Origin of the sequence: Caballeronia catudaia (assembly GCF_001544755.2) — a bacterium.
Classification (GTDB): Bacteria; Pseudomonadota; Gammaproteobacteria; order Burkholderiales; family Burkholderiaceae; genus Caballeronia; species Caballeronia catudaia.
Map to the genome: position 1 here is coordinate 1 of NZ_FCOF02000036.1, position 57,671 is coordinate 57,671.

Consider the following 57,671-nt stretch of genomic DNA (forward strand, 5'->3'; position numbering starts at 1 on the left):
ACATGGTGAGTATTCACGTGCGCCCGCCCGAAATCGAGGACCGCCTGCTGCCTGGCCACTGGGAAGGCGACTTCATAAAAGGCGCTGGGAACCAATCCTCCGTTGGCGTGCTGGTTGAGCGCACCAGCCGGCTGGTGCTGCTTGCCAAGATGGAGGATGCTACCGCCGCCTCAGCTCTGGCGGGCTTCTCGGCCAAACTCAACTCGATTCCTGAACCCCTGCGCCAGAGCTTCACCTATGACCAGGGCAAGGAGCTTGCGCGGCATCAGGAACTCGCCGCGGCCACCGGCGTGCGCGTGTACTTCTGCGACCCCCATAGCCCCTGGCAACGCGGTACATGTGAAAACACCAACGGGTTGCTGCGGCAGTATCTGCCCAAAGGAACCGACCTCTCGGTCTACACACAGGACGAACTCGATGCTATCGCCGACAGCTTGAACAACCGGCCGCGCGCAACTCACGCATTTCACTCACCGTTCGAGGTCTTCGCCGCCACGCTCGCCTCAGCAAGCCAACCTCAAGGCGGTAAACATTAACCCCTTGTTGCACTTCGATTTGAAACCGCCCACTGATTTCCTTTCCTTGACGATCGAGACATGCAATATACGGTGTTCGGCCGATGACCAGTCGCGGATGCCCTCCATGCGGCCCGGACGACCCGTCTCCGGAAACTGAAGCAGTTGCCTGACGTGCGCGCGGATCCGATCGTCGACGACGACGGCAGCATGCGGGCCGTCCTCTTCGATGTAGTCAAGAATCCCGTCGCGATCCTCGATTGCGAAAGCGGACCATTCAAGTCTCACGCATTACCTTCACCGGATTTGCGAAGAGCCGCCGTGCGACGTTTAGCGAAATGGGCTCCGGCTTCGTCGTGCGGCGTAGCGGGGCGCGGATCGTCCAATGCTTCCTGCACCTTCGCGCGGAACCAGGCGTCATGTGCGGCCGGGTCGGTCGCAAACGCACGGCAACGCGCCCTCGTTGGCGACGCGCGTCAGCAGGATACGGACAGCATCCGAGACGGTGAGCCCATGTTGTCGAGCACCGCAGCCGCGCGCTCTTTCAGCGCGGGATCGATGCGGGTTTGCACCAATGCAGTCGCGGCCATGGCGAATTACTCCTACGTTTAGCTTCGTGCCCATATTGTAATTCATCTGCATTACATGCGATGTCACCGCCCCGTTGGTGTCCACCAATGTGAACGGCACGGAAGGCTACGGGGAGAATGCGCTCACTCGTCGAGCAATGCCAAGACATCTCGTTTGCGGAAGACCATGAGCCCATCATGCATCTCGTTCCGGCGCACACATCCTGCATTCTCGACGTTGGAGCGGGTATTAGAAGCGACGCCGCTGCTTTCGCGGCGATGGGGCATACAGTCGTATGCCGTCGAACCGGAGGACGCATTGCATGCCAGATCTCAGATCCTGCGTTCGGGATGATCGGGCAACGCTTCGTACTTACGCGGCATCTGCTGCGCGCCTCAACGTATCGCAAACAACTCGGCGCGAAATTCGTTGCGTGGTGCGAATTACCGGGGTAACCCCAATTCCGTCACCGGCTTCTGAACGAAGGTCCCACACGCGGTGGCTCAGTTTCGAGCTCGACAAATTGACCAAGCCATTTCAATGGATGACCTTGACTTTGAATGGATGATGAATTTATTTTTATCTACGCGGATGCACGCGGAGCCGGCCCGCTAATTGCTAAGTGACTGTCATCGGTGAGCATCCTCGTGCGAACCAATGAGCGGATGATCGGAATGGCCAAGGCAATGGCGGAGGGAAAAATGGAAGTCTCTGAAAGGATTGGATCACGTGAATTCTCGGCGACATTGGCGCTCAATGGGCTCCTTATCCTGAAGGAAGGGAATCGTGAGCTCTTGCGGGCAACCTTGTGCGACGCCCTTGCGGCGCTTGGCGAATGGCCCGAAGTCACGAATCTGGATTCGACCGTGGGGGACATGTTGCGCGCCTACATTCGTTCTTATGCACGCGTGACATAAGGCGCGTTTTTGCATTCGATTTGCGAAATTCGACCACGCCGCCACGCGGGTAAGTAGGCAAGGCACGCAATGCCCGCGAGCATCGCTATCGGCACCGCGACGCGCAAAAGAAGACGGGAAAGACACTGGCGCAACACGACATACCTCCCGGAGCTGCTATCGCGCCAGGCGGGAATGGCGAACATGCGAAAGGCAGCCGGTTAATCTGTACTCTAGGTGAATTGCTCGTGCACGCCAACTGGAACTGTCGCGATAAGGGATCGGGCTAACGAGTGCCGAGAATCCGCCGCGAAGGTCGGATTCACGCAGAAAACATGAGCCTGTCGATGCAGGAAGGACTACGAATCCGCAAGGATGCAGAGGCGAGTCATGATCACGGCTGCCAGCGTCAACATCGAAGTCAGCAATAGGAATCCAAGCCGCTGCGCCGGTTGCGCCGCTACCTGATGCATAAGATGATGTGGGACAAGAAGCGGGAAGAACCGTTGGGCAAGGCGTGCCAGGCGGAGGTCGAGCGAGCCGTAGAGGCGTATCTCGCGACGCCCGCGCCGGATAAACGCGTTCGCGCCGTTCGTCATCGGTGGCTTGATCGTGTACGAGCGTATCAGGACGAGTCTCTATTCGGACCGTATGCTCCGAGTCCGCAAGTCAATATGCAAGGTCTCCTAGAAACGACGGGCAGAAACGACCGACGCTGGAAATCGCTGGTGCGTGCGTCGGGCAGTGGCTGAAGGGAATGACCGTCGGATTCGATACGCTTGGCGTTGCGCGCGTTCTGCTGGCCGACGATCTCGCAGATGAACAGATGAACCCGCGACAGGTCAACAGATCAGTCAAGTCGGAACTGCCGTGCAGCAGCAGCGCGTCACGTATTGCGCTCTTCAGAGCGGGCGAACGCAAAAGCGACCGCAAAGACCGCAAACGTATTGAGAAGTCGAGAAGTCCGACGGTAGGATCGCCACCCGGAAAGAACTCTCGCGTCAGGGTCGTCAGGCTGAGATCCTGTTGAGCCCACCGCTCTATGACACTTGCTGCGTTGCAGTTTGGCGAGCTCGTGGGCGCTAGGAGCGACCGGTTTCACTGCGGGTCGTGCGCTGCGGGCTTGGTTGGTGAAACCTGGTCGCTGTCGACGGACGCGCGCCGATCATGAAGCGTCCTTCGCCCACAGAGCCGTGCGGTCGTTTAAACGTGTCACCTTGGTCATTTCTGATCATCGGAACGGCCGGCACCGAGTGCCTCGAGCAACGGCCGGAGGGCATCCAGTTCCGCGCCAAAGCCGCTCCAGTCTCCCACCTTCAGTCGCTCAATGGCGCGGTCATAGTGCGCAAGTGCTTCGCGCGCGCGCGCGTCCACTGTGCCTCGGGGTGGCGACGCAGCTTGCGTGGTCTCCTTGAATAGCGCCGCCAGGGCTTCACCCAGGCTTGCCTCCATCACCACACGGTCACCATAGGCGGCAATCACCCGCTTCAACTCCGGCAACTGACCGGACGCCGCGCGCAAATAGAGCGGAGAAACGTAGAGGATCGAGTTCTCGATCGGCGCGACCACAAGATGACCGCGAATGACGCGTGAGCCCATCTGGTTCCATAGCGAGATCTGCTGCGAGATCTCGGTATTCTGCTGAATACGGGCTTCGATCTGAAACGGCCCGTAGACCAGCTTGTCCTTGGGAAACGTATAGACGATGAGCTTGCCGTACCCGGACGGATCGCAACGCGCCGCCAGCCACGCAATCATGTTCTCCCGCTGGCTTGGCACCATCGGCAGCATGAGGATGAACTCGGCGCGCGTGTCACCAGGGAGTCGCATGATCGTGTAGTACGGCGGCATCGTGCTGGCGGGGCTCCCGCCATCCATTCCGACCAGCTCCCGGGGAAACTGCCACAGATCCTCGCGGTTGTAGAAGACCTCCGGCGCATCCATATGATAAGTGCGGTAGAGCTGCGCCTGGATCAGGAACAGATCTTCGGGGTAGCGGATATGCTGCCGGAGTTCCGGTGGCATCGCGTCCAAAGGCTTGAAAAAACCCGGGAAGGTACGCGCGTACGTCCGCAGGAGCGGATCGGCGGGATCGCTGACGTAGAAATCGACCGTGCCGTGGTACGCGTCGACGACGACCTTGACGGCGTTGCGGATGTAATTGGCGCCGTCGCCGAAACCCGGCCGGGAGTAAGGAAACCACCGGCTGACGGTGTAGGCGTCCTGTATCCAGAACAGACGCCCATTGCTTGCGACGACGTAGGGGTCATGGTCGAGACTCAGGAACGGCGCGATCGTACGCACGCGGTCCTGAACGTTGCGGTGAAACAGGATCCGGCTCTGGTCTGTGATATAGCCGCTCAGTAGGATGTTGGGATCGTCGAGCTGCCAGGCGAAGAGACTGCGTCGCGCCACACTGCCGATGGTGACGCCGTCGCGCCCGCTATACGTTGTATAGGCGTTGTCCGCCCCTTTGGAATAGTCGAATTCAGCTGCATTGCTGTTGACGATGACGTAGTCCTGTCGGCCCTCACTGAAATAGAGACGTGGTTCGCGAATGGCCGGGCCGCCGTTGGATACGGGAGGGATATCCCGCAGATAGAAGAAGGGCAAGCCTTCGGTGGATTTCTCGGTGACTGGCGACATCACGATGCCGATGCCGTGAGTGAAGATAAGGTGCAGGTTCACCCAGGTTTGGGCGTTGGGCGGGAGCATCTCCGGTTCCAATTCACGCGCCGACAGCATCACCTGCCTGTATCCTGCGTGAAGCTGATAGCGGTCGATGTCCACCGAGAGAAATTTGTAGTAAGTCCTGATCTCCTGCAACTGTGCGTAGGTATCCATCAGCGGTTGAACATCCCATAGCCGGATGTTGTCGATGGTCGCCCGATTGGCCTGCAGCGAGTCGAGAGTCAGTCCTTGCTCGGCCGCAAATGGTTTAACCTCGATCTTTGCGAGGCCATAAGCCTGCCGCGTTAGCGCGATAGTGTGCTCGATATAGGGTGTCTCCAGTCTCAGCTCGCTCGGTTTGACATAGAAGCGCTGAAACAGCGACGGATAGATCACAGCGAACACAAGCGAACTGCCGAATACGAGCCCCGCGAGCACGGCAGGCTGCAGATAGCTCCGCCGGCGCATGTTGATCCAAAGGGCGACGGATGAGGCTGCGGCAAGGCCGACAAGCATCCACAGGACCGGCAACTCGACGTGGACATCGGTGTAGCTGGCCCCGACCACGACGCCGTTGTCGTCATAGAGCAGCAGAAAGCGGTCGAGCCACCACGACCAGGCCTTCACCGCAAAGAACAAACCGAGCAGCGCCGAACCATGAGCGATGGCGGCGGGCGAGAGCGTCCGTGGTAAGCGCCCCAGCGCGATGTCACCGCGCAACCCGTAGACAGCACCTGCCAGGATCGCGGTACAGGAGACCAAGCGCAGCAGCCAGTTCTTGAGCGCGACATACGCAGGTAGCGAGAAAAGATAAAAGCCGATGTCCCGCTCAAAGATCGGATCGCGCTCGCCAACAGGCACCTGATAAATGAAGCGAAGCGCGATATCCCAGCTCGAGATTTCGCTGGCGGCGAAAAACAGGCCAAAGACGACCGCGGCGCCGGCAATACTGGAGCGCCAGGGAACGCGCGGCGCGATTAGTTCGGCCAGATCGCCAGTGCCTTCCGTCGCACCCGAAGGACCGGCGGCTTCCGCTTGCGAGATATCGACGCCCCTCGCGTAACGATGCGCCAAGATCCCCGACAGCCATATCGCGCACGCCGAGACTGCGAATACCGCGGCAAACAGCAGCACTCTCGCGGAAAGCATGGTCCAGAAAACGCCACCATAGCCGATCGAAGAGAACCAGAGGCAGTCGACCAGGATGCCGGTGATGCGTCCGACGACAATCAGGCCGGCGATGACTGCCATCGCCGTGATTGCATAACGTCTCAGGCGCATGCCGGATTTCACTCCCGACCGCATAGTCCCTCCTGTGCTGGCCGTCGCCCATGCCTGCTGCGATCGGATCAATCGCGGACTGCCGATCTGCCCCGAGCGCGGCTGAACGGACTGTCAAAGCAGCCCGGATAGTCCGTGCATAGCCATCCCATGACCTGTGCGACGCAAGTTCGCACGGAGTGGGTTCAGACCGATTGAATGATTGTAGTTCTGTGTGGCGATTGACATCGGCACCGCGCGCAAACGGCCACTCGCCCAGGGCAGGATGCAATGGCCCCGCATGAGCGCGAAGGCCGATGCCCCGCCTACGAGGCGAAGAGGCGAAGAGGCGAAGAGGCGAATGACGCCTGTACTCCGAAAGAGACGCACGGGACGTCGAGCGGTCGCGAGGGACCGTGCGCGGCGCCGAAATTGTCACGTTGTCACGTTCACTGCCCGACTTGCCGGCTCGCCCGGATTTCCTGTTGGTTGAGTGCGCGATCTTCCTGGCGGGTGAGATGTCCACCGGTCTGGCTCGCCATCAGCCGCTCTTCATGGCGGATCTGGTGGACTTCGCGATGCAAGTGTATCGCCTGGCTGTGGGACATCTCGCCTTCCCGGACCTCCTGATGGATTCGCGATCCTGATTGGCCAGACGCTGATTGACCCCGGACCGGCGCGTATGCGCTTCATTCCAGTTCTTGGCATCCGATGCGGTGCCGATGAACGTGACGGACAGTGCCGTGATTGCGGCCAGTTAGAAGGTGAGCATGCCCATGGTTATCTCCTGTCGAGGGGCCGGCGTGTTGTCGGTCTTCCCCTCAACGTCGTAGCTGACCGCTATGTTGACGTTGCTCTTGTGAGTTGTGAAATGGAATATCTCGCGCGCGTCTGACCGATTGTATGTTTTCACTTGTAGGTTCTGCGAATTCGTTCCCTTCGGGCGGACGCACGGGCAGGCAATGTCGTCCGCGCGGGCATGGTTGCGATCGCGGGGAATGGTCGCGCCGAGTCGATCACCGCCCGGTCAACATCCGGAGGATCTTCTGGACGATGCGCTCGTGCCGCTCCAGCGCCTCATCGAGCGTGTGTGCTCCGTAGCTTCTGTTGTCTCGCGCTTCCATTCCGGCGATTCGCGTTACGAACAGCGAACCCTCCCCGATATTCTGAGCGGACACACCTCGGAAGCGGGTCGCGACCGTCACGCCGGATTCGTCCAGCAGCGTGCGGCGGAAGATCAGTTCGTTCTCAGTCATCCAGCGCGACCACTCGTCGCAATCGAACACTTCGACGGGCCTGTTTTTCGCATCGAGCACATACAAGCGCTCCGAACTGGACCGGGCAGAAGGTGCTTTCATATTTCAATGCGAAGGCGAGCAGGAAGCCGATCGCCCGCCATTAGATTTCGTCGACGCGACCCTGTCATTATGTTCCACTGCCGTCATCACCATCAGTCGTTTCAGTCGGCCGGCGAGTGGAAGAGTCCGTCACCGAAGGACGGGGACGATGCTGTCACGTTCCGCAAAAGCTTGGTCCGAAGTACGTCTTCCAGCGACGCGACAGCGTTTGTCACCGCAGACTGCGACACATCTCGTTGGCTGCCGCCATCGAGATTTGACCACTTTCAGCCGCTGCAACGAAGTACCGCAACCGTCGGATAGTGATGCTGTCCTCTGACATTCGAAAAACTCATATGGGGTTTCCGGATACATGATTTTACGATAGTCACGTCGATTCCTATACGCATGGACGGCGATATCGCGCCGCTCGAACGTCTCACCGAACTCGCGGAAAAGTACGGCGCGTTGCTCATCGTCGACGATGCGCACGGCTTCGGCGTGCTCGGCCTGCAAGGACACGCGGCGCGCTCGGGCGCTTCGGTTGCGCTGCCGCATCTCGTTTGTGTCGGGACGCTCGGCACAACAAATATGTCCCGAACGCGCGTTGCCGGGGCGCTCCTCTGCCTTGATCACAAGTCCTGGAGCGTTCGACGGCCTCTTGCTTTCGGTAAGATGGCGTCAGTCCAGAACGAGGCGAACTCAATGAACAATGAACAAGCATGAACTGCTCGACGCGGTCGCGTCGCAACCGGGAACAGCATGGCCGTCGTCGAAGACACGCTCACCGCAGTGTGGCGACGATCACTAAGGACAGCGCACGGTGTGCGGTGCAGTTGGTCGGGTTTGGCAGCTTCGGCCGCGGCGGGCGCGGGGACCGCACAGGCCGCAACCCGCAAACCGGCGAGGCGGCCGAAATCGTCGCCGCGAGGCGGTCAGGTTTTCCGCCGGCAAGGCCTCCAAGGACGCCGTCAACGCGTCTTAAACGTTCGATGAGCGGGATAGTGCGGACGGCCGCATCAGAACAACTGGCTTTCGAGCGGAAGTAGGCTAGACAGTTTCACCGCGGTCAGGCGCTCGCGCCCATCAGGGTGAATCAACCGGTTCATGACGCGCTGACCGTGCGCTTCACCCGAAATCTCGACGATTCGATCCCGGTAGCGCACAAGCGTGCCACGGGAAGGTCTTCGCTTCGTGCGACGGCGAGTTGATGACGGCATAAGAGAGTAGTAGGGCGCGTCGCTCTGATTATGCCAAGCTCTCGCCTTGCCGCGTGCATCCATCACGGCACAACAACAATCTGCCAATCCGCGAATATCTATGCGTCGCTTCTTTGTTCTTCGTTCGCCCGTCCACGCACGAGGCGATATTTGTCGTGGCCCGGACCCAAACGGAGGAGAATCCTCAGAATATAAGGGCAAGCTTAATTCGTGGAAGGCAGCCCAGCGTCGGTATGAGCGCTAGGCGGTGGAAGATGCCCATACATTCTTCTTCGATCTCGATGACGGGTGGGTGATCGACGGGGCGCGGGGCGGCAACTCGACGCGCTGGGTGGATCATAACTGTGTGCACCCAACTGCGAAGCTGAGCAACAGGGCAGTCGCGTCTTCTTCCGGGCGCTGCGCGATATCGAACCAGGCGAGGAGCTTTTGATTTTCGGCTCTTTGTCGAGGGCCGAAAGACGTTGGCGCGGAAAAAGCTTTACGCGTGCCGATGCGGCGCGGGGCGTTGTAGAGGTACGATGTTGGCGCCCTGAGCGGAACACGTACCGGCCGCTGACCTCAACAGCCGCGATGCGCGCAACGATGTACGGGTTCGCCGATCATTTTCCCGAGAGGAGCGCCGGTCTCGTCATCCAACGTTCCGTCGGTGACGACGCCGCTCAGCGACATTCAAGTTCTTTCAATGCAGTTCTTCTCGTGGTGAAGTCGGCATGCCTGCACATAAATGGACTTTCGCTTCCCGCTTCAAGCGCTCCGGCTTCGGGTGGAGGTCGGCGCTACCCATTCAGCGCATCAAGGAGGCGTTATCTGAAATCCGTTCTGCCGCGCGCATCGACCCGGTGCTGGGCGCAGAGGGCGCCGTCGTGCTGCTCGAAAAATTGTCGCCCGCGCTCGAGCAGGTTGACAGTTCCTCGGGCGCCGTGGGCAGCGCCGTCAATCGCGCAATTGATGCCCTCGTGCCGGTGATCGCCGCAGCCGAAGTACCGCAAGCGGTGCGGGAGCGCTGGTTAGAACGCCTGTTCGAAGCGTTGCAAGAGGACCGGATGCCATACATCGAAGGTCTGGGCGAGCACTGGGGCACCTTGTGCGTCACGCCCGAGCTCGCCTCTCGATGGGCAGATCAATTGCTGCCACTCAGCCGGCACGTCGTGCAGGCCGACGAGCACGGATTTTTCGTCGGGACGATACCGTGTTTAAGCGCATTGCACAGGGCCGGTCGCTTCGATGAGCTGCTGGAGCTCGTCAATTGCGATCGACTGAAATTTTGGTGGTATCGTCGGTGGGCGGTCGAGGCACTGGTTTCACTGGGGCGCCCCGGGGACGCAGTCCGTTTGGCCGAAGGGAGTCGCGGACTTAACGCGCCAGAAGGGGCCATCGCACGGCGCTGCGAGGCGATTCTCCTCGACTGTGGAATGGCCGAGGAGGCCTATCAGCGGTACGCGATTGCCGCCAATCGAGCAGGCACATACCTCGCGACCTTTCGAGCGATCGCGAAGAAGTATCCCGATCGTTCGGCGCAAAGCATTCTCACCGATCTCATCGAATCCGAGCCGGGCTCGCAAGGCAAATGGTTCGCCGCCGCGAAGGACGCGGGGTTGCTGGATATTGCGCTTTCGCTTGCGACGAGCCACCCGACGGATCCGAAAACACTCACGCGCGCGGCGCGAGACTTTGCAGCGAAGCAGCCCCATTTCGCTACGGCTTGTGGACTGTGCGCGTTGCGGTGGATCGAGGCCGGCTACGGATACGAGATAGCGCCCTTGGACGTTCTCGACGCGTATGATGCAACGATCAACGCCGCCGCAGCCGGTGGCGTTCCGGCGACGGAGATCGAGGCTCGTGTGCGACAGCTCGTCGGAGGGCCCCATTCGTTCGTAGCGCAGGTGCTCTCAGCGAAACTGGCCTAACTGGGGGCAGCATAAGCGGCTTGCGCAGCACCTCGATCGCTTAGCATTCGACGACGTCCCTCTACTTCAACGAGTGTGTTGATATCAAGGTCCTTCGCCGCACTCGATGGAGACGTCGCAAGCGCTTCGAGTTGTTTCCGTGCGTCAGCAAGGGACTGTTGCATTCTTCGCCAAAACTAGCGCCAGTCGAGAGAAGCAGAGAAGCTCGGCAACCGCACAAGAGGGTAAGCGGCCCACGCTGCGACAGTCGTAGCCATCTGATGCAGCGTCAACGGTATGTAATACTTATGAGCGCAGCAACTTACCTTCGTTCCGTTAAGACTGAAACGAGCGTTCCGCGATGACCCATACTGCGACTACACGTCGTCACGCATTGTCCGGGTACCTCGCTAGCTCATCAGCGCCGGGCCGCATCTCGGGGCACGACCTCGTGTCGCGGGGGAGGAGCCGGATCTTTCGGCAGAGATGAAGTCGATGAAAGGCGTGCGCGAGCGAGTTGCTCGATCAAATGGGCGAAGCCGCGTAGTCCACGCGGCGCGGCAAGAGGTCTTGGCTGGTTCATGTCTTCGTTCCGAGCGGTGGGGCTCCCGGCGCCGCGAACGCGGTTGTAGAGGAGTGTAGCGCGACCCACCATTGCGACGTTCCGATGCGTTTCGACTCCTTTGTATCAGTTGCCAACTTCGCGTCACGTCGGCACTTCCTCCGACGCTCCCTAGTGATAGGGGCGTAGACAAATGCCGCTTGTCGGCCTTTGCGGACGTTCATAGATTGCGGGCGGAACGACTCTTCAACCCTCGTCACCGGCCGTTGACACTACCCTCTCTCAAACGGCGGTTCGCCTTCCAACCGGTTATCGGACCCGTGGGCTCAGAAATCGCCGCTTCGCGCCGAGCAGCAAGCGTAGCCGCCCCCCGTCTGCCCTCCTCGCGTTCGCCTTGGACGACGGAAGCTGTCGGTGAACCCCAGCGCCTATATTCAACGGTGGCCATCCGCGCAAATATTTTAATAAACCCTTAATTCCTCCGACAAATCGCCGTTAATCACCTGACAGCCGCCTGGGACGTTCGTCCGGGGGCTTTGTTTGAGTCCATGTCCCCGGGAATACATCCGCTTCATGCAGCGGGTTCCGGAATAGGACAGAGTCAGCGTCCCGAACGGGACAGTCGAAAAGACGGAGCGATTGAATCATGCAAATCAAAAACCTACGGATCGGAGTTCGCCTCGGCTGCGCGTTCGGCGTAGTCGTCGCGCTCATGATCGGTACCGCGGCACTGGGAACCGCGCATCTTGAATCGAGCAACGAGAAAATGGATAACGTCGTCAGCGAGCACTATTCGCTGATCGCGCTGAGCAACACCATAAAGACTAATGGCTACAAGGCCAATGGCATCTTGAGCAAGCTCTTGCTTGCCTCGTCGGAGGATCAGGCAAAGCGCTTCATCGACGAATATGTGGCGATCCGTACCGCCAATGCACAAGCGTATGCGAAGCTCGAAAAACTCCTGTTAAGCGATGACGGCAAGGCGCTTTTCAAGGAGCAGATCGGCGCGCGTACGGTTTATGGCGCTAGCGTCCGTAAATTCTTTGATCTCGTCAAAGGCAACCAGCAGCAGGACGCGCGCGAGCTGTATCTCGGCGATCTCGCCCGTCAACAGGACGACTACTACCTGCTGGTCGACAAGATGGTCGATTATCAGGCCGCGCTGATGCAGGCAGCCGCGACCAAGGCTGCTGAAGACGGCCACGACGCGCGCATCCAGATGGTGCTGCTCTCGCTTGCCGCAATACTCGCGGCGATCGGCACCGGCATCGTCATCACGCGCAGCATTACCAAGCCTATTCGTCAAGCGGTCAACCTTGCCGAAGCTGTGGCGAACGGCGACCTGACGCATCGGCTCGACGTCGCGTCGAGGGATGAAATCGGCAGACTGCAGGGCGCGCTCAAGCGAATGATCGAGAACCTGCACGGCATCGTGGGCAATGTGCGCACGGCGACGCAAACGATTACGCACGCGTCGCGGGAAGTCGCGAGCGGCAACATGGACCTCTCGAACCGCACGGAGCAGCAGGCCAGCGCCCTTGAACAGACGGCGGCCGCGATGGACGAACTTACCTCCACCGTGAAGCAAAACGCCGACAACGCGCTGGAAGCCAACCGCGTCGCATCGGATGCCTCAGTGATTGCCGGCAGAGGCGGGGAAGCCGTGAACCGCGTCGTCGATACGATGGGCGCCATCAACGCTTCATCGCGCGAGATCGTGAACATCATCACTGTGATCGAGGGCATCGCTTTCCAGACGAACATACTCGCGCTTAACGCCGCTGTCGAAGCGGCGCGGGCCGGCGAACACGGACGCGGCTTTGCCGTCGTCGCGAGCGAAGTCCGAAGCCTCGCCCAGCGAAGCGCGGTGGCGGCCAAGGAAATCAAGACGCTTATCGACAACTCAGTCGGTCTCGCGGATACGGGCAGCCAGACCGTCGAGGAAGCGGGCCAAACCATTCGTGAAGTGCTCAGCAGCATTTCGCGCGTAACGAGCATCGTCGGTGAAATGAGCATATCGAGCCGCGAGCAGAGCGACGGCATCGAGCAGATCAATCAGGCCGTCACGCAAATGGATCAGGTTACGCAGGAGAACGCCGCGCTCGTCGAAGAAAGTGCGGCCGCAGCGCAGTCGTTGCGCGATCAAGCCGCTGAACTGACACAACTGGTCGCCTCCTTCAAGCTCGACGCCGCCGAAGCGCCGAAGTTCGCACGAGAAGTGAGCCAAGCGGACGCGGCGCCCACCGTGCCGATGCTCGCAATCAGCTGATCGCCATACGGCGCCGTCGCGAACGGCGCACTCGCTGAAGGTTGTTGCAGGATGGACGGAGACACGGGGCCGGACCAGCATTCCGGCCCTGCAAAAACAGTTGACCGGCAGCGCAGAACCAGACGCTCGCCGAGCCGACTCGCGGTCTGTTGACCGAGTTCCTCCTCTGATCTCGCCCGGATTGCGTCTCGATCGGGCGCGGGGAGAACGGCGAATCCGAATAACCGTTATCCGACACCCAGCCCATACCATGTACCAAGACCCTATTGACGAAGCTCCGGTTCACGAAACCGCCGCCGACCGCTCAAAGAATGTTGACGCCGCAGCGCAGGCAGTGGCGGCCCTGATCGACGCTTACCGCAACCATGGCCATCTCCTGGCGACGCTGGACCCGCTTGGACTCTCCGCGCCGGGACACGCGCCGGCGTTGTCGCCGCTCCATCACGGACTCGACGCATCGCAGACGATCGCCGTTCAAAACGCATCGTTCGCATCGGCGGCGACGGTCGGCGAACTTGAGGAACAGCTCACGCGGGCTTACTGTGGTGCGCTGGCGCTCGACTGCAGCGGCGTGCGCAACGAGTCGCGCCGCGCATGGCTATTCCAGCAGATGGAGAGCGATCGCGTTCTCTCGCGGCCCACGCAGCAACAGCGCGAGGCGCTGCTGGCGCGTCTGCTCGACGCCGAAATGTGGGAACGCCTCGTCGCGGCACGCCACGAAGATGCGAAGCGCTTCTCGTTGGAAGGGTGCGAGAGCTTCGTGCCGCTTCTCGACACGCTGATCGCAAGCGCGGCAAGCGACGGCACGCAGCAGTTGTTTCTCGGTATGCCGCATCGCGGACGGGTGAATACGCTTGTCAACGTGATGGGGTTCCCTGCTGCGGAAATGATAGATCGCCTCGATCCTGACTCGGATTTCCCGGCCGTTCAAACGGACCTGCCGTACCATTTGGGCGGTGAGGTCGTAAAGCGCACGCCGAACGGCGACGTCCTCGTGTTTCTGGCGCACAACCCATCGCATTTGCAAAGCGTTTACCCTGTCGTCAGCGGCATGGCTCGTGCATGGCAGGATGACCATCCAGGCGAGGATTGCGTGACGGTTGCAGTTCATGGCGACGCCGCGTTCGCCGGCCAGGGCGTCGTCATGGAAACGCTGAATATGACGCGCAAGGACGGCTATGATTTGCGCGGCACCGTCCACGTCATCCTGAACAACCAGATCGGCTTCACCACCCCGAACAGGATGGATGCAAGCGACCACGCTTACTGCACCGATATCGCGCGCATGATCGACGCACCGGTCGTCCGCGTCAACGCGGATCATCCGGAAGAAGTCGTCCGTGCAGCGCGGCTGGCGTATGACTATCGCAAGGAGCACGGGGCGGATATTGTGATCGATCTGATCGGTTATCGCCGCCTCGGGCATTCGGAGCACGATGTTCCCGCAGTCACGCAACCGCTGTTGCAGTTGGCGATCGACATGCATCCGACCGTGACGGAGCTGTACTACATCGCCACCGGTGGCGGCACCGCGCTTCCCGCCTTGCGCGACGATGCGCTGCGCAGGCTTGGATCGAATGGCACCGTTGCAGAGGCCCTTGCGCCAGAAGATGGCGAGACGAACGGCGACGCGACCGGCGAGGCGACCGTTCGTCCCGGCGCGCAACTGTCGTTGAGCCGGCTGCGGGCGCTCGCTGCCGCGATCACGCGTGTGCCGGAGAACGTGTCGCTGCATCCGATCATATCTGCGATGCTCGCGACGTGGCAAGACACCGTCGCGAACGAGAACCGTCCGGCCGACTGGCGCTTCGCCGAAAACATGGCGTATGCCTCTTTGCTCGAAGCCGGGCATGATATCCGGCTATCGGGTCTCGACGTGGGGCGTGGCACGTTCATGCATCGCCACGCCGTCTGGCATGCGCAGGATGCGCACGACGAGCCGGGCCACCGTCATGTGCCGCTCAGTGGCATCGCCGCGAAGCAGGGACGGTTTGACATCGCGAACTCGCCGCTGACCGAAGAGGCCGTGCTTGGATTCGAGTATGGCTACAGCGTGCAAACGAAGGCCACGATGACTGTCTGGGAAGCGCAGTACGGTGATTTCGTCAACGGCGCGCAGGTTTTCATCGATCAGTACATCGCGGCCGGCGAGTTCAAGTGGGGTTATGAGTCGGCGCTCGCCGTATTGCTGCCGCATGGTCATGAGGGCGTCGGTCCGGAGCATTCGAGCGGCTATCTGGCCCGCTTCCTGCAGCTTTGCGCGGACGAAAACATGCGGATTGTCGTGCCTTCGACCTCGGCGCAATGGTTTCATCTGCTTCGCCAGCACGCGACGACCGAACGTCGGACGCCGCTCATCGTCATGTCTCCGAAGTCGAAGCTTTACGGCAACGTGGCGTCGCATGCGCCGCTGCGAGAGATGATCGACGGCGCATTTCAATGCGTGCTGGGGGACGAACGTATCTCAGATGCAAGTGCGGTTAAACGCGTCGTGCTATGCAGCGGAAAGTTCTACTACGAATTGCGCGATGCTCGCGACGCTTCCGGCGACGAATCGACGGCGATTATCCGCATCGAGCAGCTCTATCCGTTCCCGCATGACCAGCTCCGGCGGGTGCTCGCCTCGTTCATCGACTTGCGCAGCGTCACGTGGGCGCAAGAGGAGGACCGTAATCAGGGCGCATGGCGATTCGTTCGCGACGAACTTGAGACCGCGCTGCCCGCCGATTGCGTCCTGCGCGAGGTATGCCGCACCGCGACGCCGGCCGGCGCGCATTCTTCCGTGGCGGCGCATCGTCGGGAACAAGCGCGGCTGGTCGCGGCGGCATTGACGGCGGCCGCACGGTAGTAGGAGAGTAGGAGGACATCGTCGCTCGCATGGCTGTAGTCGGGGTCTTGTCCACGTGAAGTGCAGGTCGAGCCCATCCTGTCCCTTCAGCTGTGCAATCTAGCACGTCTGCAAAGCTCTTCCGTGCGTCTGCCTCACATGCTCTTACAGCTGCCTGTAGCCGACCGCGCGAAGGGCACCTGGCAGTTGTCGGAAGTCTGGAGCGTAACGCGCCGTTGGTTCGTCAATTGCGAAGGTTCGATGACCGTCTCTCAGTGGCCGAGCCCCTTCTAGACGAATGCGGACGCCTCGGCCAAAGCCGACGCTCGCCGTTCGTCCGCTGCGCGGCTGCAGCTCGCCGCATTGCTGTCATTCGCGACGTGGCCCGGTAAAAGGTCGGTATCTTGACCGGCGAACGAGTCTTCACGACCCACTTCTGCCGTTTCGCGTTAGGTACGCCGAGCGTCTCTCGAGGGAGTGCAACGGCCAGTCGCTCGCCGTGTCGAGGGCGCATCGTCACGATCACCCGCGGAAAAAATCGCGTCAATGTACCGGCGGTCCCCTTCGCTACACAGGCCGCCGAGCGACACAACTCCGATTGACCTCCATTATCGAACTGGACCCGATCAGCGCGAGGGTCCGGTCGATTTCCTCTTTGATCATTGCGATGACATCGGACACACCGGCCTCGCCTTTCGCGGAGAGCCCGTACAAGGTGGCCCGCCCAAGCATCACGGCCGTCGCACCCAATGCGACCGCCTTTACCACATCGGCCCCTCTTCGAATACCACTGTCCAAAATGAGATCGGTGGTCGGAGTCGCATCGGAAATGCTCGGCAATGCGTCGATCGGTGCAGGAAGATCCGCAAGCTGTCGTCCACCATGATTCGAGACTATGACACCGTCGGCGCCGATTTCCATGCATCGCGCGGCATCTTCCGCCGTCACGACGCCTTTGACGAGCAGCTTTCCGGGCCAGTCATCGCGCAAGCGACGGAGGTCGTCCCAGCTAAAGCTCGCGTCCATTTCTCGCCGCAGCACCGCAGTCTGGGAGGCGGTATCAGAGGCGTCATCGGTCGCGAAGTTCTTCAACTGCGGCATACCATTCGTCAGGTAGGACCACAGCCAACGGGGATGCGAAATCCCATCGAGAGCGCCTCGTGGAGTGACTTTGAATGGCATAGCAAACCCGTTTCGCAGATCGCGCTGCCGGAACCCATTCACCGCGACGTCCGTGGTCAGGATCAACGTCGAATAGCGAGCCTCTCGCGCTCTCGTGACCAAGCTTTTCGCCAAATTCCGGTGTACTACGTATAACTGGAACCACAAGTCTCCGTCCGCTCCCCTTGATACCTCTTCAATCGACATGTTCGACGCGGTAGAGAGTGCGAACGGGATTCCAGCCTTGCTTGCAGCGCGTGCAAGCGCAAGATCTCCGTCGGGCCAAAACGCACTATTGAGACCTGTCGGCGCGATCAAAAGCGGGGACGAAATTTCTCTTCCCAGAAGCTCGGTAGACTGCACACGCTCGCTCACATCGACAAGACGCCGGGGACGCAATTCCCACTTGTCAAAGGCCGCACGATTGTGCGTCAGGCCGGACTCGTCGTCGGCCCCGCCTTCGAGATAGTCGAATACCATCCTCGGTAACCGACGCCGAGCCGCGGAACGATAGTCACCGACGGAGAAGATACCGGGAAATGCTCTTGCCATGATTGTGTCTTGCTTGACCGAACTGGAAACGTGCGAAAGAAAGCAATTTCTTAGCGTTTGCCACGGGCCGTCGAGCGACGACAGAGGAAGACCAACCGCAGTTGCGACTGGCAGGCGGAGCAAGAAAGCGCCGCTCATGCCAGTCGCCGACCTCGCGTTACTCAGTGACGACTTGCGTGACCAGTCGCTTCTGACGAAGCGCCGGGATATGGTTTCTCACTGCCGACAGCGAAATCAGTACCAACAGCATGGCGACTCCGAGCATCGCGAGATAAAGGGACGCTCCGCCCACGGTGATGACGACGGCGCCAGCGAATGCGCTCAGAATCGCACCGAGCCGTCCAAACGCGAGCGCCGAAGCGAGGCCGGTTGCTCTCACGCGGGTCGGATAGACATACGCACACAAGGCGTACATCGTCGACTGAACTGCATTGACGAAGAGACCGTGGACGCCCAGACCGATGACCAAGAGGCTCGTATGGCTTGCCACGTCAACGCCTCGCAAGAAAAAGGCGCTCGCACATCCTCCGGCGCAGCACACCAGGAGCGGCCAACGCGAACCAAAACGCGTGATGGCCAAGGCGCAGATGAGTGCCCCGAAGACGCCGCCCAGGTTGTATGCGGTCAGACCCGAACCCGCAAGTGCCACGGGAAGACCTTCGGATGCGAGCATGGTCGGCAGCCAGCTAAAGGCGGCATAGACCGCGAGCAGGCACATGAAAAACGCACCCCAGATAGCAATCGTGTTACGTCGCTGAGCCGACTCAAAGAGCGACCCGAAGCCGTCGCGTTGCTCGAGCCTTTGCTCGGCGGCGTCGACGAAAGTCGTCTGCGCACTAACCGGCCGCGACATTCTCGCAAGGAGCGCGCGCAACTCGGTCCAGCGCTGTTCTTTACGAGCGAGAAAGCGGGGAGACTCCGGGAACACGAAAAACAGCAGAATGCCAAGGGCCAAGGGGACCGTGCCACCGATGAAGAACAAGCCACGCCACCCGAAGGTCGGCAAGACGGCACCGGCGAAGAACCCGGCAAGCATGCCCCCGAGCGGCACGCAAACGATGGTAGAGGTGACGGCGAGCGTGCGGCGACGTGCCGGGGTGAACTCTGCCGTCATCGTCGTGGCACTGGGAAGCGCTCCGCCGATGCCCAGGCCTGCGATAAACCGAAGCGCGGCAATCATCGGTATGTCTTGGGCAAGCCCGATGGCGCAGGTTGCCGCGCCGAACACCACGACGCTACCGATGAGCGCCCAGCGCCGGCCAAACCTGTCGGCGAACAAGCCAGCGCAAGCGCTCCCGACGCCCATGCCAACCAGACCCGCCGCCACGGCCGGCGCGAATGCATTGCGCGTTATGCCCCATTCTTTGATGATGGTGGGAATGGCGTAACCGATGAGCTGGCCATCGAAGCCGTCCATGATGATCGACAGTGCGGCCAGGCAAACGACGAACTTCTGAATGAGCGTGAATGGTCCGTCGTCGAGAAGACTGCCGATGTCAGCAGTCTTCGAAGCGCTGAAGGTCTGCGGATTCATTGCTCGACCTCCGCGCACGCATTCGATGGTCTGTCGATTGCAACAGGGTCCGCGACGTCGCGCGGGAGCGTGGCAAAACATATCTTCATGGCGATGTCTCCTGGGTACGCTGCGCCGAGTTGATCGACGCGTCTTTTGATGCATGATCGCGGACGTTTGTTGTTCTCTGTTGACGTGCCCGCGGCTATCTACTTCGCAACGGCCGATGCGTTCCGCGCGTCGATAAGCCTGACGAGTTTTGCCAATGTCTCCGTGTGCGGAACGGACACGTTGAATTTGCGGGCCGCTTCAACGACTGCGCCGTTGATGCCTTCGATCTCTGTCTTTCGCTCGGCCAGAACGTCTTGCAGCATCGACGGCTTGTGCCCCTTGTGCTGTTCGATCGCGTAAACGATGTTGGCCGAGCACACGCCCAGATCCGCCGAAACTCCGCTGGCATTCGCCACTGAGATGACCTCGGCCGCAACGGTCAGTGCCAGGCTCTTGCTGTCGTCCAGCAGTCCAAGCTGGTCTACCGTCGTCCCGGTGACGGCACAGATGCTGTTGAGCGCTGCGTTGAACGCCACCTTTTCCCAGATAGCTGCCCAGACGTTGTCGTCGATCTGACAATTCAATCCGGCGGAATTGAGGGCCTCGGCGACGGCATTGAGCTCGGAAGTGCGTTCACCGTCGGCGCTCATCATTCGAATTTTCCCTTCGCCGTGACTGCTCACCGTGCCGGGCCCGACAAGGTCCGCGGGCCACGTGGTAACGCCGACAAGCACAGTGGAGAGCGGCACGAAGTCTCGAATCGCTTCAACGTTCCCTAGTCCGTTTTGCAGCGTGAGCACGACGGTTGTCTCGCCGAGCAGATGCTCGATGCCGGACAAGGCCGCGCGGGTGTGCATCGACTTCGTGAAGACCAACAGCAAGGCAGGCGATTTATCCGTAGCTTCGGGCCGTATCGCGTTGATGTTCGTGATGGCGCGAGTATCGCCATCCATCTCCAAGCGGAGGCCCTTCGCACCGATAGCGTCCAAATGCGGTTGATTGATGTCGATCAGCGTCACTGAGTGACCGGCTTCAGCGAGGCGGCCGCCGAACAACGACCCCATCGCTCCTGCACCGAGTACGGCGATTTCCATAGTTGACATGTCGACCGCGGCTGCGGTCTTACCTGAGGTTGACGGGTAAGCTGCGAGGCTGGCGAGGGTGCGATTCAAAATGGATAGTGTCGGGGCGACGTTTGCACAGTAACCCAGCGCAAGTCGGTAAAAGCGGCAATGCCTGCCTGTCCGCCGAAGTGGCCAAAGCCACTACCTTTGACGCCTCCAAAGGGCATCTGCGCTTCGTCGTGAACGGTTGGCCCGTTGACGTGGCAAATCCCGGACTGGATGCGGCTGGCCACCCGCATCGCACGCGCGACATCGCGACTGAACACCGCCGCAGCAAGACCGTATTCGTTATCGTTAGCGCATCGGATCGCTTCTTCTTCGCCGTCGACGCGCACGATTGCCTTGACAGGGCCAAACGTTTCTTCGTTGTAGATCCGCATGTTCGGCCCGACGTTATCGACGAGCGTTGCAGGCATAAGCGTGCTGTCCGCTCTTCCTCCGCAGACCAGGGTCGCGCCTTTGAGCAGGGCGTCATCAATCAAGGCGTTGCATCGTTGTACCGTCGCCATTTCGACAACGGAGCCCAACACGACCGGCCCCTTTCGAGGGTCGCCGAGCGGCAGCGTCTTAGCCTTTTCGCCAAGCCGAAGAACAAAGTCGTCGGCGATTGCGCGATCAACGATGATGCGCTCGGTGGACATGCAGATTTGTCCTGAATTGGCGAAGGCGCCGAAAGCTGCAGCATCGACGGCTGCCGCGATATCGGCGTCGTCCAGCACGATTAGCGGGGCCTTTCCGCCCAGTTCGAGAACAGACGGTTTGAGATGCCGTGCGCAGCTTTCCGCGATGATCTTCCCGACCTTTGTCGAGCCCGTGAAATTGACACGTCGGATAGCCGGATGCGAAATGAGCGCCTCGACAACCGGACCTGCATCAGCAGGCGCGTTCGTGACGAAGTTGACGACGCCTGCAGGCAACCCTGCATCCATGAAGGCGTCCGCGATGAGTGCGTGCGTCGCCGGGCAAGTTTCCGAGCCCTTCAATACCACCGTGTTACCGCAAGCGAGTGGAAGCGCAACCGCACGGACTCCAAGGATGACAGGCGCATTCCACGGCGCAATCCCGAGGCATACGCCTGCCGGTTGCCGAACCGCCATCGCCAGGCTGCCGGGGATGTCGGACGGAATGACTTCGCCTGAAATTTGCGTGGTCAGCGACGCTGCCTCCCGCAGACCGTCAGCGGCCAATCGCACGTTGAAGTCAGCCCAGATGCGCGAAGCGCCCGTTTCGGCCGCCATCGCGGAAGCAAACGCATCCGCCTTTCCTTCGAGCGCTTGCGCCGCCCTAAGGAGATAGGAGCGACGCTGCGTCGGGCCCAGCTGAGACCAATGAGCAAACGCGACGGCAGCTGAATTCACTGCGTCACGAACGTCGTCCAGCGTGCATGCAGGGGCCACGCTTGCGACGTCCTGATCCAAGGGGGTAGAACGTTGGAATGTCGCGCCATTGCTCGCGCCGACATGCGCTCCGTTGATGAGCATCGAAATCGTCTTCATAGTCTCCGCCGTATGTTTCTCTTTTCGTGTAGGTCCTTCAGGCAACCACGACCTCGACAAGACGCGGCTCGCCCGCTTCGAGCGCTTCCTTCAACTTCTCTGCAAGCTCCGCGGCGTCCGAGACACGGAGACCTTTACAACCCATGCCCTGGGCAAGCGACACGAAATCCAGACCGGGAAGATCAGTGCCCTGAACAGGGTCGTCGGAAGCGAATCCAAACACCGGCGCAAACTCTTGAAGCGCGGCATAGCGCTGGTTGTTCAGAATGACAAAGGTGATGGGCAGCCGCATTTGCACAGCACTATAGATCGCCTGGATCGAGTACATGCTCGAGCCGTCTCCGATCAGTCCAATCACCTTGCGCTTGGGAAGAGCGAGCGCAACGCCGACCGCTGCAGGCATGCCGTAACCCAAGCCGCCGCTAGCCATCGTGAAGAAGGTATTGCTCTTTGTGAACGGCAAATACCGTTGCATGACCGGGCGAGAACTTGGTGCCTCTTCAACGACAACGTCGTTCGGGTCGCGAACCTCCGCCAGGGTTTGCAGCGCGAAGGCGACCGACATCACGGGCGACGGCTCGGCACGGGGTGGCCTGGGCCGACGCTCAGGCAAAGGACGCGTGTCCGGAGCCGCACGCGCAAGCAAGTCAAACAAGCCGAGGCGGACGTTGCCGACCGCCGCAGCGCCTCCGGGCGTCCACGCCGCGACATTGGGGTCGTCGATGAGTTGATAAAGCGCCGTGCCCGGAGGCACGTGCGGGCCTGTACCTTCGACGTGATACGAAAAGGCAGGCGCGCCAAGGACACAAACGACGTCGTGCCCAGCGAGCAGCGAGACGATCTTTTCACGCATCGCGGGGAGAAATCCCGCGAAGAGTGGGTGGTCCTCGGGGAACGAACAACGAGCACTCATCGGCGCGACAAAGACGCGTGCATTATGTCTCTCGGCCAGCTGAACAACTTCCTTCCATGCGCCAGCCCGGTCGACTCCCGCACCCACCACGAGAGCAGGCGTTCTCGATGCGTCCAGCGCTGCGCCGAGTTTCGCCAATGCCTGCGGGTCAGGACGGACCGAGTTGCTGACAGTCGCGCGCTCATGAAACTCCGCAGGCTGGTCCCAGTCATCCACGGGAATTGAAACGAAGACAGGCCCACGCGGCTCCTGCATCGCAATGTGATACGCGCGCTCTAGCGCGCGCGGCACGTCTTGTGCACGCGCAGGTTCAATCGCCCACTTCACGTATGGCTTGGGCAACTCGACTGCCTGTGCGGCGGAAAGGAACGGGTCAAAGGGCAAGATCGAACGGGCTTGTTGCCCCGCCGTGATAACAAGCGGCGTCTGATTTCTGAATGCCGTGAAGATGTTGCCCATCGCGTTACCGACGCCGGCCGCAGAATGAAGGTTCACTAACGCTGCGTTTCCGGTCGCTTGCGCATAGCCATCGGCCATCCCGACGACTGCCGCTTCTTGTAAGCCCAGGACGTATCGGAAGTCGGCAGGGAAGTCCCGAAACATCGGAAGCTCCGTCGATCCAGGGTTAGCAAAGATCGACGTCATCCCCAGTCCGCGTACAAGCTTGATGACGACGTCCCTAACGGTGGCTTGTGTCGACGGACCGCTTCCTTCGCTTTGTTTGTCGCTGCCTGTCATTGCGATTCCTCTTTGGTCAAGAGCGTTTCTGCTCTTCGGTGAAACGAGTATGGATTTATGGGTCATGCTTGAATATTGCTTTTTTGCGTGGAACCCTTTACCTTCAGGCTAAGGGTTTAGAATTTTCCGAAATATCACATCTTTACGTAACTTGCTGTTTCTGCTTGGTTTTTGCATGACCCATGTCAGTCGATGGCCGATACCGTAGGCCAGGGTCCCTAGGGAACACCCCAACGAACTCATGAGCTACAACCTCCATCAATTGCATGCTTTTACGACCATCGTGTCGTCCGGCAGCCTCGGAAGGGCCGCAGCATCCCTCAATGTGACTCAGCCAGCACTCAGTCGAACTATCAAGCGCCTGGAGGAAGATGTGGGCGCGCCGCTCTTTGAGCGGCATGTGAAAGGTATGCAGTTGACGGATATTGGCGCTGCCTTACTGCCGCATGCTCAGCTTCTATTGCGCGAGGCAGAAAATGCGCGCGAAGAGATCGACGCGATGCGCGGACTCGCCAAAGGAACGATCAAGGTTGGAGCAGTAGGCAGTCTCGCTGCTCACTTCCTTCCTTTGGCCGTCGATCGTGTTTTGGGGAAATGGGGCAACTTGCACGTCGAGATCATCGAAGGCGTGTGGGACCGCCTCGCTGAGGGGCTCATCAATTACGAGATCGACCTCGCTCTAAGTACGGCCACCAATGACAGCGACGAGATCGTGGCCGTGCCTGACTGCCGATGGGAGGACAACAGCTTCGTGGTTGCAGCTTTCAGCCATCCATTGCGCAAGAAACCTAAGCTCACTCTTGCCGACACATTGACTGCGCGGTGGGCCATCCCTCCCAAGGGAACAGCCCCTTATGAACACATGCGAGAGACGTTTCTCTCTCGCAACCTCGACATGCCGGATATTGCTGTCCGGACGCGATCGGTGACCGTGCTTAAAAGTCTGGTAGCCGAATGCTCGTTTCTGAGCTGGATGCCGGAACCGATGTACGACTCCGAAAGCAAGGCTGGGATCATGGGGACTGTGCCTATTCCGGGCATTCGCGCGGCCAGAACATTGACAGCATTTCAGCGCCGCAACGGGATACTGCCGCGTCCAGCCGCGCGTCTGCTCGACGAACTTAGAAGCCTGACCGAGCGCGGCATGGCGTTGCGGACCACGCGATAAGCCATATCCGTTCGGCTGGTTCGTCAATCTAGTCGAAGCACCGCCTTCTTCCGACGAGTTCATCTACGCTCGGCACGATCGGAGCTTCGCGCTTATCAGCATGCGCTCGCCGGACGTGCGGCGCATAATTTTTAAGTGCGATCCGACGTCATCCTTGTAAGAAACAACGCCGACAGGTCGCGGAACTCGAACACGTGGCAAGGTCGCGCTCCGCGGCTGTTTCCCCGCTTAGAATTATGTAGGGTGCGTAGCGGTCTGATGCATCTGAGACGGCACGTTCGGCGCGAAGCCGACCGTAACTGGAGTGAGGCGAAGTCATGGGAACAAATCGCCATCGGTCTGAACGACAGACGGGCGAATCGAAGGGTATCGCCGAGCCAAGACCAGCCAGTCTTGTCCGCTTTTCGGGAGGCGCGGTCGTTCCGACGGCGGTAGACGAATCTCTACGAGCGGCCGGAACTGGCCGTCAGTTCGCGTTCGAGCCGCTCACCAGAGGGCCGACATCGCGAATCGCAAGATCGGCTCTGTCGAACTTTGATCGAACTGGCGCTCTCGGCGAAGAAGCGCCATTCGCACGAGACATCGTCGAGTCATCCAAGCGTCGGTTTCACCCGGCAATCGGTCGTTCAATTCGCAGTGCGAAAGCGCTTACTTGTTGACCACTTGTGATCCAACAGTCCTCACGGTGTCTTGAGCGGCTTCTTCCCGACATGGGGGGACGGCATTCGGGCAATGCGTTTTAGGTGCAGTCACTAGTTCGTGCGCAGCAAGGCGTGCCTGCTAGGACACCCACGACCCGAGAATCGCTAGTCACTCCCGCCTTTGGACGGCAGCGTCACGCGTCCGCTGCCTCTGCGCACGCGGCGCTTGACCGCCGAAGAACGGTTGTCGACTGACAAGCTCGTGTCCTCGAACCCCGCATCCGCAAAATCGTCTGACATGGAAAGCCGGTCTGCCACGCGCGGTCCCACGGTACATACTCTCGGACTTGATGCATGTTCAATGCATGCGCAACAAAAGCAATCCGACTCCGCGTCAGTGGACGGCTCGCGACCATGCGGGAAAGCCGGTGCGTGCGCTTTTCCCGCAGGACTCGTGCGCTAATGTCCCTGCTGCCACTGCAAAAGCGGATGCGTCGCGCCAGCGGGCATCGCCCAGACGCCTCCCGCCGGGATGCTCCAGTCGAGGAAGTTCGACGCGTTGCTCATCTGAGTCGTGGTGAGGCCATTGCTGTCGGGCGGCGCGGTGCCGTTGCCAATGGTGAAGGCGCTCGTTTGCGTCGTCACCGTCCTGTCCCAGTAGACGTTGTTATGGATCGCGCCGTAGTTATAAAACGCGATGCCGCCGTGAAACGAGCCTGGCTGGCCGGGGCCGCTGACCAGATTGGCCGCGAACGACTGGTCGATGATACCGGTCGCCGTGTTGTCATCGACGAGCCCCGCGTCCTGCGCATAACCTGTCGAATACGACTGCGTGAGGAGCCCCGCATTGGTCCCGACGATGCCGCCGGTGCCGCCGTGCGAGCCGCGACCGACCGAACCGGTGACGAACGACTGCGCGATGGTCCCGTGGTTGTCGCCCACGAGGCCGCCTGCAATCCCTTGCGTGAGCACCGATGCACTGCTGGACGATCGCTCGATGGTGCCGTAGTTGCTGCCGACGAGACCGCCGTCGGGACCACCGCCGTAGATGAAGTAGTCGTTGACCTTGCCGGAACTGGACGCGTAGGCGACGAGCCCGTAGTTGACGCCGACGAGCAGCCCGAACGACCCGATATCAAATCCGACGCCGATGGCTGCGTTGGTGAGGTTCACGTTGCGCACCACGCCATTCGCGCCGACGACGCCAAAGAGGCCTAGCGCCGAGGTGGGTCCGCCCCGGCCGATGTCGATCGGTCCGAAAGCCACGCCGTTGATCCGCAGGCTGTCGATCGTGTGGCCCATGCCGTCGAACTGGCCCGTGAATGGCGCGTTGGACGGTGCGGCGACCGGGCCGGGCAGCGACCCGATCGGATTGAAGGACGTCGCGGCGCTCGCGTCGATGTCCTTGCCGAGCGCGTAGTTGCCCGAGACATTCAGCGCGACGTTCTGCAGGTCGTTGACATTGTTGACGAGCTTGTAGGCGGTGATCTGCGTAACAAGGCCGCTATAGGGTGCTGCCGTCCAGTTCATGTTGGCGAGCACCGTGCCCGGCGAGTAAGTCCCGTTCATGTCGTAGAGCGCCGTGACGATGCCCGTGCTCTTCGACCAGTCGATCGTCCCGCCATTCGCGATGCTTCCGCCGTTGTCGATGCCGCCGCTGTCCGCACGCAGCGTGAGGTTGCCACTTCCGGCGTTGGCGATCGTCGTGTTCGCAGCGATCGTCATGTTGTGAGTCGCGCCGAGCGTCAAAGCAGCCGCGCCGTTCCACTGCACGTTGCCGTTGACGGCCAGACCGCCCGCCGACGTCTCGACATCCACAGACGTTCCCGCGTTCAGGCTGCGCGACACCGCGCCCGCATTGCTTCCGTCGAGGATGAAGGTCGGTGCGCCGAGCTTCCACGTCCCGGCCAGCACCGTCGCGCCGCCGACGTCCAGCGTGTTGCCGCGCGTCTCTACCGTGCCGCCGCTGCCGTTCGCGTTGCTCGCCGACACGTCGCTGTTCACGTGCACGCCGCCCGCGTCCGCGACGAGCCATACATGACCATCGCGCGTGGTGGTGCTGGTCGCGCGGATCGCGGCGCTGTTGCCTGCGAGCGCATAGACGTTGCCATCGGCGGCTTGCAGGTTGATCTGCGCGGCGCGGATCGCGCCTGCGTTCAGTGCCGTGCCGCCGCTCCCCGTCTGCACGAACACCTGTTGACTGCCCGATGCATCCTGCAACAGCACCTGACTGCCCGCCGCGAGTTCGGCCGTGCCCTGCGCGGCATCGATGCTGCCGAGATTCGCCGCCAGCGTGCGCGAGACGAGAAAGACGTCGCCGCCACTCGACCCGATGCGGCCCAGATTCACGACGACGCCCTTCCCGCCGCCCGACAGTGTGAGCGCGCCGCCTTGCATAAACGCGTTGTTATCGGCATCGAGCGCAGAGGCGACGAAGCGCCCGCCGGTCGCGATCACGCCGGTCGGTCCGACGAGCACGCCCTGAGGGTTGATGAGATAGACGCTGCCGCTCGCGTTGAGCGAGCCGAGAATCACCGACGGATCGCCGCCCGTGACGCGGTTGAGCGTCGCGCCGCTGCCGTTGTTGAACGTGACGGTGCGGCCATTGCCGATCGAGAAACTGCACCAGTCGATCACGCCGCGTGAGGTGGACTGGTTGATCGTCAGCGCCTGTTCGCCGCCGCTGATCGAACCGCCGCCCGCGATGAACTGTCCGCCTTTCGGCAAGGGTGGAGCGGCTTGCGCCTCGATGCTGGATAGCCCCGATGAAGCCGTGGCGAGAAGCAGCGCCATCGTCAGTGGACGAAGCCGCAAATGGCGCGCGCGGTTCCTGGGATGATGAGAAAGGCGGGAGTGTCGAGCGGGACGCACCGACAAAGCGAGACTTGAATCGAGCTGCATATGCCCTCCAGACGGAATCAGACATGCGATCGTCGTCCGGCCGCTGGTGAAGCTCACCGCTGAATTTTCAAGGGCGTGAACATCGACGTGCTAGCAGGCGCAAAGATAGTATCAACCCGGAACCCGGCTAGCGGGGATTTGTACGTTCGTTCAATGCGCAAGGCAGTGCGCGGCGGTGTACCGCACGTGTGGTCGCAAGGCGGCTTTCGTGAAGTCCAGCATTGTCGGCGACGCTCATGCCGTTAGCTAAGTTGAAGAACGGGTTCCCTTCGCGCTAGAGGACCGAGCGCGGCGCTCGAAACTGCCATCTTCGGCACTGGTAACATTTATTCGACGCCTGCCGACATGCGCGGTGGCACGCACATTCCTGCGGCCGATGGCGGAAAGCGTCAGGTTGCCTATCGGCTAAAAATACGACCGACCGCATACTGCACTTTCATCGATGGGCTGTCGCTACCATCCGATGCGTTGGCGTGTGATGGAATTGGTACCGGCGGGGGCGAGAAGATAAAATTCTCTTGGCACGTGCGCTGGTTCCCGCGCGGCGCTACTGAGCCGGCGGATGTATCGAAACGCGTCTTTGCAATCGGATGTTCGCGATGCTGCCAGAAACAAGATATGCCCGAAGCGGCGATGTCAACGTTGCCTATCAGGGGACCGCCCGACGCGATGTCTGTGAACAGAACCGTCGCCAGTACGCGATCGTATTCCGAGCTATGTCTTACGCCTGTCAAAAAATCTTCGATCTCCTCGAGAATGGCATCGCCGTTGTCGCCCCACGGAATATGGTCAATTCCGTTTAGCTCAACGAGTTTTGCGCCTGGTATGAGATCGGCCATATAGCGGGTCGCGTCGGGACTGACCACGCGATCGTGACAGTTGTGCAGGATCAGCGTCGGCACGCGAATACTTGGCAGAACGTGTCTGATGTCGATATCCGCGTTCATGCGAAGCAACGCCTTTGCGGCTGCCGGGCTTGCACTGGCGCGAAGCCGACGCGCCCACCAGCCATGGGACTCAGTGAGGCCAGTATCGTTATTAGACATGCACTGCCGAATCGCTGACCATTCGGTGCCCCACATAGGAATCGCGCGGCCTGATCCGCGTCTATCGTGCAGAAAATCGCGAGACTAAATCGCTTTTTTCATCGAGGGCGCAGGATGAAGCGCATAGTTCCTGCTCTCGTAGAAAGGAATGGCCTCCGGTCGAGCGTCCAGGAAAACTGCGCTCATCCCGCGTGCACGCGCATCGGCTTCGGCAAATTGCATCAAAGCGTGCCTGCGCCGCTTCGTCTTGCTTCTGCCGATACGACAAAATCATCGACGTGCAGGTAGGCTCCACGCGCCAGCGTGTGAACCGGCCGCATGCCTATGACACCGATCAGCTGGTCGTTCTGAAATGCGCCGACTAGCTCGTAGCCAGCGGAAGATTGCAAGCCGGTTCGCCGAAGAACTCGGCTTCGTCGAGCGAGCGAAACTGAGAGATAACAGGGAAGGCCTGCGGCCATTCATTTTGCGCGAGCCGTCGGGCGTTCACGGTGGCCTGGCGACGTACATTCATGAACAGGATCATTATGGGCGGACTAACCATTCTTGCACATAGCGGAGTGGGTGGGACAGACCGGACACACTCGGCCATTCGCACGCTGCCACCGAGTGACCTTCGAGCGACGCTAGCCTCTGAATATCGCCGATCACCGAGGCTGTTGTTGCGGTGCGTGGAATGCGCGTCCTATAGAGTGTTCGTCGCTCTCGCATATGCGGCGAACCTCGCGCTTGGGTCATTCAGGCAGTATAAAGTCAAATCCATCGGCAGACGAAGTACACAGTGAGGAGCCAGCCCGCGGTCAAGGCGCTGAGTGAATTCCAGGTATAGCGCCAATCAAAAAGGGCGAAGTGCGAGCCCAACGGGACTGCCCACATCGGCATTAGAGCAAATGCGATAGCGGCGAAGGCGAAAACCATGCAGAATTTTCCTGCCCAGACTGCGGGACTGGCTTGGCCTTGTGTGAGCAGCGGCGGTGTCGGCGCCGCTGCGTCGTCGCCGAGAACGAATCTACTGATCGTTTCGAAGTTTTCAGGGACTACCGCCGCACCGTGTCCTCCCCGCATATAGGTCACTTCATACACAGGCGGATCTCGATCGGCGAATCCCGTGTGCCCGGCACTGCCTAGGTCGGACTTCGATTTACGCAGTCGCTCGAAGATAGCAGGGAAAATTGCGACTACCAAGTCCGCCGACGCCACAAAGTTCTGGATGGCGGTCAGGCGACTTTCGTTGATATGCTTGCTCCAAGGAAAGTTCCGGTTCACGACACTCCCAGCAAAGACCGCGCGTTCAAATGCGCACGCGGGATATCTTGCCAATGCGCTTGCAAGCAAGTACGTGCCGTTGCTATGCCCGACGAAAGACATCGCGGCTTGGGGATATTTGGCCAGCGCCTCCGTGTACTGGTCCATGAACCAACGCACGTTTTTTTGGCGTTCGGGCTGAAGGATGAAGCCGGCGATCGGAAAATAGCCATACCCAGAAGTGACGACGCGGACGTTCACGGACGTTCGTTCCGCAGTCTCGTAAATGACAGGTGCAAGTCTTTGCGTCCAGTTTCCATAGTCGCGAATACCGTGCATGACGAACACGACATGTGCGACATCCGGCTCTGAACTAAAATCCACGAGCATGTCGCTTTCGATCTGCGCGGCGTCCGTCAGTAGCGCGTTCAGAAATATCTGCTTGCGAACTGCGCCGGCCGCTCCGGAGAAGTCAATGACATTGGCGTGACCAGTGTCGGGCACCGACCGGTACACGAAGGACGCGCCGCACTGGATGTCGACGTTGTCGCGTTCGTCGACGATATCGTCCACCGTTCCGAGAAGTTGCACTGTCATTGGCACCGGAGGCGACAATGAGCGATCACGCAGGAGATTGATCCATTGAATTCTCAGGTTAGCTACGAAAGGCGCCCCCTCGCGAGCACCATTGATTAGACGGGCAAGCCGGAACCAATGCCAAAGTTGCGAGCACATATTAAAGGCAAGCCACTTCGGCCGGGACAGATCTCTTGCCTTCTGACGTAATTCCCACCCGCGGTTGGTTCCCGCCAAAAGAATGATCCTCGATACCAACGCCCCCCATGCCTGCGGCGCTCCACGCAGATAGCCCGAGTGATCCTGATTTTCACCCCTTGCAAATACATACGCCTTACGCACTAACAACGCACCGAGGCTGTGGCCGATCAAAACAATTGCCTCGTATCGCGCGCCCCTGGTTTCGCGGGCTTTAACGGCATCGCCTATACATCGGACGAGGGCCTCGGTAATTTCGATCGGGTCCGCGCTGGAAAAGAGACCGGCTGGGTAATCCGGGAACAATAGATCCGCATTCGGCATAGCGTCCCGGACCGCCGATCGGACATGTTGCATCGTGGATGAGGACGCGGTCCAGCCATGAACTGCCACGACGAGTGATGTGGATCCGCCGGCGATTTCCGGGACCGTATTTTCCAGTCGCATAATTGCCCCGTCCTGTACTCGATAGTCGACTTCAGTTTTGTAAAACGAAACGAGCCTGACAGATGGCGTTATAGATGCTTTGCGACGAGCTTTCAAATGGATTCTTTTAACAGGCCTAGACCGGCGGGGATGCGGCTTTCCGACCATTCCACCTACGTCGCGCCTACGGAGCATGTGACGGTCGACGAAATGCGCGTGCTGCATGTGACGCTGACTCTGTTGCGATCCCGCCCCGCTGACACTGACCGGCAAGCGTCGGAGACGGCAAAAGAGTCTCGCCGACATCGTCAGTCTTGGCATGACGGAAGTCCCTCGCTAAGAGACGTAGTCTGCGGCGAGTGTCGGATGGCTAGGTTGGGTCGCTCACGGTCCTACGCTGCCACTAGGCGGCGAGATGGACACAATGAGCAACGCGAAGCGTTTGACCATGCAGGGCGGAACAACCTTAGATGGCTTTGCCTTACTTATTCTTTTTCAGGTAAGCCTCAAAGTCGACCGCAATCACGCCCACTTTCTGCACACCGGCTTTGATCCCGTCGCGGGTACAGCGAAACTTGTCGCTCCAGTTGCCTCTGTTGGATACGACCCGACGCAGTTGCGTCTCTCTGCAGAAGCGGCGTAACCGCATGCCTTATCGAAACGCTCCGGGCGGCACACCGAGCTTTTTTCTCTCGTCGGCGCCTGGGAACTGGTTTTCATTTGCACAAGTAAGAGGAGTGCATAATGCAGAAGAAAGCCATCCCGAAAAACTGAGCGCAGCCCATGATCGTTCGCATCGCACAATACCCACTTAAGAAGCGCCTGTTGTACGGCATTGCATCAACAGCTGGCGTCCTTCTAGCGCAGCAGGTGCTGACATCGATTGCCCATGGTCGGCTGACGTTCCTGCTCATCAGTGCTTCCCTTCCACTCATCACGGTGTTATTCGGTGCGTGGTCGGGAGCATTGCTTCTGATGATCGGCGTGGCTTACGGCGCACTATGGATGCAGCCGATTGGCAGTTTAGCTATTCATGAACAGCCTGACCGAATCGTGCTGCTGGCCTTCCTAGTCGTCGGCGGATTGCTGGTAGCTGCAGGACAGCAACTCGCCAAGGTGGCCCGGCGGGCCGGACGAGCTGAAGCGGCTACACGCGACGCAGCAGATCGCCTTCTGCAAGTTGAGCGCGACGCCCGTCACCGGTTTGACGTAGCGTTGAACAGTGCCGGCGTGCCGTTTTTCATCGTCACCCCGGTCGTGCACGAGCGCCACATCGCCGAGCTTCGATGGGACTACCTGAACGAGGCAGCCGCGCAGTTATTCAACCCAGCCGCAGGGGTCGTGATCGGCAGCTCGACCGCGTATGTACGTCCCCCAGGGTGGGACACCGATCTGCTGCTTGGCCGCTTGGCGCCACTTGCCGAACGCGACGGGCGTGACGCATTCGATGTGCGCGTTCAAGGAGAGGACGGCGAGCAGTGGTTTCACGTCGTCGCCGCATCGCTGGAGGGTTCGGTCGTGGCGTGGTTCGGTAACATAACCCCCCGTGTGCGAGCGGAACAGGCGCTCTCGGAAGCCGACCGTCGCAAGGACGAGTTCCTGGCCACGCTCGCGCACGAGCTGCGCAACCCTCTTGCGCCGATCAGGCAGGTCGCGGAAATCTTGGAGCAGCCCGGACTGACGGATCAGCGCACGAAGTGGTGCATCACGGTACTGCGCCGGCAGTCGGCCGCCATGGCGCTCTTACTGGACGACCTGCTCGACGTGTCGCGCATCACGCGTGGGGCGCTCACTCTGCGGAAAGAAACCGTGGCCCTTAGAGCTCAGTTTTACCCACAAGTTTGAATCATTCGTTTCCGGGCCCCGGAAAATGCGGTACATCTCGGTAATCTCGTGAAGAGCGAGAAACCCGCGCCACATGACCGTTGGTCCGGGAGGCGGATCGTGCTTTCGATTTAGATAGCCGCCGAGGCCGGCGATCCAGAGCACGGCTTGCTCCAACGAGGGTACCGTGTTGGGGGAGTTGGCGGTGCGATGCACGCGGCAATACAATGCCTGCCATTCGACAGGTTGAAGCACAACTTCGCAGGGCAAGTCTCCATCAAGCCTGGCCAGCAGGGTGGTGTATAAAACACGCCAGGCGATGACGGCGAACAGGGCCGTAGCTCTTACGAACCGCTCAAGGGTGCCGAACTGGCGCGCTTCAATCCGACAGCCACTCTTGAGAACACGATGCCACGATTCGATCGTCCATCGTCGCGCGTACCACGCCAGGCGCTCCAGCGCTTGCTCGTATGTGTGCGTAGGCATCGAACACAGCAGCAGCCACTCGAGTGGATCAACGTTGTCGTTTATATCAACTTCGAGAACATGGATAGCGAAGACCTCGGCGAGCGGAAGCTTCTCGCATTGTCGATTGGCGGGGGCGCGCAGCGTCACCGGTGTGCATCGAACTTCGAGTCGAGCAGTGCGCGGCGGCTTGTCAGCCCTGGCCGGGATCTGCAATTCGGTCTGGCCCAACACCGGCGACGCCAGAACAGTTGGCCACAGATATTGTTCGGGATGTTCTACCCGTCGGTTCCACGACGCACGAATCAGCCAATCGACACCTAACGGACGCTCCGCGATGAATGCATCGTAGACGTCGCCCTCGCGATCGCTGATGCCAACGACGTGCGTGTCGGAGCAATACGACTTGAGCGTGGCGAGATGTTCAATACCTTCAAGCCACTTGACGCTCTCCTTCGTGCCGATCGCCTTGCTTTTGCACAGGCGCTTCTTGCCAAGCTGTTCGATCGGCCTGACCCATGTCTTCATGCCCAGCACGCCGAGCGGCAAACCTTCGGGAGTTACGGCCAGCAGGCTATGCATCAGGAAGCCACGAAGGTACTCATGCGCGATATATCCCAGACCCTCCGTCGAGCGAAGATGAGTGAGATTGAATTCTGTGGTGTCCTGGATCGCAAGGACCAACGGGACTTGCTCCATTCGCGTCAATGTCTGCGCGACGTGCGGCGCAAGCACTCCCTCCGGGTCGACTTTGGCATTATCGAAAAAGCGATACGCACCCTTCAATTGGGCGGCATCAAGCGACTGTGGAAACGAAGTTTGTGGACATCTGGATAACTGACGAGCAAGCGACACGAGGCGGGAGGTCAGCCGGGCGTCGCCCAACATTGCCGCCCCGAACTCGTCGTTCGCCCAGTCCTCAATGTCTCCCGCCCGTGCCAAGGCCAAATGTCCCAATCAACACGTTGCGGAAAAGTTAACATTGTCGGCGCCTTGAGATTACCCACATTTCAATCAGAAACTCTGTTAACCTCCATGTAATTAGTATTCCTACATGAACAAATGACAAGAAGAGATCAGGCAGATGATCAATCGTGGTTGGATCCCGAGATTGCAGGGAGCGAATTTAAGGACGTCCGGCTTCGCAAGCGGTTTGGAATGGTGCTAGAGCAATTATGGAAGGGTATGGGGCAGACCATCCCGCTTGCCTGCCAGGACTGGGCCAATACCAAGGCAGCTTATCGCTTCATGGATAACGATCGCGTAAGTGAGCATGACATTCTGAGTGGACATTTCCGGGCAACTGCGCAGCGTTTTTCCATGACCGATGGACCTATTCTTGTACTGCAGGACACCACCACGTTTTCATACGAAAGGGAACGTCCTGAACTCGTTGGTTACGCCGGCACGGCGATAACTTCAGCCGAGCGACGAGGCCAGGCGAAACCGAGCTCGCAATGCGGCATCCTGATGCATTCAAGTCTCGCCGTCACAACTGAAGGTCTACCGCTCGGACTGACAGCCATCAAGTTCTGGAGCCGAAAGGAGTTCAAAGACACCGCGACGATGCGGAGCAAAGTCAATTTCACACGCATACCGATCGAGAAAAAGGAAAGCTTTCGCTGGATTGAGAATCTGCGGCAGTCAACGACTCGACTCGGCGATCCGGATCGCTGTGTGCATATCGGTGACCGGGAAAGCGACATCTTTGAACTGTTTTGCGCCGCGTGTGAGCTTGGAACGCATTTTCTGGTGCGTACCTGCTCTAACCGGTTAGCCGGCGACGAGGGCGAGCAAACCGTTGCAGAAGAAATGTCAGAGGTACGGGTGAAGGGCTTGCATCGGATCGAATTTCGCGACGCCAAAGGCCGCCCTCAGCAGGCGCTTCTGGAGATCAGATATCGACGCCTCACGGTTTGGCCGCCCCTCGCAAAGCAGCGGCACTACCCGGCGCTCAGACTGACTGTCATCCATGCGACGGAGCGCGGCGCGCCCGCGGACCGACCACGTATCGAATGGAAGCTGCTCACCGATCTGCCGGTGAACTCACGTGTGGACGCGATCGAAAGATCGATTGGTACGCGATGCGCTGGAAAATTGAGACGTTTCATAAAAATCTGAAGTCCGGCTGCAAGGCCGAAGAGTCGCAATTGCGCACAGCCAGCCGGTTGACCAATCTGATCGCCATCTTCTGCATTCTTGCCTGGCGAGTATTCTGGCTGACCGAGATCAATCGCTCTGCACCAGAAGCTCCACCGGAGGTGGCGCTTACCGCAACCGAGCTGACGCTTCTTGACGAGCTCGTCAAAGATACGGCGCGCACCGCACAGGCGCCTCCCCTGTCTCGCAGCCTCATCAAGCTCGCCCAACTGGGCGGCTATCTCGCACGAGCCAACGATTCCCCGCCGGGCAATAAGGTCATCTGGCGCGGCATGCATCGTATTATCGACATTGAACTCGGATACCGCCTGGGCCGTCGAAATTATGGGTAATTTCAAGTGTCGGCGCGCGTTTACAAGCGGAAGACATCGCGGTCGGGACTTGTGGGTAAAACTGAGCCCTTAGAGAGGTACTCGACGACGCGGTGGAGATTGCGAGACCTTTGCTCGAAGCAAAGGCTCACGAAATCGTCGTCGAGCTTCCTCCGCGGCCCCTTCATATCCAGGCCGACCGCCTGCGGGTCGCGCAGGTGCTGGGCAACCTGCTGACGAACGCCGCGAAGTACACGCCCCCGGGCGGGTACATCGAACTGACGGCGACCGCGGACGATGCCGAGATCGTCCTGTCAGTCGCCGACGATGGAATCGGAATCGAATCTGACAAGCTGTCGGCGATTTTCTCAATGTTTTCGCAGGTGAACCCGGACCATCACCGCGAGGGCGGACTCGGTATCGGACTCGCGCTGTCGAAATCGCTGATGGAATTGCACGGCGGCCGACTGACGGTGTCAAGCGCTGGAAAAGATCGCGGAAGCTGCTTTTCCATTCATCTCCCGGCGCAATGCAGGGTGGTGCCCGCGCCGGTGCCGACGCGTGATGTGCCGGCCATTGCAGCATCGGTTGGAAAGCGTCGCATCCTGGTCGTTGACGACAATGTTGATGCGGCAGACGCACTGACCGCGCTCCTAGAACTGGAGGGTCATGAGGTACGCACAGTCTATTCGGGCGAGGAGGCGATCGACATCCTTACTCACTTCAGCCCCGAAGTCATCCTGCTCGATCTCGGTTTGCCCGGCATGAGCGGAATTGACGTCGCACGGTGCATTCGAGCGACGCCGACAACAAAGGATGTCACGATGATTGCCATCACCGGGTGGGGGCAACCTCAGGACCGGCAGCGGACCGCAGAGGCCGGATTTGACTTCCACTTCACGAAGCCCGTTGATGTGGCCCAACTCAGTCAGGCAATCGAGAGCGCGGTCGCGGCGACGTAGCGGAAGGCCACGTGTCCGCAAGCATTTGGGGCGGGACGCGGAGATGCACTTGCGCCGAGGCGAATGGGCCGAGGCCGTCCCGGTTAGCGGGATCGAGTGCGTGGGCGTCGTCAAATCGTGCCCGGGAGGCGAGTTCCCGGTTGGGGCGAAGGTGGTGGCCTTAATGGGCGGTTTTGGCCGGTCGCCGGAGCGAAGCATCGCGGGAAGAGAAGGAACCTGAATCTGCTGCAACGAAGTGCTCCTGCGACTGATTAATGACAAGGACCGCTTCTTTGTGCGCGTACGGTGGGCAGCAAAACGCGCCGTGAAGGGCGTCGTGGCAGTGGACAACAGGCATCGGCACTGTTGAGATCCGCTCGCCGCATCGCTTCGTCTTCGTGGATCGCGTAACATTGCTACGAGTGGCTACACGATAAATAGGATTACTAACGAAAATGCGCTAATGTCCATTATGTCAAAATGCGCTCTGGAAGGCTTCAAGAGCTCGCGGCGACTACCAGCAGGAACGGGGCGTACTGCTGCTGTTGGGGACACTGAGCGATCGGGTCCAAACCGCCGCGCAAGGCGTGCGAGCGCATTGCGCATGAAACCGATGTCTGAACATCCGACCGAATGGTCCGAACGAAAGTCGCTTCATGGCACGTCGCGCGGCGCCGTCGATCTGGCGAAGGACATCCTATGACGCTGACCGGCCAATTGTGGACGCTCGACTATCCTTTGAAGCCGTCATTCGAATGGCTGGTCTGCATCCGAGACCAGTCCGATCTTCTATCGAAGCGCCTTTGCCATTTTTGCCATTCGGGTCGCGTTTGGCGCTACCTCTGAATGCGGTAGTGTTCGCGTTGGCCGTGGCATCAGCCAAGCAGCCGCAAACCTCCTGACGTTGGCAGCGATAGGTAGTGTGGACTGGATTCTATGCACTCTACCGTTTCGGCGTTCCTGCGTTAAGCTGTTTCTCCACGAACTCGACCATGAGCTTCTGCCTTAACAACGACGGCGGTCGGCTCGGCTCGGGGCGGCTCATGTAGATGTGAAATATCCGCGACCCGGCGACGGCCATGACGGCATCCGCAATTCCGGCTTTCAACTTGCCTGAGGCTTGGCAGCTGACAAATGCTGGCTCGCTGGCTCACGCGGGCCGGATAACGACGCTAACCCGATTTCCGGCGGCAGCGCAGAGAAGCAGACGGCGATTCGCCGAAGTGCTTTTTATACTCAACCGAGAACCTGCCGAGATGCGCGAAGCCCCACTTGGTGGCGATTTCCGTGACAGACGTGATACCAGATGCTTCCACGGTCACTAACTCCTGCCGTACCCGCTCAAGTCGCAATTGCCGCACGTATCCCATGGGGCTCATTCCATAGTAGTTCTTAAAACCAGAGAATAGTCGGCTGGCGCTCACGCCTGCATGTTCAGCGATGCTCTCGATGGTCAGTGGCTCTTGGACGTTGGCGCGGATGAACTCTTCAACACGGCGTACGAAAAGCGGTGCGAGCGCACCGGCCGGACGCCGTATGCCGTCGCGGGCTGTATTCGATTGCCCGTAAAGGAGTGCGTTAATCAAGGTCGATTTAAACTGGTTGAATGCCAGCGGATTCATCAACGGGTGGTTGTCGATACTCATCGCGTCCGCCAGGAGAGGCAGCAGATGCGTTAGGCAACTGCCTGCCGGAGAATTCAGTGACAGCTCTGGTTCGAACTCCACAGGGCGGCTGAACGACTCCCCCAGGTGCTTCTCGCAGTGTTCCTCAATGGCGCCACGCTCAATCCTAAGGATGACCTGGGGGCAAGCGTCACCCCACCGCATCCGTAACGGCAATGAAGGAGAGAGGAGCGAGGCCGCCTGCGGTGTCGAAACGAAACGTCGGTTGCCACATTCGATTTCCGCGTTGCCGTGAATCGGAATCTGGAGCAAAAAGAAATTCTCTAGGCGACCCGGGTCAATCACAACCTCGCTGCCATAGTCGAGCAGGTTCAACGACACATCGCCATGCCGCACGTGGTGCATGCGTCCCAGGAGACCGTGTACGCCCGTCACGACTGAGAGTCCATGCGGTCTGAAGATTTTCCCCACAATAGCCCGTACTTCCTCCAGATCAGTCGACTGCATCAAGAGATTATCGCGATTGAAACACGGCGCTGTTGAGAGGCCTTGCACGTCGAAGCGGGGCAGCTCTGACCGATTTTCCACAATTCACCTCTGACCTTCACTCTCAACCCGGTCTTCGCGTCGCTGAACGCAAGAAACGGGCCACTTCCCAATCTTAGAAAAGGATGCGCAACGTTCGCATCGGCATATACCCGCAACACCAGCGGACCGCTCCGGTGTCCTCGCGCACAGCGCGAAAATTCCAGGAGTTGCTGGACAGTGGTTGAAGTTGCCGGATATCACGATCGTGGTCCGACCTCGATACTGGAATCGAGCGCTTAGCAAAGTTGGGCGCGTGCACGAAGGAGGACATGATGGACATCGCCGAAACTTCCCTGCATGGTCAGGTTGACAAGTGGCTGGTACTGACGCATACGACGTATATGCGTGTGGTTCGGTTCAGTCGTCTCGGATCACATCGAAACCGTTTTGTGTGCGTCGAAACTTCAGGTCCAATGGGTACACTCGCGCTTTTCTTTTTCCGGCACGGCGACCGCTCATGGCGAGTCTACCCTCCCGAAACGCAACGCCCTACTATGGCTTTCGCGCGGTAGTGTCGGTGGTAGGTGCCGGTTTCCATTTTCTCATGAAGATCGCGCATCGAAGCTTGAACGGACCCGCGAACATCGTGCTCCTTTCCAACGCCCGAATTGACGACACACGAAATACGCGGGCAGCAGATCTCTTTTCATCATCGCCACCTTTGCTGTCTGCGAGCGGTCCGCCTGTATGGCATAACCCTCGAAGGGCACACCCTAACCATCGTCAGCATGTTGCCGTGGTAAAGGACATCGCCGCCCGGAGCCTGATCCCGGCGTACAGGGCGGGCACCCGATAAGCGCTTTCCAGCCGCGCACTCGCGGAATCATTCAGCGCCCGCCTTACGGCGGGCCTCCGTCGAGCATGTCAATGAAAGTGATGCACGTAGCGCAGTACTACACGTGTACCTTCCGGCCTATTTCGAGCGCCCGCCTCGAAATAGGCGTTGAACATCAGGTGGTCGTGCTGCGAGAAGCTATACATCGCACCCGGACCGATCGCCCAGACCGCTTCACGCTGCCCGGACACGTTCTCGCCATTCACCTTCATGTCGGTGATCTGGCGCAGCCAGTAACCGTTGAGGCCGATTCGCAGACCCGGCATGACCTCGTATTCCGTGGCGATGTTGATGTGCAGCGCCTGCCCGGCCTGCGATGAAGTTGCGGCGGCTCCAAGACCCTGATAAGGCCGATTGTTGGTGGCGTTCCAGAGGTAGTGCAGTCGCCAGGAAACCGTCCATTTCGGATTGACCCAGAACGTCGCCGCCCAATACGGATCGATCGACCAGAAACCGCTGCCGGGGTTGATCGCCTTGCTCGGGTCATATGCGCCCGTCGGTGCGATGATCTGAAACTCGAAACGGTGCGCAAAGCGAGGTCCGTCGGGGCCCATCACAGGATCGAACTGGATGAACGGCCCAATCAGGACGTCGCCGAATCCCGTGCGTGCGTTCAGCGCCACGTCGCCCATGCCGTCGTCGGTATGCGCCGATGCCACCCACGGCAGGATGACGTCGATGCCCGGATGGGCGCCCGCGATCTTGAACGGTGACTGATAGACGAGTTGCGTCAGGCCCGCGAAGACATCGACGTTCTGCTTCGGCAAAGCGACCTTGTTGCCGGCATTGTCGTTGATACGGTCTGCCGTGTAGTACTCGAGGTACTGCGTTGCATACCAGCCAGAGCCTGCCGGCGGCGCACCGTCGAGGAAGCTCGTGAAACCCAGGTTGATATTGGGTAGATCGCTGGCGCTTGCCGATGTGGTGTGTATCAGGCCGATCGCGGTGAGGCAGGAAAGCAGCAGGCGGGACGCGCGGTGCTTCATAGAATGACCCCCTTGTTATGTAAGGTATGCGAAATTATCGGATCAAGAGAAGGAAAGGTTATTGGCGACCGCGCCGTACTGTCCCGAATGGAAGACCAGCGGCGCGTGTCCGTTTGCCTCGAAATGCTCGATCTGTCCGATAAAAATCACGTGATCGCCGCCTTCGTGCTGCGCAAGATTGCGGCAAACGAAATGCGCGCTGCATCCATCGAGGACAATCGTGCCGCCCAGGCTTTCGCGGCAAGCCACGCCGGCGTACTTGTCCGGCACTGCTTTCGAAAAGCGACGGGACAGGTCGATCTGGTCTTCGGCCAGCACGTTGATCGCGAAGTGCCCGGCATTCACGAAATCCGCGCAGCTGGGCGACGTCTTGCTGATACTCCAGAGCACAAGCGGCGGGTCGAGCGACAGCGATGCAAACGAGTTCGCGGTCAGGCCGACCTTGCGTCCATCCTCCGCGGCGGCAGTGATGACGGTGACGCCCGTCGGATACTGCCCGAAGGCGTTGCGCAGTTGCCGCACCGCGTTGACCGGGTCATTGGGCTTTGCGGTGACGGGTTCGTGGGTGCTGGACATGAGCTTTCTCCTTTGGTATCTGATCGATCAGGCGGCGTTCGCGGGGTTCGCAGCGTGCTCGCCAATCAGCGCCGCACAGGCAGCGGGATCGAACCACCAGGGCGAGAAAGTCCGCGGGTCATCGAAGCCGTTGGCGATGAGCGAGGCCAGTGAAGGTAGCTGGCCTGCCGCACCCAGCAGTTCGAGAATGTGCGGCGGCGGCGGCGTGAGCATTGAGTTCGTCCACTTGATGACTGCTTGCGCATAAGACCAGTAGCGATCGAACGTCTGCTGCATCCAGTCTTCGCTAAAGGCGGCGCCGCTGCGTTCGAGAATTGCATCGAGATAGACCTTCGTGCACTTGGCGGCGTTGTTCGAACCCTGGCCTGTGATCGGATCGTTCACGACGATCGCATCGGCCATGCCGAACACCGTTTTGCCGGAAGGCAGCCGGAAGTATGGGTTGCGCACCGTGGGGGCGAAGCGGCCGGACAGTACGCCATTCGGGTCGGTCAGTTCCACGTTGGCGCAACGCTCGGCTTCCCAGGGCAGGTACTTGCGGACGAACGCAAGACTCGTCGCGAGGTGCTGCTCCGGCGTCTTGACCTCGTTCCAGCAATCGAGCGGACCGCCCGGAATGCCTTCAAACACCATAATTTCACACGGGCCGGTCGTCGTCAGCGCAGGGAATACAAAGTACTCGCCCACACCAGGGATCAGGTTGAAGCGCACCCGCGAGTAAGGTTCAGACGGGGTCATGCCCTTCACGTAGGTCAGCGCCAGCGCACGCTGCGGCTTATCGAACGGACTGCGTTCGGCGTTGCGGCCCAGCAGATTGACGATCTCGCCCTTGCCGGCCGCGAGCAGCACGAGGTCATGGCTTCTTGCCAGTTCTTCCATTTCGGGCACGCCCACGTCGCAGATCCGCACGTCGGCGCCGCGCAGTTTGACGGCTTCGAGCCAAGCCGACATTTTGAGGCGCTGATCCACGGATTGCGCAGGCCGCGTGAGGCGCGCAGACCAGTCGATCAGCTTGCCGCCGGGCACGTCCGGATGCGGCACCGCGAGGGCGATGCCTTCGACGGGTGGGCAAGCGTCTTCCCACCAGTTCAAGCCGAGATCGCGCTCGATCTGCAGCGACGTATTGAACATGCACTGGCTCGACATGACCTTGCCGGTGCGAATCTGCTCTGCATCGCGATTGGTCACGAGCGTGACCTCATAGTCACGCGCGAGCAGGGCGAATGCCAGTTGCAGGCCGGACTGGCCGGCGCCGATGATGGCAATTTTTCTCATGACGGGATACCTCCGAGTTGATGGATATGGTCAGGCTGATTGGGTCGCGCCCGCAGTTACTCAGCCAGTTTTGGAATGGCGGGCACGGCCTGTTCGGGACCCATCGCCGAATAGCCGCCATCGACGGCGTAATCGGCACCCGTCACGAAGCTCGCGGCATCGCTGCACAAGAAAGTAACGACGTGCGCGACTTCTTCCGGATTGCCCACGCGTCCAAGCAGATGAAAGGGCGCAGCCACGCGGTCGGTCTTCGCGCGGTCGCCTCGGGAGAGTTCGTCCATCACACGCGACCACGTCCAGCCCGGGGAAACCGAGTTCACACGAATCCTGTCCGGGGCCAAATCCAGCGCCATGTTGCGAGTGAGCGCCTTGAGCGCGGCTTTCGAAGTCGGATAGAGCCAGCGTCCTGTCTGTGCGCATTCGGCTGAGATCGAGCTGAAGTTCACAATCGAGCCGCCGCCGCGCTCGATCATGTACGGATGCACCGCCTTGACCAGCATCACGGCGGAGATCACGTTCACGTTCATTGCGGCGAGCCAGTCGTTGCGGCCTGCCTGGATGCCGTTGTCGACATAGCTGCAGGCCAGGTTGACGAGAATGTCGATGCCGCCGAACGTATCGGCCGTTCTCGCAACGGCTCGCTCGAGCGCACTATCGCTCGTGATGTCCGTTTCGATGAAGACACCGTTGGCGCCGAGGGAGTCGGCCACGCGCCTGCCGTTCTGCACGTCGATATCGAGGAGGGCGACCCGGGCGCCGGCGGCAGCCAGGTCTTTGGCGACGGCTGCGCCGATCAGTGTGGCGCCGCCGGTCACGATGGCGGTCCTGCCTGCAAGTGAGGTCATGGTTTTCTCGATGGTCGTTGGGTGTGTGATGTACCGGGAGATCAGGCGTTGTCGACGGCGCTGCTGCTGTCCCAACGCTTCATCAGCGTGTTCGACGGGATGGTTTCGTCGAGCAGCTTGTGCGCAGTTTCGACACCCGCAGTAGGTAGGCCCGTCGGATCGAGCAAGCCGATCTGGACCAGCACGCTGGCCTGATCCCAATAAATGTGCTCGTGATAGAGCTTGTTGCCTCGGAACTTCACCACGGCAAGCAGCGGTATCTCGACGCGCTTGCCCGTGGGTGCGATGCCGGGCAGCATCCAGTCGATCTCGGTGGTGTGCGTGAAGCAGAACAGCACCTCATCGACGATCTGCGTTGCGCCTACGGTGCGCGAGACCGGCGTGATCACCGTGTCCGGCGGATTGGCGTGCACGAAGTGATGGCTGTAAAAGCGTTTCAGTTCCTTGTAGCCCACGCCGCCCGTGAGGGTCGGGATATGGTTGACGTAGGGCTCGGCCACCATGGTCGCCATGGTGGCGTCCACGTTGCGCGTCGTGAACTCGTGCGCAAGATGTTCTTCCCACAGGGCCGACAGATCGTAATGCGGGCCCATCGTCTTGCGGAACGCGGCCACTGCGCGCTCGTGCGCCATCATCGCGGAAGTCTTGTCGAAGTGGTCTCCACCCTTGCGCGCGAACGCATGGTCGACGCCTGGATAGACATACACTTCGATGTTGTCCTTGCCGGCGAGGGCCGCCGTGATCTGCTGCTGTGCTTCGGGCGGACAGAAGCGGTCGAGCGCGGCGATGTCCAGGACGAGGCGACCTTTGATGCTGGCGGCTTCTTCCAGTGCGTGCTCGATGCCCACGCCGTAATAGCTGACTGCGCACGCCACGGGCAGGCGGCAGGCGGCGAGATAGGCAAGCTTGCCGCCCATGCAGAAGCCGAGCACACCTGTTTCGCCTTGGCACTCGGGCAGCGTGCGAAGTACGTCGAGCGTCGCGGCGATATCTGCAACGCCCTTGTCTTCGTCGTACTGCCGATAGAGGTCTAACGCGCGCGCAAAACCGGCTTCTGTATAGCCGAGTTCGATACCTGGTTCGACGCGCCAGAACAGGTCGGGAACCAGCACTGTGTAGCCTTCCTCGGCGTAGTAGTCGGCCACGTCGCGCATAGTCGCGTTGACGCCGAAGATTTCCTGGCACAGTACGATGCCAGGTCCCTTGCCGCTTTCAGGGACCGCTAGGTAGGCGCGGAATGCGCCGCCGTGCGGTGCAGGAATATCGATGTATCGTCCTTTCATTGGGGCCTCTCTGATGGGGTTGCGGCTTGAGTGGCTCCAGTGTTCGGCGACAAAACAAACGGCTCTATCCGTTTTTTTCAACGGGTATCCGCGCAATGCAGAAAACTGCCAGAACGAGGGTAACTCCTAATAAGGAAGCGAGGTCTTCGTGAATCGGTCGTAGTCAGATAGCTGGAACGCGTAATGATTAGTAAGGGTAGAAAAGCTCGCTACCCGGTGTCCTCGACCGCTCGCTCGGATCCACTTGTACGGCAAATGCTCAGCCAGTCGACTTGGATCGGCCAGCTGCTGCGCTCGTCCTCGATAACTTGGATTTGGTGCTACCTGACCACGCGCGTCCGTTTGTGAGCAGGAGCGCGGTGGTGGCGCGGGCGCGCCAGCGCATCGGTGAATCGCCGCCCGAATGGCTGTTTGAGCACGCGGCGCGCGCCCGATGCACGCAGGACGCGGTCTACCGCCGGTGCAAGACTCGCGCTTGTGCGCGATGGATGGCACGACGCTGCGGATTGCCGGCAGCCAAGCGCAAGCATTTTGGTGCACAGGGGCTCTGATTGCCTACAATCTGATTGGTCGCAAAATCGCCGATGCTGCCTTCGAAGCGAAGCGCGCTCCCACGGACATCAGCTTTGTGCACGCGGTTCACACGATCCGGCACGAGATGATGGGGTCGCTGTCTACCTGCCTTTGCAAGCGTGCCTGCATGCCTTCAGCGGCTGCGCGAACGGTTGAAGGCGTTGCCAAATAAAAAACGACTCGTCGCACATGCGATCGAGTCGCCAAACCCGGCCCTATTCGTTACGCCGTTCGGTATCTCCGGATGGCCGTGGCGCACGGCCGATCGGCCGCTACGTGGGGCTGTTACGCCGAGGCAGCGCGCAGGCGATGGACGATCTGGTTGTCCTTGCCCTGAACGAGCGGAGTCAGGGTAACGTTGAACTCGATGTCCTTGTAGGTGTCGGTCTTCAGGCCCAGTGCGGCGCCGCCCGTCTTTTCGACCACGGGGGGGATCAGTTCCTCGCGGGTAGCGTAGGCGAAGTCGTCCCAGATGAGCGGATCCCCTTCGATGTTAAATTGCGTGGTCAGCTTCCGGTGCTGGGCGCTCGTCACGAAGAAGTGCACGTGCGCCGGACGGTCACCGTGACGGGCGAGCTCGTTCAACAGCTGCTGAGTCGCACCCTGCGGCGGGCAGCCATAGCCCACCGGCATGAGCGTGCGGAATTCGTACTTGCCATCCGCGCCTGTCCTGACCGCGCCACGCAGGTTGAATTCGCCCTGCGTGCCCGTCGGATCAAAGTGCGAATAGAAACCGTTGGAATTGGCATGCCAGCATTCCACTACGGCGCCAGCAACCGGCTTACCGTCCGGCCCTGTGACAGTGCCGTGGATGATGAGCGGGCCAGCGCGCGGGTCGGGGTCAACGTCGATCTTTGATACGCCATCGCGTATCGGCGCGCCGGCGACATATAGCGGGCCTTCGATCGTGCGTGGCGTGCCGCCGTCGATGCCGATCGCCTTGTCCGCGGCATCCATGCGAATGTCGAGATACTTTTCCAGACCGAGGCCGGCGGCGAGCAACGCCGCTTCGCCGTCCTGTCCAAGCTTGTTCAGATAGTTGACGCCGGCCCAGACTTCATCGGGCGTGATGTCTAAATCATCGATAGCCTTGAACAGATCGCCGAGCAGGCGCTGGATAATCTGCTTGAAGCGTGCGTTGCCGTCCTTGCTGTCGACGTTGACAGCGGCCTTCAGCAGGTCCTGCACTTCTTGGGTATCGAATACTTTGACGCTCATGGTTACTGTCTCCATATAGTTCTCAGGGAAAATACGATTCGGGACGCGTTCGTCCTCGAAAGAACAGTTCTCTCGAGCTCAAACGTCGTCGTCACGAATCGACGACGGATGGCGACATAACGGCGTCACCGAAATCTTCATGTACGGGAAGAGCGGCAAACCCGTCAGGATGTCGTGCAGTTCGGCATTGCTTTCAACGTCGAAGATGCTGTAATTTGCGTACTCGCCTGCGAGGCGCCAGATATGGCGCCACTTGCGGCTGCGCTGCAGCGCCTGTGAGTACGCCTTCTCGCGAGCCTTGATCTCACCGGCGACATCCGCAGGCATGTCGGCCGGCAGATTCACATCCATTTTTACGTGGAAAAGCATCGTCAATATCCTTTGTTGCGGCGGAATTATCGGGTGATTTTTACGAGCCCATCGCGGGTGAAGCGCTTGACCTTGACTTCGTCCAGTTCAATGCCCAGACCCGGGCCATTCGGCACAGTCAGTTCGAAATTGCTGTAGTCCAACGAATGCGTCAAGATCTCTTCGACGATCAATAGTGGCCCGAATAATTCCGTACCCCACTGCAGGTTCGCGAAGCTGGCGAATAGATGCGCCGACGCAATCGTGCTGAACGCCCCTTCGAGCATCGTGCCGCCATAGAGCTCGATACCCGCTGCATCGGCAATCGCGGCCACGTGCTGCGCAGCAAACAACCCGCCACTTTGTTCGATTTTGATCGCGAACACGTCGGCGCCATGGCTCTTTGCGATCTCAAACGCGCTTTGCGGACCCTGCAGGATTTCGTCGGCCATCAACGCAACGGGGAAGCGGCCCCTCAGGCGCGCCAGCGCCGCTGGTGAAGCCACCGGCTGTTCGACCAGTTCGCAGCCGGCGTCGGCCAAAGCGGGAATGGCGCGCATTGCCTGCATCTCACTCCAGGCCATGTTGACATCCACGCGCACGGCCGCGCGGTCTCCGACCGCCCGTTTGATCTCGGCGACATGCCGGATGTCAGCCTCTAGCTCTTTCGCACCGATCTTCAGCTTGAAGACGTTGTGCCGTCGCGCTTCGAGCATCTTCTCGGCCTCGGCGATGTCTTTGGCCGTGTCGCCCGAAGCCAGCGTCCACGCGACGGGCAGCCGTTCGCGTCGGCGACCACCAAGCAAGTCGCTCACCGGCACGCCGAGGCGCTTGCCTTGCGCATCTAACAACGCCGTTTCGAGCGCGCTCTTCGCGAAGCGATTGCCTTTGACGAGCTTGCCGACGTACGCCATCAGCGCCTGAATGCCGGTGACGTCCCGCCCGATCATGGCGGGAGCGCAGTAGTTGTCGATCGCGAGCTTCATCGACTCGGGGCTTTCCGGACCGTAGGCCATGCCGGCGATCGTGGCGCCTTCACCGATACCGACAACGCCATCGCTGCAGTACACCTTCACCAGCATCAATGTTTGTCCGTGCATCGTACCGACCGACAGCTTGTGCGGGCGGATTGTTGGCAGGTCGAGCAGGCAGGTTTCGATGCGTTCGATAGTGGATGAGCTCATGGCAGAAGCTGATGAAGTTCGTGGACCCGGCAGCCATCCACCGGTGCCTACGCCATCGACTTCGATGGCAGCTACCGACGGGCGTTCAGGGGCGTCCACAGGATTAAATACTGGAGCCCGCGCGTGCGCTATCCGTCTACTCGTCACCCCTATCCGTTTTTTTTTGGTCTGGCCCACCGAACGCTCGTGGGCGGTCGGGCTCGGTCGTCGCATCGCTCCGCGCAGCGCGTCGCCGAAAAAAATGGATAGAAAACGGCGACTAGGCGGATAGCGCCGCCGCTGCATTGGGTATTCAATCCCCCTCATCGGAGACTTGGTCGCGAGACCGCTTAATGGCAGGAGGAGAACCCATCGTGAGCGCGGAAAAAACTACGTCGCAGTGGCAAGATTTCATCGGCGGATGCCTTGACTTCCGTCCGGCAGAGGGCGTCTATCGCATCGCTCGAGAGACGTTCACGGAGCCGCAGCTGTTCGACCTCGAGATGGAGTTCATCTTCGAGAAAAACTGGATCTACGCCTGCCACGAGAGCGAGATTCCCAAGCCGAACGACTTCATGACGATGCGTGCAGGCCGGCAGCCCATGATCATTTCGCGCGACGGAAACGGTCAGCTCAATGCAATGATCAATGCGTGCCAGCACCGTGGCGCGACGCTCACGCGAGTGGATAAAGGCAATCAGTCGACTTTCACGTGCCCGTTCCATGCGTGGTGCTACAAGAGCGATGGGCGTCTCGTCAAGGTCAAGGCGCCCGGCGAGTACTGCGAGGACTTCGACAAGTCCACACGCGGCCTCAAAAAAGCACGCATTGCGAGTTACAAGGGCTTTGTGTTCATCAGCCTCGACGTCGACGCGACCAACACGCTCGAGGACTATCTTGGCGACGCGCGCATTTTCTTCGACATGATGGTGGCGCAATCACCGACGGGCGAGCTCGAAGTGCTGCCAGGCAAGTCCACCTACACCTACGACGGCAACTGGAAGCTGCAGAACGAGAACGGCCTCGACGGGTATCACGTGAGCACGGTGCACTACAACTACGTCGCCACGGTGAAGCGCCGCCAGGAGGCGAATGCACAGGCCGGCGGGGCGACGAACGGCACGCTCGATTACAGCAAGCTTGGCGCGGGCGACGCCGAGACCGACGACGGCTGGTTCGCGTTCAGGAATGGCCACAGCGTCCTGTTCAGCGACATGCCGAATCCCAGCGTGCGTCCCGGCTACGCGAGTGTCATGCCGCGCCTGGTCGAAGAGCACGGCCAGCAGAAGGCCGAGTGGATGATGCATCGGCTGCGCAACCTGAACGTCTATCCGAGCCTCTTCTTCATGGATCAGATCAGCTCGCAGTTGCGCATCGTGCGTCCGGTAGCCTGGAACAAGACTGAAGTCACCAGCCAATGCATCGGCGTGAAGGGCGAATCGGATCAGGACCGTGAAAGCCGCATTCGGCAGTTCGAGGACTTTTTCAACGTTTCGGGCATGGGCACGCCGGACGACCTGGTGGAGTTCCGCGAGCAGCAGCGCGGCTTCCAGGCGCGCCTCGAGCGCTGGAGCGACATCTCGCGCGGTCATCACAAGTGGGTGGCGGGTGAGACGGCCAACACGCGGCTGCTCGGCATCGCGCCCGCGCTGTGCGGTACGGAGTTTACCCACGAGGGTCTTTACGTCAACCAGCACGGCGCGTGGCAGACGTTCCTCAAGAACGGTCTTGCACAGCGATTGAACAGTAAGAAGGAGGCCTGAACCATGTCAGTCACGCATACGCTGCAACAATCGGTCGAGCAGTTTCTCTATCGCAAGGCCGAGCTTTGCGACGCGCAGAACTGGGACGAGTACCTCGACCTCTTCGATGAAGATAGCGAATTTCACGTGCCTCAGTGGGACTCCGAACACGTGTACACGACTGACCCGAAACGCGGCATGTCACTCATCTACTACACGAACCGCACGGGTCTCGATGATCGTGTGTTCCGCCTGCGCACGGGCAAGTCGGCAGCATCGACGCCCCTGCCGCGCACGCTGCATCAGATCACCAACGTACGCATTGCGGAGCGCGAAGGCGGCGAACTTGAGGTAAAGGCCAACTGGGCCACTTTCTACGCGCGGCGTGGTATTGGCGAACACTTCTTTGGTCACGTCACGTACCAATTACGCCCCGCTGGCGCCTCCTGGAAGATCGCGCGCAAGCACGTGCTGCTGCTGAACGACACGATCAATGCAGTGCTTGATTTCTACCATCTGTGAGCGGGAGTACCACGACATGAGCCACAAGGTCGCCTTCAGCTTTGCCGACGGCAAGACTGTGTTCTTCGATGTCCGCACGAGCGAGCTTTTGCTCGACGCCGCGCTGCGCAATGGCGTGAACATCCCACTCGATTGCCGCGAGGGTGTATGTGGAACCTGTCAGGGTCGCTGCGAATCGGGCAGTTACACGCAGGACTATGTCGACGAGGAAACGCTGTCTGCCGACGATCTCGCCGCACGCAAGATTTTGTCGTGCCAGACGCGCGTGCAATCCGATGCATCGTTTTATTTCGACTTCGATTCGAGCCTGTGCAGCGCGGGTGGCACGACGTCGATCACGGGGAAGGTCACAGCCGTGAAGCAGATTTCCGAAACGACGGCGATCCTGCATCTGGACGCCAGCGCCCATCCGCGCAGACTCGATTTCCTGCCGGGGCAGTATGCTCGCCTGCACGTGCCTGCCGCGGATGCATGGCGTTCATATTCGTTTGCCAACCGGCCTAATGACAGCAATCAGCTGCAGTTCCTGATCCGTCTTCTGCCGGACGGCGCAATGAGCAAGTATATGCGTGAGCGTTGCCGGCCGGGTCAGACGATCGAGTTCGAGGCGCCGCTCGGCACGTTCTATCTGCGCGAGGTGGAGCGGGCAGTCGTGATGGTCGCGGGCGGCACGGGCTTGTCTGCGTTTTTAGGCATGCTCGATGATCTCGCGCACAAGGGCGGCTGTGGCAAGCCAGTGCGTCTCTATTACGGCGTGACGAACGCACGCGACCTTTGCGAGCTCGAGCGATTGAAGTCCTACGAGGAGCGCATCGCCGACTTTGCCTGCGAGATTGTTGTGATGAACCCCGCCCAGGAGTGGCAGGGCAAAATAGGACTGATCCCTGAGCATTTCGACCGCGCGTTCCTCGAAGCGAACCCGTTCGATATGTACGTGTGCGGACCGCCTCCCATGGTTGAAGCGATCAAGACGTGGCTCGCGAACGAGCGCGTGCACGACCATCACCGACTCTGCTACGAGAAATTCGCAGACAGCAACAGCACGCAATCGGCATCGTGAAGTTGCGGCGCAGCGTACGCCTCGGGTGTATCCGGCATTTTGTCAGTGTGCGGTCTCGCAAAGGACGAATTGCGCTGGGTTGGTTGCCGCGCGCCGTTCACTCGGATTGAACTGATCCCGAGTCGCTGCGCCGGTACGCCCGATGACGTCCGCTATGTCACGGCATTGCTCATGGGGCGGATGGGGACTTCATTACATTACCGACAGTGCTTCTTGATGGATGGCGGCATAACTTCTCCGTACTGGTTTGGGGCGCCAGCTCCGGCTTGGCTTGCATGACGCGTGTTGCCTGGAAAACTGTCATTGGCAGCCTGCTTGGCAACGGACCAGACAAGGCGACTGCCCGGCGGTTCAACTGCCGTTTTCGATCACGATGACCTGTCAGACCAAGGCCTGCCATAAAAGCGCGGCGTTCAAACCGACAATGAGGCCCGCGCATCCCCACGCAGCGACCAATGGCGTACGTGCCACTCGCCAGCGGCCCATGAGGCCGACGTCCGAAGCAAAGCGCACCAGCGGAATGATTGCAAGTGGCAATTGCAAACTCAGCACAACCTGCGTTGAAACGAGCAGCGCGTTCGACCCGTGTTGCCCATAAAACCCTACGGCGAGCAGCGCAGGACCGATCGCAAGCGACCTCGTCAGGAGGGCACGTGCCCATTGTGCGATTCGCAGATTCAGGAAGCCTTCCATCACCACTTGTCCGGCGAGCGTTCCCGTGACCGTCGCATTCAGGCCGCAGGCGAGCAGGGCAGAGGCGAACGCAACGCCGGCCCAGTGACTTCCCACGAGCGGCGCAATCAGCCGATGCGCATCGGCGAGATCGTCGACCTCACGATGGCCGCTTGCGTGGAATACTGCTGCCGCGACGACAAGTAGTGAGGCGTTGACCACGAACGCTAGACCGAGTGAAGCAAAGGTATCAATGTTCACCCCCTTGAGCGCGCGGCCGATGGCGGCATCATCGTGATTGGGCGCGTGATTCTTAACGAGCGCCGAATGCAGATACAGGTTGTGCGGCATCACGGTCGCCCCCAGAATGCCCGCGGCGAGCCACAGCATGCCGGCGTCTCGCAGCAACGCGGGGGGAGGGGTAAAGCCGCGCAGCGCGTCAGCCCAATCGGGATGCGCAAGCGCCAGTTCCACGACGAAGCAAAGACCGACAAAGAGGATCAGCGCCGTAATCGCGCATTGCAAGGGCCGCTTGCCGCGGCTTTGCAGCGCGAGCATGACAAACGTACCCACTGCCGAGCACAGAACGCCGGCGGTGAGTGAGATGCCGAGCAACATCTGCAGGGCGACCGCGCTGCCTACGACCTCCGCCACGTCGCATGCAATGATCGCAATCTCGCACGCCACCCAGAGCCCGAGCGTCATCCCCCGACTGAACCGTTCACGGCAAAGTTGCGCTAGATCGCGTCCGGTGACCAAGCCCACGCGTGAGGCCACCCATTGCAACAGCATGCCCATGAGACTGGCGATCAGAACGACGAAAAGCAACCGATAACCATAGCGGGCGCCGCCCGCCAGCGCGGTCGCCCAGTTTCCCGGGTCCATATAGCCGACTGCGATAAGCGCACCCGCGCCGACGAACGACCACCAGCGTCTGCGTGGCGCGCGGGGCGACTTATCGAGCTCGTGAGGGTGCAACGGAACGTCAGACGCGCGGCCAGAAAGCTGGGCAAGCGTGGACGGGTCGGTATTCATGTGATCAATTGTCTTCTCAGCCACTGTAACGTCAATCGAATAGCCCTCGATCGGCCGGGCATTGAACCGTCGATGGGATCTTTAGGAGCTGGTAGTTAGAGCAACTCGCGTTCCGTGCCGGCCGCGACAGAGACCCTCGCCGAATCACGCCTGCAAATCCGACAGGAGTCGGTTCAATCGAATCTCCGGTGGCTCCAATGGCGCGCGTTTCCTGGTTGACGAACAACCGACGAGCGGGTCGTGCCTGCCTCCCGCAGGGGGCCCTAATGTTGTCGCGAATGAGGCGGAGAAACCGTCGGCGGCGGCGCACTCGCTGACGCGCTGCGCGCTACGCTTATGGGGCGTCAGGACGAAGTACTCCCAACCAAGCGAAAAGCCGGTGTCTGACGGGGCAACCGTTGCGTAAAAGAGGGTCCCGGTGCACAGCGACGCTCGCGAGCGCTTCCTAAGAGGCCCATCGCACCAGGACTGCAGTTCCGAGCCGCCAAAGCCGACTCGGTTGGACTGCTTGACTTGTTCCTACTGGAAGAGCCGATGCGTGGACTCATCGGCCCCCGCAGCTATCCCTGCATGCGGCGAATGCTAGCGGAGCTACCGAGCGAGAGCCCGATGCCATTAAGCAAGGAGGCGCAAAGGGAAGGACCGACGTCGCTGACCGTGACTGTCGAAAGATGCGGCTGAAGGCAGGCGAGTTATCTCCGCGGCTCGTCCACGGACCACAGAACGTCCTTTCTTGGAAGCTGTAAGTCGGGATTACGGATTGCTTATCGTAATCACTAGCCGGTTTAAGACAAGAGACGAATATGGACATTCCGACGCAAGTGGTGTCGTTCCTGAGTTCCAGAGCATTGAAGCTCGCTACGGCCGAGTCGTGCACGGCTGGTTTCATCGCATCATTGATCTCGTCAGTTCCAGGCAGCGGCGCGTGCCTGGACGTGGGCTTCATCACGTATTCGCCTTCCGGAAAAGCCGGCTTTCTAGGCGTTCAGGAAAAAACAATGAACCGATATGGGCTGACAAGCGAGGAGGTCGCACGCGAGATGTCCGAAGGCGCGCTGAGACTCGAAGAGTGTTGCGCAGACGTATCGGTTTCCAACACCGGCGTTGCGGACGGCAACGCTGGGAGTGTTCCCGCGCCCGGAACCCAGTGCTTTGGATGGTCGTTCAAACTGCGAAGTGGCGAGATTGTCAGTGCGACTGAGACTAAAGTGTTTGACGGCGACCGCAATGAAGTCAGGCACGCAGCCGCGCAATACGCGCTGTCGCGTATCGAGCACCAATTTTATCATCTCGTACACGCGCCCGAGCAGCACGCCGACCGAACCGAACAGGACCAGCGATGACTCGCGAACGTGGCAACGCGACCTGATGCCGCTTCCTGGCTAAAGCATGCGTAGTAACCGTGCGGTTGCACGGTCGCCGAGTGCAGAGAACCGGCTGAACAGGAAAGCGCCCAACGCAGACCGAGAGTCGCTCACCCCTCGACCGAGACGAAGATGGCTACGTAAAACTACTAATTCGATGCGCTGGGGCTGCGTTGCTCGGTACAACCGGTTCGCTGCAACGTGACTGAAGTGACGCCCGACAGCATCAATGCGCTTGACGCGAACCTGCTAAACGCAGCGGCTTGACCATAGCAGACGAATTCGAGACGCCGCGAGCCGGTGTCCTGGCTGCAGACAAGGCCCTCGGCCGCCATGAGTGCGAGAACATCGGCTGGTTCGATCGGCGGGACGCCGCATCCACGGATTGTTAGGGTCGCACGCACGCCGCGTTCGGTCTGTCGGTGCTGCAATTTGTTGCCGAGCACGGGAATCCACGCGCCGTACATCGTTCAATCGTACGCACGGCTCAATATCAGGCTTCGTGGACGCTTCTTCGGCAAGCTCTTCATGGCTTATGGCCCGATGTCAGGCCCGTCGTCGCTTCGGAGCAAGCGGGCGAATGCTGGAGCGTCCTACTGGCAAGTTCGACATCTGCGGGATAGCTCGTTTCGTCGGCGACAGGGTTGAACCCGGCGCATCGATAGGCCTGGCTGTCCTGCTCCACCGCTCGACGTCCGGGATCACCGGACGGCGCACACCCGACAAGGCCCGCGACAATGGATAAGACCATCGGTGCGCGGAGCGCGTCCACGAAGCTAGGACCCGGTCGCCGGCGCGGGAATTTATAGAAATGGCAAACGCGTGGAATCACGAGTCCCTCCGCACAATGGAGATAAGATGCTCGACGCGTCCGCCATTGCGTGTCGGTGTCTCGATGCATCCGTGGTAGTCCATGGTCCAGCCCGCTCGCAGTTGGATCGTAACGTCGGGACCGGCGCGGGCGGTCTCCGTTGCCGGTGTCGCAGAAGGCGTCTTGGCCTGGATCTCCCTCTGTTGCGCCTGAGTGGGATTGGTTCGGCGTTGTTCATGAGCTTGCCTGTTTGGTTGCGTCGGTGTGGAGGGAAACGAACCTGTCCGGCATTCGCACAAGCTTGCGCAGCATCGGCCGTGCCGGCGGATCGGCAGAGCGGGAAACGCGGCAGGCATCTGACCCAGGGCACCCCCGGCACAGCGGTTGCTCAGACACATGCCAACATAAAATTGAAGGAGCGTGCCGTGAAGCGAAATCTGACTGTCCGTGTAACGTTGAGCGTTGTGTTACTTGGCGCTTTTTCATCCGGGTTTGCTCAAACCCAGGCTGCGAGCACGACGCAAGCCAACGAACTCCCTCCGGTCGACAAGGCATTCGTGCAGGCCGCATCCGAATCCAGTTCGACCGAAATTGATACCGCGAAACTCGCCACGAAGCAGTCGCAAGACAAGGATGTCAAAGACTTCGCCCATCACATGATGGTCGATCACACTAAGCTGACTGTCGAGCTCAAGATGGCAGCCCCGCACGGTGTTGCGGTCCCCAAAGATAATTCGGACCCCGCAGTGCTCGATGCGCTGAAACCATTAAAGGGGAAGGCGTTTGATTCGGCCTATATCAAGTCCGTTGGTGTCGAAGGGCATCACAAGGCGATTGCGGCCTTCCAGAAGGAAGCTCAAGAGGGACAGAATGCCGATCTGAAAAAAGCGGCCGCCAAGGCGCTGCCGACGATCCAGCATCATCTGGAAATGGCGCAAGCGCTGGCGGCTAAGAAGGGTTTGCAATAGCCACCAGCCTGATTGCGCATACTCGACGATGCGGTGACGGCTCGCCTGGTGAGAGATCGGGCAAGCAGACTCGCAAACCCGCTTGCACCGTCGAAGCATGCTTTGGGAGGGTCACCAGCCATGTCACCGGATGAAGCGAGCACCATCGCTTTTGATATTGGATGGGATTTCGCCCGGTTTGGGCGACCGATGGATGCGGCAGCCCATGACTTGGATCTTCTCACCGGATATGCCGCCGGGCGCGAACATTTCCTTGTCGCTCAACACCGCCCCGACCGGTCGTTGCGAGACCTGCCCGATAACCTTGATGACGCTTACGCACAGCGCGTTATGTGACAGCGACTGTCTCGAAATGGCTGCAGCTCCATGTGAACGCCTTCAAACGACGTCGGATCCTGAGCGCTGACGTCGACCCGGGGTATCTCAAGAGAATCGACTTCCGTGGATCGCATCAATAACGATGGTGCCTACGCGCGAGGCAATCTGGTCGTCATGTCGGTTCGAGCGAACCGCGCGAAGGGTGCGAAAGACTACGGCGATGTGGTTCTTCTGGCTTCTCAGACAGCCAACGGACAGTCAGAGCACGCTGAGCGCAAGAACCTCTCAAAGCGCGAGTGGGAACGCCTGAGGTGCGTCATGGTCGGTGCGGCGGACGTTTCTGACGCGGCGCCGACACTCACCCCGTTGCTTACCCGGATCCCGGAGGATTCCCGAGCG

At 60.2% G+C, this 57,671-nt stretch carries 45 protein-coding genes and 6 pseudogenes (1 of these 51 running past the window's edge); 26 read left to right on the forward strand and 25 right to left on the reverse strand.

The window, feature by feature from the left end; genetic code table 11:
- On the forward strand, positions 1-536 hold a 536-nt coding region (locus AWB75_RS27430; protein ID WP_143746513.1), incomplete at its 5' end, for an IS30 family transposase.
- Here AWB75_RS27430 and AWB75_RS27435 read toward each other — a convergent pair.
- Both AWB75_RS27435 and AWB75_RS38755 read right to left on the reverse strand, forming a co-directional pair.
- Positions 504-803 carry a type II toxin-antitoxin system RelE/ParE family toxin gene (locus AWB75_RS27435; RefSeq protein WP_061127177.1) on the reverse strand — a complete coding sequence of 100 codons (300 nt, stop codon included), beginning with the start codon at positions 801-803 and terminating at the stop codon, positions 504-506. The genes AWB75_RS27430 and AWB75_RS27435 overlap by 33 nt on opposite strands.
- Positions 800-1,105 (reverse strand): annotated as a pseudogene (locus AWB75_RS38755) (type II toxin-antitoxin system RelB/DinJ family antitoxin). The gene AWB75_RS27435 and the pseudogene AWB75_RS38755 overlap by 4 nt, the downstream one beginning before the upstream one ends.
- Positions 1,106-1,429: 324 nt before the next feature.
- Between AWB75_RS38755 and AWB75_RS39655 the strand changes: the two are divergent.
- Positions 1,430-1,540 (forward strand): annotated as a pseudogene (locus tag AWB75_RS39655) (IS6 family transposase); the annotation flags it as partial.
- A gap of 219 nt (positions 1,541-1,759) precedes the next feature.
- Complete coding sequence (locus tag AWB75_RS27445) at positions 1,760-2,002, forward strand: hypothetical protein (RefSeq protein WP_143749393.1); 243 nt, start codon at positions 1,760-1,762, stop codon at positions 2,000-2,002.
- A gap of 1,200 nt (positions 2,003-3,202) precedes the next feature.
- Here the strand turns inward: AWB75_RS27445 and AWB75_RS27455 are convergent.
- Positions 3,203-5,956 (reverse strand): UPF0182 family membrane protein, encoded by a 2,754-nt coding sequence (locus AWB75_RS27455; RefSeq protein WP_061127180.1) that lies wholly within the window; start codon positions 5,954-5,956, stop codon positions 3,203-3,205.
- A gap of 371 nt (positions 5,957-6,327) precedes the next feature.
- On the opposite strand from AWB75_RS27455, the gene AWB75_RS39525 reads away from it, so the two are divergent.
- Entirely contained in the window at positions 6,328-6,558 is a 231-nt protein-coding gene (locus AWB75_RS39525; protein WP_159462812.1) for a hypothetical protein, read from the forward strand.
- A 369-nt stretch (positions 6,559-6,927) separates the two neighbouring features.
- Here AWB75_RS39525 and AWB75_RS27465 read toward each other — a convergent pair whose 3' ends face one another.
- Positions 6,928-7,269 carry a hypothetical protein gene (locus AWB75_RS27465; protein WP_061127182.1) on the reverse strand — a complete coding sequence of 114 codons (342 nt, stop codon included), beginning with the start codon at positions 7,267-7,269 and terminating at the stop codon, positions 6,928-6,930.
- Positions 7,270-7,644: 375 nt separating this feature from the next.
- Between AWB75_RS27465 and AWB75_RS39335 the strand changes: the two genes are divergently transcribed.
- The 6 genes and pseudogenes from AWB75_RS39335 to AWB75_RS27500 all read left to right on the forward strand — a co-directional run bounded on the left by AWB75_RS39335 (position 7,645) and on the right by AWB75_RS27500 (position 16,036).
- The gene (locus tag AWB75_RS39335; protein ID WP_407642171.1) at positions 7,645-7,974 is read left to right on the forward strand and encodes an aminotransferase class I/II-fold pyridoxal phosphate-dependent enzyme; all 330 of its coding nucleotides are present in this window, start codon (positions 7,645-7,647) and stop codon (positions 7,972-7,974) included.
- Positions 7,961-8,233 (forward strand): annotated as a pseudogene (locus AWB75_RS27475) (HU family DNA-binding protein). Before AWB75_RS39335 ends, AWB75_RS27475 begins: the two are co-directional and overlap by 14 nt.
- A gap of 577 nt (positions 8,234-8,810) precedes the next feature.
- Positions 8,811-8,861, forward strand: a pseudogene (locus tag AWB75_RS39340) (SET domain-containing protein-lysine N-methyltransferase); the annotation flags it as partial.
- 320 nt (positions 8,862-9,181) lie between these two features.
- Positions 9,182-10,378 (forward strand): hypothetical protein, encoded by a 1,197-nt coding sequence (locus tag AWB75_RS27490; RefSeq protein ID WP_061127184.1) that lies wholly within the window; start codon positions 9,182-9,184, stop codon positions 10,376-10,378.
- Positions 10,379-11,565: 1,187 nt separating this feature from the next.
- Positions 11,566-13,188, forward strand: coding sequence for a methyl-accepting chemotaxis protein (locus tag AWB75_RS27495; protein ID WP_061127185.1), 1,623 nt, complete (start codon positions 11,566-11,568; stop codon positions 13,186-13,188).
- Positions 13,189-13,438: 250 nt separating this feature from the next.
- Positions 13,439-16,036, forward strand: a complete 2,598-nt coding sequence (locus AWB75_RS27500) for a 2-oxoglutarate dehydrogenase E1 component (RefSeq protein ID WP_087086896.1) — start codon at positions 13,439-13,441, stop codon at positions 16,034-16,036.
- Between the two features lie 546 nt (positions 16,037-16,582).
- On the opposite strand, the gene AWB75_RS27505 is transcribed toward AWB75_RS27500, so the two are convergent.
- The 5 genes from AWB75_RS27505 to mdlC all read right to left on the reverse strand — a co-directional run bounded on the left by AWB75_RS27505 (position 16,583) and on the right by mdlC (position 23,563).
- Positions 16,583-17,728, reverse strand: coding sequence for an alpha-hydroxy-acid oxidizing protein (locus AWB75_RS27505; protein ID WP_087086898.1), 1,146 nt, complete (start codon positions 17,726-17,728; stop codon positions 16,583-16,585).
- A gap of 157 nt (positions 17,729-17,885) precedes the next feature.
- Positions 17,886-19,262 (reverse strand): MFS transporter, encoded by a 1,377-nt coding sequence (locus tag AWB75_RS27510; protein ID WP_061127188.1) that lies wholly within the window; start codon positions 19,260-19,262, stop codon positions 17,886-17,888.
- Between the two features lie 188 nt (positions 19,263-19,450).
- On the reverse strand, positions 19,451-20,386 hold the full coding sequence (locus tag AWB75_RS27515) for a ketopantoate reductase family protein (protein ID WP_087086913.1): 936 nt from the start codon (positions 20,384-20,386) through the stop codon (positions 19,451-19,453).
- A 74-nt stretch (positions 20,387-20,460) separates the two neighbouring features.
- Positions 20,461-21,912, reverse strand: coding sequence for an aldehyde dehydrogenase (locus AWB75_RS27520; protein WP_061127189.1), 1,452 nt, complete (start codon positions 21,910-21,912; stop codon positions 20,461-20,463).
- Positions 21,913-21,949: 37 nt separating this feature from the next.
- Positions 21,950-23,563 (reverse strand): benzoylformate decarboxylase, encoded by a 1,614-nt coding sequence (gene mdlC, locus AWB75_RS27525; RefSeq protein WP_061127190.1) that lies wholly within the window; start codon positions 23,561-23,563, stop codon positions 21,950-21,952.
- A 241-nt stretch (positions 23,564-23,804) separates the two neighbouring features.
- Between mdlC and AWB75_RS27530 the strand changes: the two genes are divergently transcribed.
- Together AWB75_RS27530 and AWB75_RS38785 are read left to right on the forward strand one after the other, a co-directional pair.
- Entirely contained in the window at positions 23,805-24,731 is a 927-nt protein-coding gene (locus tag AWB75_RS27530; RefSeq protein ID WP_061127191.1) for a LysR family transcriptional regulator, read from the forward strand.
- A gap of 4 nt (positions 24,732-24,735) precedes the next feature.
- Positions 24,736-24,888, forward strand: a pseudogene (locus AWB75_RS38785) (4-hydroxybenzoate 3-monooxygenase); the annotation flags it as partial.
- 943 nt (positions 24,889-25,831) lie between these two features.
- Here AWB75_RS38785 and AWB75_RS27535 read toward each other — a convergent pair.
- From AWB75_RS27535 to AWB75_RS27550, 4 genes are all read right to left on the reverse strand, one after another.
- Positions 25,832-28,165, reverse strand: coding sequence for a two-partner secretion domain-containing protein (locus tag AWB75_RS27535; protein WP_061127192.1), 2,334 nt, complete (start codon positions 28,163-28,165; stop codon positions 25,832-25,834).
- Between the two features lie 506 nt (positions 28,166-28,671).
- Positions 28,672-29,220, reverse strand: a complete 549-nt coding sequence (locus tag AWB75_RS38220; protein ID WP_061127193.1) for an alpha/beta fold hydrolase — start codon at positions 29,218-29,220, stop codon at positions 28,672-28,674.
- A gap of 320 nt (positions 29,221-29,540) precedes the next feature.
- On the reverse strand, positions 29,541-29,780 hold the full coding sequence (locus AWB75_RS39345) for a GNAT family N-acetyltransferase (protein ID WP_327219940.1): 240 nt from the start codon (positions 29,778-29,780) through the stop codon (positions 29,541-29,543).
- 292 nt (positions 29,781-30,072) lie between these two features.
- A complete protein-coding gene (locus AWB75_RS27550; RefSeq protein WP_061127194.1) occupies positions 30,073-31,785 on the reverse strand; it encodes an alpha/beta fold hydrolase in 1,713 nt (570 codons plus the stop codon).
- 403 nt (positions 31,786-32,188) lie between these two features.
- On the opposite strand from AWB75_RS27550, the gene AWB75_RS37305 reads away from it, so the two are divergent.
- Both AWB75_RS37305 and AWB75_RS27555 read left to right on the forward strand, forming a co-directional pair.
- Entirely contained in the window at positions 32,189-32,407 is a 219-nt protein-coding gene (locus tag AWB75_RS37305; protein ID WP_143746516.1) for a hypothetical protein, read from the forward strand.
- Between the two features lie 140 nt (positions 32,408-32,547).
- Positions 32,548-33,609, forward strand: coding sequence for a histidine kinase dimerization/phospho-acceptor domain-containing protein (locus AWB75_RS27555; protein WP_061127195.1), 1,062 nt, complete (start codon positions 32,548-32,550; stop codon positions 33,607-33,609).
- On the opposite strand, the gene AWB75_RS27560 is transcribed toward AWB75_RS27555, so the two are convergent.
- Entirely contained in the window at positions 33,508-35,010 is a 1,503-nt protein-coding gene (locus AWB75_RS27560; protein WP_327219942.1) for an IS4 family transposase, read from the reverse strand. The genes AWB75_RS27555 and AWB75_RS27560 overlap by 102 nt on opposite strands.
- Before the next feature lie 105 nt (positions 35,011-35,115).
- Here AWB75_RS27560 and AWB75_RS27565 point away from each other — a divergent pair, with 105 nt between their 5' ends.
- The 3 genes from AWB75_RS27565 (at position 35,116) to AWB75_RS27570 (ending at position 37,486) form a co-directional block, all read left to right on the forward strand.
- The gene (locus AWB75_RS27565) at positions 35,116-36,174 is read left to right on the forward strand and encodes an IS4 family transposase (protein ID WP_061127198.1); all 1,059 of its coding nucleotides are present in this window, start codon (positions 35,116-35,118) and stop codon (positions 36,172-36,174) included.
- The gene (locus AWB75_RS38225) at positions 36,138-36,545 is read left to right on the forward strand and encodes an IS4 family transposase (protein ID WP_061127199.1); all 408 of its coding nucleotides are present in this window, start codon (positions 36,138-36,140) and stop codon (positions 36,543-36,545) included. The genes AWB75_RS27565 and AWB75_RS38225 overlap by 37 nt, the downstream gene beginning before the upstream one ends.
- A 110-nt stretch (positions 36,546-36,655) precedes the next feature.
- Positions 36,656-37,486, forward strand: a complete 831-nt coding sequence (locus AWB75_RS27570) for a hybrid sensor histidine kinase/response regulator (protein ID WP_061127200.1) — start codon at positions 36,656-36,658, stop codon at positions 37,484-37,486.
- Positions 37,487-38,637: 1,151 nt separating this feature from the next.
- On the opposite strand, the gene AWB75_RS27580 is transcribed toward AWB75_RS27570, so the two are convergent.
- The 6 genes from AWB75_RS27580 to AWB75_RS27610 all read right to left on the reverse strand — a co-directional run bounded on the left by AWB75_RS27580 (position 38,638) and on the right by AWB75_RS27610 (position 45,478).
- Positions 38,638-39,660, reverse strand: coding sequence for an AraC family transcriptional regulator (locus AWB75_RS27580; RefSeq protein ID WP_061127221.1), 1,023 nt, complete (start codon positions 39,658-39,660; stop codon positions 38,638-38,640).
- Positions 39,661-40,542: 882 nt separating this feature from the next.
- Positions 40,543-41,499, reverse strand: a complete 957-nt coding sequence (locus AWB75_RS27590; protein WP_061127201.1) for a SphA family protein — start codon at positions 41,497-41,499, stop codon at positions 40,543-40,545.
- A 42-nt stretch (positions 41,500-41,541) separates the two neighbouring features.
- The gene (locus AWB75_RS27595; protein WP_061127202.1) at positions 41,542-42,075 is read right to left on the reverse strand and encodes a flavin reductase family protein; all 534 of its coding nucleotides are present in this window, start codon (positions 42,073-42,075) and stop codon (positions 41,542-41,544) included.
- Between the two features lie 27 nt (positions 42,076-42,102).
- On the reverse strand, positions 42,103-43,350 hold the full coding sequence (locus AWB75_RS27600; protein ID WP_061127203.1) for a styrene monooxygenase/indole monooxygenase family protein: 1,248 nt from the start codon (positions 43,348-43,350) through the stop codon (positions 42,103-42,105).
- A gap of 56 nt (positions 43,351-43,406) precedes the next feature.
- A complete protein-coding gene (locus AWB75_RS27605; protein WP_061127204.1) occupies positions 43,407-44,195 on the reverse strand; it encodes an SDR family oxidoreductase in 789 nt (262 codons plus the stop codon).
- 41 nt (positions 44,196-44,236) lie between these two features.
- Positions 44,237-45,478, reverse strand: coding sequence for a dienelactone hydrolase family protein (locus AWB75_RS27610; protein ID WP_061127205.1), 1,242 nt, complete (start codon positions 45,476-45,478; stop codon positions 44,237-44,239).
- Between the two features lie 344 nt (positions 45,479-45,822).
- Between AWB75_RS27610 and AWB75_RS27615 the strand changes: the two genes are divergently transcribed.
- Together AWB75_RS27615 and AWB75_RS27620 are read left to right on the forward strand one after the other, a co-directional pair.
- Positions 45,823-46,029, forward strand: coding sequence for a hypothetical protein (locus AWB75_RS27615; protein ID WP_235012267.1), 207 nt, complete (start codon positions 45,823-45,825; stop codon positions 46,027-46,029).
- Positions 46,002-46,295, forward strand: a pseudogene (locus AWB75_RS27620) (IS4 family transposase); the annotation flags it as partial. The gene AWB75_RS27615 and the pseudogene AWB75_RS27620, both read left to right, overlap by 28 nt.
- Positions 46,296-46,336: 41 nt before the next feature.
- On the opposite strand, the gene catA reads toward AWB75_RS27620, so the two are convergent.
- The 3 genes from catA to AWB75_RS27635 all read right to left on the reverse strand — a co-directional run bounded on the left by catA (position 46,337) and on the right by AWB75_RS27635 (position 48,801).
- Entirely contained in the window at positions 46,337-47,269 is a 933-nt protein-coding gene (catA, locus tag AWB75_RS27625; protein ID WP_061127207.1) for a catechol 1,2-dioxygenase, read from the reverse strand.
- A 78-nt stretch (positions 47,270-47,347) separates the two neighbouring features.
- A complete protein-coding gene (gene catC / locus AWB75_RS27630; RefSeq protein ID WP_061127208.1) occupies positions 47,348-47,638 on the reverse strand; it encodes a muconolactone Delta-isomerase in 291 nt (96 codons plus the stop codon).
- Between the two features lie 26 nt (positions 47,639-47,664).
- Positions 47,665-48,801 carry a muconate/chloromuconate family cycloisomerase gene (locus AWB75_RS27635; protein ID WP_061127209.1) on the reverse strand — a complete coding sequence of 379 codons (1,137 nt, stop codon included), beginning with the start codon at positions 48,799-48,801 and terminating at the stop codon, positions 47,665-47,667.
- A gap of 332 nt (positions 48,802-49,133) precedes the next feature.
- On the opposite strand from AWB75_RS27635, the gene antA reads away from it, so the two are divergent.
- The 3 genes from antA to antC are packed head-to-tail and all read left to right on the forward strand — an operon-like array spanning position 49,134 to position 52,104.
- Positions 49,134-50,543, forward strand: a complete 1,410-nt coding sequence (antA, locus tag AWB75_RS27640) for an anthranilate 1,2-dioxygenase large subunit (protein ID WP_407642169.1) — start codon at positions 49,134-49,136, stop codon at positions 50,541-50,543.
- A gap of 3 nt (positions 50,544-50,546) precedes the next feature.
- Positions 50,547-51,044, forward strand: a complete 498-nt coding sequence (gene antB, locus AWB75_RS27645; RefSeq protein ID WP_061127210.1) for an anthranilate 1,2-dioxygenase small subunit — start codon at positions 50,547-50,549, stop codon at positions 51,042-51,044.
- A 16-nt stretch (positions 51,045-51,060) separates the two neighbouring features.
- Positions 51,061-52,104 carry an anthranilate 1,2-dioxygenase electron transfer component AntC gene (antC, locus tag AWB75_RS27650; protein WP_061127211.1) on the forward strand — a complete coding sequence of 348 codons (1,044 nt, stop codon included), beginning with the start codon at positions 51,061-51,063 and terminating at the stop codon, positions 52,102-52,104.
- Between the two features lie 381 nt (positions 52,105-52,485).
- On the opposite strand, the gene AWB75_RS27655 is transcribed toward antC, so the two are convergent.
- A complete protein-coding gene (locus AWB75_RS27655; RefSeq protein WP_087086918.1) occupies positions 52,486-53,811 on the reverse strand; it encodes an Nramp family divalent metal transporter in 1,326 nt (441 codons plus the stop codon).
- A gap of 803 nt (positions 53,812-54,614) precedes the next feature.
- On the opposite strand from AWB75_RS27655, the gene AWB75_RS27660 reads away from it, so the two are divergent.
- On the forward strand, positions 54,615-55,154 hold the full coding sequence (locus AWB75_RS27660; protein WP_061127212.1) for a CinA family protein: 540 nt from the start codon (positions 54,615-54,617) through the stop codon (positions 55,152-55,154).
- A gap of 170 nt (positions 55,155-55,324) precedes the next feature.
- Here AWB75_RS27660 and AWB75_RS27665 read toward each other — a convergent pair whose 3' ends face one another.
- On the reverse strand, positions 55,325-55,642 hold the full coding sequence (locus AWB75_RS27665) for a hypothetical protein (RefSeq protein ID WP_061127213.1): 318 nt from the start codon (positions 55,640-55,642) through the stop codon (positions 55,325-55,327).
- Between the two features lie 781 nt (positions 55,643-56,423).
- On the opposite strand from AWB75_RS27665, the gene AWB75_RS27670 reads away from it, so the two are divergent.
- The 3 genes from AWB75_RS27670 to AWB75_RS27675 form a co-directional block, all read left to right on the forward strand.
- A complete protein-coding gene (locus AWB75_RS27670) occupies positions 56,424-56,954 on the forward strand; it encodes a DUF4142 domain-containing protein (protein ID WP_061127224.1) in 531 nt (176 codons plus the stop codon).
- 120 nt (positions 56,955-57,074) lie between these two features.
- Positions 57,075-57,290, forward strand: a complete 216-nt coding sequence (locus AWB75_RS37310) for a hypothetical protein (RefSeq protein WP_143746517.1) — start codon at positions 57,075-57,077, stop codon at positions 57,288-57,290.
- A 105-nt stretch (positions 57,291-57,395) separates the two neighbouring features.
- On the forward strand, positions 57,396-57,671 hold the 5' portion of the coding sequence (locus tag AWB75_RS27675) for a hypothetical protein (protein WP_061127214.1). It continues 399 nt past the right edge of the window; 276 of the gene's 675 nt are visible here — the first part of the coding sequence; it begins with the start codon at positions 57,396-57,398; its stop codon lies off the right edge, out of view.

Excerpts from the sequence above, each read along its gene's own strand:
- AWB75_RS27660 (WP_061127212.1), top strand. The coding sequence starts at position 54,615 with ATGGACATTCCGACGCAAGTGGTGTCGTTCCTGAGTTCCAGAGCATTG.
- AWB75_RS27590 (WP_061127201.1), bottom strand. The coding sequence starts at position 41,499 with ATGAAGCACCGCGCGTCCCGCCTGCTGCTTTCCTGCCTCACCGCGATC.
- AWB75_RS27505 (WP_087086898.1), bottom strand. The coding sequence starts at position 17,728 with ATGGCAAGAGCATTTCCCGGTATCTTCTCCGTCGGTGACTATCGTTCC.
- antB (WP_061127210.1), top strand. The coding sequence starts at position 50,547 with ATGTCAGTCACGCATACGCTGCAACAATCGGTCGAGCAGTTTCTCTAT.
- AWB75_RS27465 (WP_061127182.1), bottom strand. The coding sequence starts at position 7,269 with ATGAAAGCACCTTCTGCCCGGTCCAGTTCGGAGCGCTTGTATGTGCTC.
- AWB75_RS27655 (WP_087086918.1), bottom strand. The coding sequence starts at position 53,811 with ATGAATACCGACCCGTCCACGCTTGCCCAGCTTTCTGGCCGCGCGTCT.
- AWB75_RS27515 (WP_087086913.1), bottom strand. The coding sequence starts at position 20,386 with ATGGAAATCGCCGTACTCGGTGCAGGAGCGATGGGGTCGTTGTTCGGC.
- catC (WP_061127208.1), bottom strand. The coding sequence starts at position 47,638 with ATGCTTTTCCACGTAAAAATGGATGTGAATCTGCCGGCCGACATGCCT.
- mdlC (WP_061127190.1), bottom strand. The coding sequence starts at position 23,563 with ATGACAGGCAGCGACAAACAAAGCGAAGGAAGCGGTCCGTCGACACAA.
- AWB75_RS27500 (WP_087086896.1), top strand. The coding sequence starts at position 13,439 with ATGTACCAAGACCCTATTGACGAAGCTCCGGTTCACGAAACCGCCGCC.
- AWB75_RS38220 (WP_061127193.1), bottom strand. The coding sequence starts at position 29,220 with ATGAACGCGGATATCGACATCAGACACGTTCTGCCAAGTATTCGCGTG.
- AWB75_RS27455 (WP_061127180.1), bottom strand. The coding sequence starts at position 5,956 with ATGCGGTCGGGAGTGAAATCCGGCATGCGCCTGAGACGTTATGCAATC.
- AWB75_RS27490 (WP_061127184.1), top strand. The coding sequence starts at position 9,182 with ATGCCTGCACATAAATGGACTTTCGCTTCCCGCTTCAAGCGCTCCGGC.
- AWB75_RS27445 (WP_143749393.1), top strand. The coding sequence starts at position 1,760 with ATGGCCAAGGCAATGGCGGAGGGAAAAATGGAAGTCTCTGAAAGGATT.
- AWB75_RS27530 (WP_061127191.1), top strand. The coding sequence starts at position 23,805 with ATGAGCTACAACCTCCATCAATTGCATGCTTTTACGACCATCGTGTCG.
- AWB75_RS27665 (WP_061127213.1), bottom strand. The coding sequence starts at position 55,642 with ATGTACGGCGCGTGGATTCCCGTGCTCGGCAACAAATTGCAGCACCGA.
- AWB75_RS27605 (WP_061127204.1), bottom strand. The coding sequence starts at position 44,195 with ATGACCTCACTTGCAGGCAGGACCGCCATCGTGACCGGCGGCGCCACA.
- AWB75_RS27595 (WP_061127202.1), bottom strand. The coding sequence starts at position 42,075 with ATGTCCAGCACCCACGAACCCGTCACCGCAAAGCCCAATGACCCGGTC.
- AWB75_RS27510 (WP_061127188.1), bottom strand. The coding sequence starts at position 19,262 with ATGAATCCGCAGACCTTCAGCGCTTCGAAGACTGCTGACATCGGCAGT.
- AWB75_RS38225 (WP_061127199.1), top strand. The coding sequence starts at position 36,138 with ATGCGCTGGAAAATTGAGACGTTTCATAAAAATCTGAAGTCCGGCTGC.
- antA (WP_407642169.1), top strand. The coding sequence starts at position 49,134 with ATGGCAGGAGGAGAACCCATCGTGAGCGCGGAAAAAACTACGTCGCAG.
- AWB75_RS27555 (WP_061127195.1), top strand. The coding sequence starts at position 32,548 with ATGATCGTTCGCATCGCACAATACCCACTTAAGAAGCGCCTGTTGTAC.
- AWB75_RS27635 (WP_061127209.1), bottom strand. The coding sequence starts at position 48,801 with ATGAGCTCATCCACTATCGAACGCATCGAAACCTGCCTGCTCGACCTG.
- catA (WP_061127207.1), bottom strand. The coding sequence starts at position 47,269 with ATGAGCGTCAAAGTATTCGATACCCAAGAAGTGCAGGACCTGCTGAAG.
- AWB75_RS27565 (WP_061127198.1), top strand. The coding sequence starts at position 35,116 with ATGACAAGAAGAGATCAGGCAGATGATCAATCGTGGTTGGATCCCGAG.
- AWB75_RS27535 (WP_061127192.1), bottom strand. The coding sequence starts at position 28,165 with ATGGCGCTGCTTCTCGCCACGGCTTCATCGGGGCTATCCAGCATCGAG.
- AWB75_RS27495 (WP_061127185.1), top strand. The coding sequence starts at position 11,566 with ATGCAAATCAAAAACCTACGGATCGGAGTTCGCCTCGGCTGCGCGTTC.
- AWB75_RS37305 (WP_143746516.1), top strand. The coding sequence starts at position 32,189 with ATGAGCAACGCGAAGCGTTTGACCATGCAGGGCGGAACAACCTTAGAT.
- AWB75_RS27600 (WP_061127203.1), bottom strand. The coding sequence starts at position 43,350 with ATGAGAAAAATTGCCATCATCGGCGCCGGCCAGTCCGGCCTGCAACTG.
- AWB75_RS39345 (WP_327219940.1), bottom strand. The coding sequence starts at position 29,780 with ATGGCCGCAGGCCTTCCCTGTTATCTCTCAGTTTCGCTCGCTCGACGA.
- AWB75_RS27550 (WP_061127194.1), bottom strand. The coding sequence starts at position 31,785 with ATGCGACTGGAAAATACGGTCCCGGAAATCGCCGGCGGATCCACATCA.
- antC (WP_061127211.1), top strand. The coding sequence starts at position 51,061 with ATGAGCCACAAGGTCGCCTTCAGCTTTGCCGACGGCAAGACTGTGTTC.
- AWB75_RS27610 (WP_061127205.1), bottom strand. The coding sequence starts at position 45,478 with ATGAAAGGACGATACATCGATATTCCTGCACCGCACGGCGGCGCATTC.
- AWB75_RS27520 (WP_061127189.1), bottom strand. The coding sequence starts at position 21,912 with ATGAAGACGATTTCGATGCTCATCAACGGAGCGCATGTCGGCGCGAGC.
- AWB75_RS37310 (WP_143746517.1), top strand. The coding sequence starts at position 57,075 with ATGTCACCGGATGAAGCGAGCACCATCGCTTTTGATATTGGATGGGAT.